Annotated in this window: 51 protein-coding genes, 2 tRNA genes and 1 pseudogene (2 of these 54 cut by a window edge); 19 read left to right on the top strand and 35 right to left on the bottom strand. The window is 33.3% G+C overall.

Annotated elements, in window-relative coordinates; translation table 11 throughout:
- Window positions 1-1197 carry the 5' portion of an alpha-amylase family glycosyl hydrolase gene (locus AD60_RS08505; protein WP_103877318.1) on the bottom strand. Its footprint begins 84 nt before the window's first position, so 1197 of the gene's 1281 nt are visible here — the first part of the coding sequence; the start codon lies at window positions 1195-1197; its stop codon lies off the left edge, out of view.
- A gap of 252 nt (window positions 1198-1449) precedes the next feature.
- Between AD60_RS08505 and AD60_RS08500 the strand changes: the two genes are divergently transcribed.
- From AD60_RS08500 to AD60_RS08490, 3 genes are read left to right on the top strand one after another with little or no spacing between them, the layout of a single operon-like run.
- Window positions 1450-1824, top strand: coding sequence for a DUF2089 domain-containing protein (locus AD60_RS08500; RefSeq protein WP_103877317.1), 375 nt, complete (start codon window positions 1450-1452; stop codon window positions 1822-1824).
- Window positions 1825-1840: 16 nt separating this feature from the next.
- The gene (locus tag AD60_RS08495) at window positions 1841-2950 is read left to right on the top strand and encodes a DUF4097 family beta strand repeat-containing protein (protein ID WP_103877316.1); all 1110 of its coding nucleotides are present in this window, start codon (window positions 1841-1843) and stop codon (window positions 2948-2950) included.
- Window positions 2951-2952: 2 nt separating this feature from the next.
- Window positions 2953-3894, top strand: coding sequence for a hypothetical protein (locus tag AD60_RS08490; RefSeq protein ID WP_103877315.1), 942 nt, complete (start codon window positions 2953-2955; stop codon window positions 3892-3894).
- On the opposite strand, the gene AD60_RS08485 is transcribed toward AD60_RS08490, so the two are convergent.
- On the bottom strand, window positions 3895-4620 hold the full coding sequence (locus AD60_RS08485; RefSeq protein ID WP_233186872.1) for a WecB/TagA/CpsF family glycosyltransferase: 726 nt from the start codon (window positions 4618-4620) through the stop codon (window positions 3895-3897).
- A gap of 205 nt (window positions 4621-4825) precedes the next feature.
- Between AD60_RS08485 and AD60_RS08480 the strand changes: the two genes are divergently transcribed.
- The 3 genes from AD60_RS08480 (at window position 4826) to AD60_RS08470 (ending at window position 6361) form a co-directional block, all read left to right on the top strand.
- On the top strand, window positions 4826-6157 hold the full coding sequence (locus AD60_RS08480; RefSeq protein WP_103877313.1) for a trigger factor: 1332 nt from the start codon (window positions 4826-4828) through the stop codon (window positions 6155-6157).
- Between the two features lie 46 nt (window positions 6158-6203).
- Window positions 6204-6280, top strand: a tRNA-Asp gene (locus AD60_RS08475).
- A gap of 4 nt (window positions 6281-6284) precedes the next feature.
- Window positions 6285-6361 (top strand) — tRNA-Cys (locus AD60_RS08470).
- Window positions 6362-6377: 16 nt separating this feature from the next.
- On the opposite strand, the pseudogene proB reads toward AD60_RS08470, so the two are convergent.
- The 25 genes and pseudogenes from proB to flgB all read right to left on the bottom strand — a co-directional run.
- Window positions 6378-7478: pseudogene (proB, locus tag AD60_RS10740) on the bottom strand (glutamate 5-kinase); the annotation flags it as partial.
- Window positions 7479-7485: 7 nt separating this feature from the next.
- Window positions 7486-8481 carry an isocitrate/isopropylmalate dehydrogenase family protein gene (locus AD60_RS08460; RefSeq protein WP_103877312.1) on the bottom strand — a complete coding sequence of 332 codons (996 nt, stop codon included), beginning with the start codon at window positions 8479-8481 and terminating at the stop codon, window positions 7486-7488.
- A gap of 11 nt (window positions 8482-8492) precedes the next feature.
- Window positions 8493-8996, bottom strand: a complete 504-nt coding sequence (locus tag AD60_RS08455; protein ID WP_103877311.1) for a 3-isopropylmalate dehydratase small subunit — start codon at window positions 8994-8996, stop codon at window positions 8493-8495.
- A 30-nt stretch (window positions 8997-9026) separates the two neighbouring features.
- Window positions 9027-10286, bottom strand: a complete 1260-nt coding sequence (locus AD60_RS08450; protein ID WP_103877310.1) for a 3-isopropylmalate dehydratase large subunit — start codon at window positions 10284-10286, stop codon at window positions 9027-9029.
- The gene (gene nifV / locus AD60_RS08445) at window positions 10261-11415 is read right to left on the bottom strand and encodes a homocitrate synthase (protein WP_103877309.1); all 1155 of its coding nucleotides are present in this window, start codon (window positions 11413-11415) and stop codon (window positions 10261-10263) included. Before nifV ends, AD60_RS08450 begins: the two co-directional genes overlap by 26 nt.
- Window positions 11416-11558: 143 nt before the next feature.
- Window positions 11559-12596, bottom strand: coding sequence for an N-acetyl-gamma-glutamyl-phosphate reductase (argC, locus tag AD60_RS08440; protein WP_103877308.1), 1038 nt, complete (start codon window positions 12594-12596; stop codon window positions 11559-11561).
- Complete coding sequence (gene argH / locus AD60_RS08435) at window positions 12593-13918, bottom strand: argininosuccinate lyase (protein ID WP_103877307.1); 1326 nt, start codon at window positions 13916-13918, stop codon at window positions 12593-12595. Before argH ends, argC begins: the two co-directional genes overlap by 4 nt.
- Window positions 13915-15165 (bottom strand): argininosuccinate synthase, encoded by a 1251-nt coding sequence (locus AD60_RS08430; protein WP_103877306.1) that lies wholly within the window; start codon window positions 15163-15165, stop codon window positions 13915-13917. Before AD60_RS08430 ends, argH begins: the two co-directional genes overlap by 4 nt.
- Window positions 15166-15172: 7 nt before the next feature.
- Window positions 15173-18394: a carbamoyl-phosphate synthase (glutamine-hydrolyzing) large subunit gene (gene carB, locus AD60_RS08425; protein ID WP_103877305.1), complete on the bottom strand. Its 3222-nt coding sequence runs from the start codon at window positions 18392-18394 to the stop codon at window positions 15173-15175.
- Window positions 18395-18419: 25 nt separating this feature from the next.
- Window positions 18420-19463 (bottom strand): glutamine-hydrolyzing carbamoyl-phosphate synthase small subunit, encoded by a 1044-nt coding sequence (gene carA / locus AD60_RS08420; protein WP_103927577.1) that lies wholly within the window; start codon window positions 19461-19463, stop codon window positions 18420-18422.
- 1 nt (window position 19464) lies between these two features.
- A complete protein-coding gene (locus AD60_RS08415; RefSeq protein ID WP_103877303.1) occupies window positions 19465-20649 on the bottom strand; it encodes an acetylornithine transaminase in 1185 nt (394 codons plus the stop codon).
- Window positions 20636-21535, bottom strand: coding sequence for an acetylglutamate kinase (gene argB, locus AD60_RS08410; protein ID WP_103877302.1), 900 nt, complete (start codon window positions 21533-21535; stop codon window positions 20636-20638). Before argB ends, AD60_RS08415 begins: the two co-directional genes overlap by 14 nt.
- Window positions 21532-22728 (bottom strand): bifunctional glutamate N-acetyltransferase/amino-acid acetyltransferase ArgJ, encoded by a 1197-nt coding sequence (argJ, locus tag AD60_RS08405; RefSeq protein ID WP_370445637.1) that lies wholly within the window; start codon window positions 22726-22728, stop codon window positions 21532-21534. The genes argB and argJ overlap by 4 nt, the downstream gene beginning before the upstream one ends.
- 330 nt (window positions 22729-23058) lie before the next feature.
- Window positions 23059-25719 (bottom strand): CBS domain-containing protein, encoded by a 2661-nt coding sequence (locus AD60_RS08400; RefSeq protein WP_103927576.1) that lies wholly within the window; start codon window positions 25717-25719, stop codon window positions 23059-23061.
- A 49-nt stretch (window positions 25720-25768) separates the two neighbouring features.
- Window positions 25769-27532 (bottom strand): M3 family oligoendopeptidase, encoded by a 1764-nt coding sequence (locus AD60_RS08395; protein WP_103877299.1) that lies wholly within the window; start codon window positions 27530-27532, stop codon window positions 25769-25771.
- An 18-nt stretch (window positions 27533-27550) separates the two neighbouring features.
- On the bottom strand, window positions 27551-28447 hold the full coding sequence (ribF, locus tag AD60_RS08390; protein ID WP_233186871.1) for a riboflavin biosynthesis protein RibF: 897 nt from the start codon (window positions 28445-28447) through the stop codon (window positions 27551-27553).
- Window positions 28444-29361, bottom strand: a complete 918-nt coding sequence (truB, locus tag AD60_RS08385) for a tRNA pseudouridine(55) synthase TruB (RefSeq protein WP_103927575.1) — start codon at window positions 29359-29361, stop codon at window positions 28444-28446. The genes ribF and truB overlap by 4 nt, the downstream gene beginning before the upstream one ends.
- Window positions 29358-29711, bottom strand: coding sequence for a 30S ribosome-binding factor RbfA (rbfA, locus tag AD60_RS08380; protein WP_103877298.1), 354 nt, complete (start codon window positions 29709-29711; stop codon window positions 29358-29360). The genes truB and rbfA overlap by 4 nt, the downstream gene beginning before the upstream one ends.
- Window positions 29698-30597, bottom strand: coding sequence for an HDOD domain-containing protein (locus tag AD60_RS08375; protein ID WP_103927574.1), 900 nt, complete (start codon window positions 30595-30597; stop codon window positions 29698-29700). Before AD60_RS08375 ends, rbfA begins: the two co-directional genes overlap by 14 nt.
- Before the next feature lie 48 nt (window positions 30598-30645).
- On the bottom strand, window positions 30646-31995 hold the full coding sequence (gene mgtE, locus AD60_RS08370) for a magnesium transporter (RefSeq protein ID WP_103927573.1): 1350 nt from the start codon (window positions 31993-31995) through the stop codon (window positions 30646-30648).
- Window positions 31996-32092: 97 nt separating this feature from the next.
- Window positions 32093-33328 (bottom strand): MFS transporter, encoded by a 1236-nt coding sequence (locus AD60_RS08365; protein WP_103927572.1) that lies wholly within the window; start codon window positions 33326-33328, stop codon window positions 32093-32095.
- Window positions 33329-33342: 14 nt separating this feature from the next.
- Window positions 33343-33567 (bottom strand): hypothetical protein, encoded by a 225-nt coding sequence (locus AD60_RS08360; RefSeq protein ID WP_103927571.1) that lies wholly within the window; start codon window positions 33565-33567, stop codon window positions 33343-33345.
- Window positions 33568-34026: 459 nt separating this feature from the next.
- Window positions 34027-34326 (bottom strand): flagellar hook-basal body complex protein FliE, encoded by a 300-nt coding sequence (gene fliE / locus AD60_RS08355; RefSeq protein WP_103927570.1) that lies wholly within the window; start codon window positions 34324-34326, stop codon window positions 34027-34029.
- 18 nt (window positions 34327-34344) lie between these two features.
- On the bottom strand, window positions 34345-34767 hold the full coding sequence (gene flgC / locus AD60_RS08350; protein ID WP_103927569.1) for a flagellar basal body rod protein FlgC: 423 nt from the start codon (window positions 34765-34767) through the stop codon (window positions 34345-34347).
- Window positions 34764-35165, bottom strand: coding sequence for a flagellar basal body rod protein FlgB (gene flgB, locus AD60_RS08345; RefSeq protein ID WP_103927568.1), 402 nt, complete (start codon window positions 35163-35165; stop codon window positions 34764-34766). The genes flgC and flgB overlap by 4 nt, the downstream gene beginning before the upstream one ends.
- Window positions 35166-35265: 100 nt before the next feature.
- Here flgB and AD60_RS08340 point away from each other — a divergent pair, with 100 nt between their 5' ends.
- The gene (locus AD60_RS08340) at window positions 35266-36291 is read left to right on the top strand and encodes a polysaccharide pyruvyl transferase family protein (RefSeq protein WP_103927567.1); all 1026 of its coding nucleotides are present in this window, start codon (window positions 35266-35268) and stop codon (window positions 36289-36291) included.
- On the opposite strand, the gene AD60_RS08335 is transcribed toward AD60_RS08340, so the two are convergent.
- Window positions 36272-37285 carry a YncE family protein gene (locus tag AD60_RS08335; protein WP_103927566.1) on the bottom strand — a complete coding sequence of 338 codons (1014 nt, stop codon included), beginning with the start codon at window positions 37283-37285 and terminating at the stop codon, window positions 36272-36274. The genes AD60_RS08340 and AD60_RS08335 overlap by 20 nt on opposite strands.
- A gap of 271 nt (window positions 37286-37556) precedes the next feature.
- Between AD60_RS08335 and AD60_RS08330 the strand changes: the two genes are divergently transcribed.
- The 9 genes from AD60_RS08330 to AD60_RS08290 all read left to right on the top strand — a co-directional run bounded on the left by AD60_RS08330 (window position 37557) and on the right by AD60_RS08290 (window position 47189).
- Window positions 37557-39485, top strand: a complete 1929-nt coding sequence (locus AD60_RS08330) for a hypothetical protein (protein WP_103927565.1) — start codon at window positions 37557-37559, stop codon at window positions 39483-39485.
- Window positions 39486-39510: 25 nt separating this feature from the next.
- Window positions 39511-40611, top strand: coding sequence for a BMP family protein (locus AD60_RS08325; protein WP_103927564.1), 1101 nt, complete (start codon window positions 39511-39513; stop codon window positions 40609-40611).
- 121 nt (window positions 40612-40732) lie between these two features.
- Window positions 40733-42319 (top strand): ABC transporter ATP-binding protein, encoded by a 1587-nt coding sequence (locus AD60_RS08320; protein WP_103927563.1) that lies wholly within the window; start codon window positions 40733-40735, stop codon window positions 42317-42319.
- A 39-nt stretch (window positions 42320-42358) separates the two neighbouring features.
- On the top strand, window positions 42359-43435 hold the full coding sequence (locus AD60_RS08315) for an ABC transporter permease (RefSeq protein WP_103877396.1): 1077 nt from the start codon (window positions 42359-42361) through the stop codon (window positions 43433-43435).
- Entirely contained in the window at window positions 43432-44382 is a 951-nt protein-coding gene (locus tag AD60_RS08310; RefSeq protein WP_103877295.1) for an ABC transporter permease, read from the top strand. Before AD60_RS08315 ends, AD60_RS08310 begins: the two co-directional genes overlap by 4 nt.
- 24 nt (window positions 44383-44406) lie before the next feature.
- A complete protein-coding gene (locus tag AD60_RS08305; RefSeq protein ID WP_103877294.1) occupies window positions 44407-45033 on the top strand; it encodes a ribonuclease HII in 627 nt (208 codons plus the stop codon).
- Between the two features lie 16 nt (window positions 45034-45049).
- A complete protein-coding gene (locus AD60_RS08300) occupies window positions 45050-46054 on the top strand; it encodes a peptidylprolyl isomerase (protein ID WP_134079995.1) in 1005 nt (334 codons plus the stop codon).
- 13 nt (window positions 46055-46067) lie between these two features.
- A complete protein-coding gene (locus AD60_RS08295) occupies window positions 46068-46373 on the top strand; it encodes a metal-sulfur cluster assembly factor (RefSeq protein ID WP_103877292.1) in 306 nt (101 codons plus the stop codon).
- Between the two features lie 9 nt (window positions 46374-46382).
- Window positions 46383-47189, top strand: coding sequence for a HemK/PrmC family methyltransferase (locus AD60_RS08290; RefSeq protein ID WP_103877291.1), 807 nt, complete (start codon window positions 46383-46385; stop codon window positions 47187-47189).
- Here AD60_RS08290 and AD60_RS08285 read toward each other — a convergent pair.
- Together AD60_RS08285 and AD60_RS08280 are read right to left on the bottom strand one after the other, a co-directional pair.
- Window positions 47170-47934 (bottom strand): DUF6115 domain-containing protein, encoded by a 765-nt coding sequence (locus tag AD60_RS08285; RefSeq protein WP_103877290.1) that lies wholly within the window; start codon window positions 47932-47934, stop codon window positions 47170-47172. The genes AD60_RS08290 and AD60_RS08285 overlap by 20 nt on opposite strands.
- A gap of 26 nt (window positions 47935-47960) precedes the next feature.
- The gene (locus AD60_RS08280) at window positions 47961-48575 is read right to left on the bottom strand and encodes a DUF4897 domain-containing protein (RefSeq protein WP_103877289.1); all 615 of its coding nucleotides are present in this window, start codon (window positions 48573-48575) and stop codon (window positions 47961-47963) included.
- 341 nt (window positions 48576-48916) lie between these two features.
- Here AD60_RS08280 and AD60_RS08275 point away from each other — a divergent pair, with 341 nt between their 5' ends.
- Window positions 48917-49684 (top strand): ZIP family metal transporter, encoded by a 768-nt coding sequence (locus AD60_RS08275; protein ID WP_103877288.1) that lies wholly within the window; start codon window positions 48917-48919, stop codon window positions 49682-49684.
- 75 nt (window positions 49685-49759) lie between these two features.
- Here the strand turns inward: AD60_RS08275 and AD60_RS08270 are convergent, their stop codons facing one another.
- The 4 genes from AD60_RS08270 to AD60_RS08255 are packed head-to-tail and all read right to left on the bottom strand — an operon-like array spanning window position 49760 to window position 53808.
- Window positions 49760-51229 (bottom strand): diguanylate cyclase, encoded by a 1470-nt coding sequence (locus tag AD60_RS08270; protein WP_103877287.1) that lies wholly within the window; start codon window positions 51227-51229, stop codon window positions 49760-49762.
- 5 nt (window positions 51230-51234) lie between these two features.
- Window positions 51235-52392: a 2-oxoacid:acceptor oxidoreductase subunit alpha gene (locus AD60_RS08265; protein WP_103877286.1), complete on the bottom strand. Its 1158-nt coding sequence runs from the start codon at window positions 52390-52392 to the stop codon at window positions 51235-51237.
- A 32-nt stretch (window positions 52393-52424) separates the two neighbouring features.
- Window positions 52425-52637, bottom strand: coding sequence for an ATP-binding protein (locus AD60_RS08260; RefSeq protein ID WP_103877285.1), 213 nt, complete (start codon window positions 52635-52637; stop codon window positions 52425-52427).
- Window positions 52638-52671: 34 nt separating this feature from the next.
- Entirely contained in the window at window positions 52672-53808 is a 1137-nt protein-coding gene (locus AD60_RS08255; protein WP_103877284.1) for a sodium ion-translocating decarboxylase subunit beta, read from the bottom strand.
- Between the two features lie 212 nt (window positions 53809-54020).
- Between AD60_RS08255 and AD60_RS08250 the strand changes: the two genes are divergently transcribed.
- The gene (locus tag AD60_RS08250) at window positions 54021-55154 is read left to right on the top strand and encodes an aldo/keto reductase (RefSeq protein ID WP_103877283.1); all 1134 of its coding nucleotides are present in this window, start codon (window positions 54021-54023) and stop codon (window positions 55152-55154) included.
- A 9-nt stretch (window positions 55155-55163) separates the two neighbouring features.
- Entirely contained in the window at window positions 55164-56291 is a 1128-nt protein-coding gene (locus tag AD60_RS08245) for an aldo/keto reductase (RefSeq protein WP_103877282.1), read from the top strand.
- Window positions 56292-56392: 101 nt separating this feature from the next.
- Here the strand turns inward: AD60_RS08245 and AD60_RS08240 are convergent, their stop codons facing one another.
- A protein-coding gene (locus AD60_RS08240; RefSeq protein WP_103877281.1) for a hypothetical protein crosses the window boundary here: on the bottom strand, window positions 56393-57671 show its 3' portion. Its footprint extends 26 nt past the window's final position; the window shows 1279 of its 1305 coding nt (coding positions 27-1305); the start codon falls outside the window, past its right edge — the gene reads right to left on this strand; it ends in the stop codon at window positions 56393-56395.

The raw sequence follows: 57671 nt of genomic DNA, 5'->3' as shown, positions 1-57671 counted from the left end.
TCCATACAAAGTAAAATCTACTGGTACTTTTCCATATCTATCTTCCAAATTCAATATGGTAATGTATTCATCCTGATCCCCACTCCATTTTATCATTATTATACCCTTAGATAACTCCCGAATAGAAAATCGTTCGCAGGTTGATTTGATCTCTTTGGCCAAGTTAACAATCTTTTTGAAAAAGCTTAAAAATTCATAGTCCCCTTTGTTCCATTTGATCGAATCCTTTTCGAAAAGGTTAGGTAGATTCTCCATCATTAATTCTTGACCAGCATATACTAAAGAAGCTCCTGGCAAAAAATTATATAAAACAGTCCAATTTTTGATCTTATCTTTTCCCTTTAAAACAGAAGCAATTCTAGGATTATCATGATTTTCTAAAAAACGCATTTTAATAGAATTTTTTGGAAATATTGTTTCCTGCAAAAAAACATGATCGAAATAACAATTTAAATCTTTCTCCCCAGAAAAATAACTTCTTAAATAGTAAAAGCCATCGTAATCATATGTAAGGTCAAAGGCTTGGTATACCTCTGAATCTGAATGAACATTGTATTGTTTGCTTCTAAGATCGCGAATAAATTTTGGGTCAAGTGTTTCAGCCACCCAAATAAGTTCCTTTCTTTGATTCAATTGTTCTCTAGCTTTTTTCCAAAACTCTAAAGGTACAAGCGGGGCAACATCACATCTAAAAGCATCTACACCAAGATCAACCCAGCTATCCAAAACTTTTATTAGATAATCCCATAAATCCTTATTTTGATAATCCAAATCGTAAACATCAATCCAGTCCTCAACTTTTCTTGTTAATTTTCCGTTTTCATCTTTCATGAACCATTCAGGATGTGTTTCAACTAACTTCGAATCCATAGAGGTATGATTGAATACGATATCGATCATTATTTTTATTCCATTGTCATGTGCCTTGTCTATCAATCTTTTAAAGTCCTGCCTATTCCCATATTCTTTGGATATTTCTTCGTAATCTTTTATAGAATATGGACTTCCATGGGTACCTTTTCTACCAACCTTTCCAATAGGATAAAAAGGCATAAACCACAGTATGTCCGCTCCCAAAGCCTTAATACGTTCAATATCGTTGTATATATCATTAAAAGTTCCAGCATTCCCATAATTTCTAACAAAAACTTCATAAATTACAGAACTTTTTAACCAACTAGGTGAGTCTATTGCCAAGGTTGGACCTCCTCAAAGTGTAATTTTTCCTCAATTCCAATGAATATTATATCATCGATTATACCAAATACCTAGCCCTTTTTTAAAATTTATATTTGAAAACTATAAATTTAATTTTTTTATTTGGAAAATAAAGATTTTTGTATTTATAGTTGACAATTTTAAAGTTTTATGTTATAATTTTTTCAAAATAACCAGACAGTCTTTAAAAATATCATAACAACATAAAAAATACTAATAGGAGGTCCTAATATGCCTAAATACCGCTTATCCAAGTGCCCTGTTTGCGGGGGTAAGTTAAATATCGTAAAATATCGCTGTGAAGAGTGTGGAACTGAAATATCTGGTAACTTCGAATTAGAAGAATTTGCTCAATTAACAAACCAACAATTAAATTTTTTGAAGATTTTTATCAAGGTTAGAGGAAATTTATCGGAATTACAAAAAGAGCTTGGTATCTCTTATCCTACTGCAAAAGCAAGATTAGAAGAAGTTGCCACAGCAATGGGGTACGAGTCTGAAAACATTGAAAGTAGAGAAAAAACCCTTGAAATTCTTGAAAAAATTGAAAAAGGAGAAATTACCCCTGAAGAAGCTAAAGAATTATTAAAAAAGTACAAAAAATAAAAAGGAGTGATTTTGAATGCAAAGGATTGATTTGAATGATGTAAAAGTGATTAAAATAAAGGCGCGAAACTTTCACGGAAGAATAAAAATTTGCCACGGTGAAACAACATATCTCGAATACCGAGATCAAGAAATCAACGTAGAAACTAGCTGGGGATTAGATAGTACAAGCATATCAATCGACATAGATTATGAAAAAGGTGACTTCTTATCAAAATTCTTTTCTTTCTCTAAAATGTTCCATGAAGTACCGATTAATTTGTCCATAGGAGATCAAGTTAACGATATAACGTTAGACTTATCCTCAGCTGATATAGAAACAGACTTGGATTCTACCAACTTATACAATTTTACGATCAAAACTCGATCAGGAGATGCATATATTAGAGGATCTAATCAAACTAAAACTTTGAAATCTTTACGGGTGGATACCGGGTCTGGGGATGTGAGTATCGACTTAAATAACAGTGAGTTGGAAGAATTGATTTTAAAAGGAGCTTCGGGAGATTTTGAAATTCACAATGTGAATATACTGAATGGTGATTTTAGTATGGCTAGTGGCGATGTTTTAGTTGAAAACTCTAAAATAGAAAATCTTAAGTTAATTATGGCTTCCGGTGATGTCTCAATAAAAAATTGTATCGTGAAAGCAGCAAACTTTAAATCAGCGAGCGGTGATATCTCTGTAGATTCTCTAGATAAGAATTTTTATTGTACGGTAAACACCGCTTCTGGAGATATAGATCTAATAGTTCAAGGAAAAGAAAAAATTTATTTAGAAGCTCCAATACACAGGTTTTCATCATCGATTAAATCAAACGTTGATTTAGTTCAACGTAGTGATTCTTCTACTCTTCCCAAAAAAAGAGTTTTAAAAATTAATGTAATGAGTGGAGATATTCGTATTAGAGGAGTAGCACCTCATGGGGAAGTCATAGAAGAAATGGGAAAAGAAAAAAGTGAGGATTTTTCAAAAGGTGATGAATTCCTAACCATTGAAGAAAAAAAGATTTTGTCTTTATTAAAAGAGAAAAAAATTTCTCGATCTTTTGCCATAGAACTTTTAAAAGAGTTGGGATACTCTGAAGAACTAGCAGATAAATTTTTGAAAGATAGGGGGGAATAATAATGGAAGGAAGAATAATATTAATCGCGTTAGGTATTTTAATCTTTTTATCAGTTATTTTCAACGAATTCTTAGTAAGTTTCAACTTGATAGAATTCTTTTTTACAGTTATTTTTCTAGGATCCGGACTAACTTTTTTCAGAAAAAGAAATGTAGGAACTTTAGGAAGTCTAATATTTGGAATAATACTGTTGCTTGACACATTTCAGTTGTTCCCCACCTCACTAAATTTTTGGGAACTGGTTCTATTGATGATCGCATCGTATATTATTGCTGTTGGATTTAAAGGACTATTCCATATAAGAAAGCCTCACTTAAAGATTAACAAATCAATAATATCAGAAAATCTTCCACCTAAATTTACAGGAAATATACTTGACTTGTCAACAGACGTAGACTGGAGCTCTCTAAATATTGACTCTTCTAAGATAGATACACCTGTAAAAGTCAAAGCTGTGATTGATAACGATATATATTCTTTTAGGCAAGAACATGACACTTCTAAAGTTGATATTTTCAACAAGCTGAAAATATCCAATGTAAAAGTACCCGAACGAGCAAAAATAACTGTATATTTAAACGAGAATATTTATTACAATTATCGTGCAGAATTGAATGTTAGTACCGCTTTTTTTGATTTAAGACAGATTAAAACACGAGAAGTAAGAATCAAATCAACTGCATCTAAAATTACTTTGATCCCTTCTCAAAAAGATAATACCTCAGTTGACGTGGACTCTGAAGTTTCATCGATAAATATAAAATTGCCTCAAGATGTAGCTTTAGTATTGAACCATATCGGAGATTTGAACTTCAAAAATTTCGGACGAATGTACCAAAGAGAAGATGGAACTTATGTTTCTGATAATTTCTCAGAAGCATCTTACACCTGTTATCTGAATATTTCTTCAGAGATTTCACATCTAAATGTGGAATTTATATAATTAATCTTTATTTCTATATAAATTCACATAAAATTTAAATAGATCAGGTAATTTTTTGAATCGATGGGGCTCTTCAAACATTCTGTACAACCATTCTAATCCAAGTTTTTGAAAGAAAAGAGGAGCCCTTTTTGTTACTCCAGCGAAAACATCAAAGCTGCCACCAACTCCCATCATAAGCTTTGCTTGTAACGCTTCATAGTTTCTGAAAATAAAAGATTCCTGTTTTGGAATTCCCATTCCTACAAAAAGGAGATCTGCTTTGCTATCATTAATTTTTTGAACTACTTCTCTTTCAGCATTTATATCAAAATACCCATCATGAAATCCAACAATATTTACACGGAACATTTTCTCAATTGCTTGCGCTGCTAGTTTAACCACGTCTTCTTCTGATCCAAGTAGAAATATTTTATAATTACTCATTTGAGAAACTTCTAACAAATACTTCATTGTATCTATACCAGGGCATCTTTCCGTCTCAATACCTTTCTTTTTGAGTAATTTAACAATCCCCACTCCATCAGGAATGGAAAAAGACGCTTTGCTAATGACTTTAGAATAATCGTTACCCTTCAAATATTCCATATACATCAACGCATTTAAAGTAACTATCCAAAGTTTCTCTTTTTCGATTTGGTCTTCAATATAGGAATAAATATCCTCTTGGCTTCCATAAATCATTGGGATATCTTTTAAAAGGAACTGTCCAACCAATACTTTCACCTCTAACTACTATTTCGAGTCGAAATATTGTATCACAAATAAATTAGAATTTCCATAAAAATATTATACAAATAAAAGGCTGAGATAAGAAAAATGTTTACACTATAAAAACAAAAATTGACGTTTAATTAACCAAATTCCTTATCTTTCATTGTATAATACTTTGAACTTCGATGAAAACTTCTCAAAATTAGGAGGAAGGATCATGGAAAAAACTTTACTTAGCCAAGACAAAAATGTTAAGAAATACCTTTTCAAATTTTCCAAAGAAGAAATTGAAAAAATAGAAGATCAACTCGTTCGAGAAATTAATCAGCATTACACCTTTGAAGGATTTAGAAAGGGTAAAGTTCCTAAACAGGTTATTAAGTTGCGCTTAGGTCCCGATTTCAATAATATGTTGTTAGAAGAAGCCGAACATGAGCTGGATCACAAAATCAGAGAAGAAGAAAAGTTGCTCTTCCCAATTATTATTGAATCAAGAGCTCAAGATGTGGAACACACAGAATTTGAAGTCTTGCTTCACACCTATCCTGAAATTATAAAAACAGAATTTGAAAATATGACGGTTAAAGTCCCTGAATCTAAAGAAGTGGTTGAGGACTTTGTACAAAGAAGATTGAATGATTTACTTGAGAGCAATGCAATATTAGATCCAAAAGAAGAACCAATACAATATGGAGATTATGTAAGAATAAATTATGATTTAGTAGATGAAAACGATGAAATTATCAAATCTGATGAAGAAGAGGAAATAATAGTAAGAGAAGACGATGAAAGAGAACTCGTTAAAAAAATCATCGGGAAAAAAACCGGTGACGAATTTGAATTAGAAAAAGAAGATCAAGGTAAAAAAGTTATTCAAAAAGTCCGAATCACGCAAGCTTATACTAGAAGATTGCCCGAATTAAACGATAATTTTGCAAAAGAGCTGAATATTGAAGTAGAAACATTGAATGAGCTGAAAGAGATGTTGAAAAAAGAAGGAGAACAAGCTATTAAAAATTGGCAGGATGAATTTGTTATTAACTATATCTTATCGGAGTTACCAAATTATGTTGATATTGATATTTCTGAAGAGAGTTTAAATTATTATATTGATTCGACTATAAACGATCTTAAAAACAAGGATAAATACGAAGAAAACTTGAAAAAATTCGATAATGATGAAACCAAATTGAGAGAGGAAATCAAAAAGAGTGCTTTGAATTGGATAAAAGAGATGGTCGTCATCGAAAAACTATCATTAGAAAACGATATAAAAGTGGGGAACGAAGAATTGTCACAAGAGATCAAGAACTTCTCAACTATGTACGGTTTACCTTTCTCGCGCGCTCAGGAGATAATAAGTTCAAATGCTGAACTATCAAATGAAATCCTGTGGAACAAATTAAGAGAAAAAGTGGCCCAATTCATCAAAGAGAAAGTACAAATAGTTGAAATATCAAAAGAAGAGTTCGAAGGCAAAAATGTTACCCTAACCGAAGAACAAAAAGAAGCAAAAGTTAATACTGATAATGAAGAAAGTGAAGAATAAACTAGACAAAATTGGAATTATATGATAAAATACATTTGAAGTTGAAGGGGACGTGGTGAAGTTGGTTATCATGCCGGTCTGTCACACCGGTGGCCGCGGGTTCGAGTCCCGTCGTCCCCGCCAATTTGGCAACGTAGCCAAGGGGTCAAAGGCGGCGGTCTGCAAAACCGCTATTCGAGGGTTCAAATCCCTCCGTTGCCTCCATTGTAACTAAGTTATCCCTGTGTATCACCTCTTCAGGACCAACGTTTTCTTTGAATGAGAGTATCTCATGAGACTTTTTGCCGATTATTTCTTTCAATTCCTCAGAAGAATAGTTTACCAAGCCCTTTCCAATATTTTCTCCTTTTTTATTGGATACTACCACTAGATCTCCGATGGAAAAATTGCCTGATAAACTTATTATTCCTACAGCTAACAAACTTTTACCTTTTAAAAGTGCCTCGTGTGCACCATTATCAACAATCAACTCACCTTTTGGCTTCAAGCTGAACTGAATCCATCTTTTCCTTTTGCTCATCTTTTTACCTTTAGGTAAAAAAGTTGTACCAATGTTGAACTGCCTATGTTCAATATTATCAACAGCTTTTGTGATAATACCATCTTCATAAGAAGGGAGAATTGTTAAAGGTATTCCTGAGGCAATGGAAATCTGAGCTGCTTTTAATTTTGAACTCATTCCTCCAGTACCAAGTTTACCACTCTTTCCGTTGGCAAGAATTTCAAGCTCTGGGGTAACCTCTTCAACAATATTTATCAATGATTTCGGGTTAGTCAAATCTTTCAACAATCCGGGAATATCTGAGAGAATGATCGATAAGTCTGCTTCCAACAAACTTGCAACTTGAGCAGATAAAACATCATTATCACCGAATTTAATTTCATCTGTCGTTACTGTATCGTTTTCATTTACAATAGGTATTACATCATTTTCTAAAAGTGCAGTCATAGTATTGTATGCATTTAAATAACGATGACGATTAGAAAAATCTTCAGCAGTTAAAAGTATTTGAGCTACTTTAATTTTTTTAACTGCAAAAAGTTCACGATATTTGGAGATCAACACACCTTGACCAACAGCTGCGCAAGCCTGCTTTTCAGAAAGAGAATAAGGTTTGTAACGGTAACCTAATTCACTTTTACCTGCGGCTATAGCTCCCGATGAAACGATGATAATATCTTTTCTCCTTTTGATCTTTAATACAGCTACTTGCTCGACGATTTTATTCATCCTACCAACATTTATTCCGTTCTCATCAGCTATAGAGCTACTACCAACCTTTATGACTATCTTATTGAATGTATTTTTCAAAAAAATCACCAACTATTCAATCCAAAAATGAAATAATTTTATTTTTTATCGACTCTATGTTACCTTTTCCCCCTAAATCCGGTGTTAAACTATCTATATCTTTAATCGTTGCAGAAATAGCATTTTGGAGTTTTTCTGCTAATTCATTCAATTTCAAATAATTTAGCAACATAATGGAGGAGTTTAATATAGCGATGGGATTTGCTATACCCTTATTGGCTATATCTGGGGCACTTCCATGGACCGCTTCAAAGATCGCAGCATCCTCGCCAATATTAGCAGCTGGAGCAAGGCCCAATCCTCCTATCAAACCTGCTGCTAAATCGGAAAGGATGTCTCCATACAAATTGGGAGCAACAATTACATCATATTTTTCGGGATTCAAAACCAACTGCATAGACATATTGTCAATGATCTTTTCTTCGTACTCTATTTCAGAATATTCTTTTGCTACTTTTCTAGTAGCTTCCAAAAATAAGCCATCTGTAATCTTTAGAATGTTTGCCTTATGAACAGCTGTAACTTTCTTTCTTTTGTTTTCTTTTGCATATTTAAATGCAAAATATGCGATTTTTTCACTTGCATTTTTTGTTATGACTCTAACAGTACAAGCTGTATCGTCAATCTTGTACTCGATCCCTTTATACAGACCTTCGGTATTTTCTCTCACCACAACCAAATCGACGTTATCGTATTTAGTAATCAGGCCTTCTAAACTTTTAATTGGTCTTAAATTTGCATATAGATTTAACTTTTCTCTGAGGGTAACGTTCACACTTCTAAATCCTTTACCTATAGGAGTAGTTATAGGACCTTTCAAGGCTATTTTATTCTTCTTGATCGAATCTATCACATAATCAGGTAGAGGAGTTCCATATTTCTCAATTACCTTCTCTCCTGCCTCTACTAAATCCCAGCTAATTGGAGCGTTCATATGTTCAAAAATCTCGACAACTACAGAGATTATTTCTGGACCTATTCCATCTCCGGGAATCAAAGTAACTGTATACATATAATCACCTACTAGTCTATTAATTCTAAAGTACCGTATTTTTTGTAATAATTAACCAAACCCCCACTTTGTAAAATCTTTAACATCACTTTGGGAAGGGATTTAATCTTCAAAACCTCATCTTTTGTATGATTCTTGACTATACCTTTTTCCAGATCAACTGTCAATAAATCACCCTCATCTATATTATCAGTTGGGACCTCAACCAAAGGTAAACCAATATTTATAGAATTTCTGTAAAATATACGGGCAAAAGAAGTCGCTATCACCGCACTGATACCAGCATGTTTTATAACTAAAGGAGCTTGTTCTCTAGAAGAACCACAACCAAAATTTTCACCTGCAACTATGAAATCACCCTTTTTGATTTCATTATAAAAATTTGGCCTCAGATCCTCCATCAAATGAACGGACAATTCGTCCATATCGATGGTACTAAATTTGTATTTTCCAGAGATAATGTAGTCGGTGTTTACATCGTCTCCAAATTTATGAGAATAACCTTTTATTTCCATTATTTATCCTCCCGTTCAAAAAATTAATTATCACAAATATTTACGCGGATCTGCTATTTTACCCTCAATACAAGAAGCTGCCACTGTAGCAGGTGATCCCAAATAAATGAAAGCTTTGTTGTTTCCCATTCTTCCTTTGAAATTTCTATTTGCTGTAGAAATTACATTCTCTCCATCAGAAGGTACTCCGTTGTGTGTGCCAACACAAGGTCCACAGCCTGGGGCAACCACTGTCGCTCCTGCTTGAACTAAAGTTTGAATTATTCCCTCATTCATAGCTTTTAATAAGGTGTCTTTAGACGAGGGAGCCACAATGAGTCTAACACCATTATGGATTTTTTTGCCTTTTAATATGCTCGCAGCAATCCTTAGATCTTCAATTCTTCCGTTAGTACACGTACCTAACAAACCTTGATGTATAGGAACACCTTCAACTTCACTAATTGGACTAACATTATCAACGGCATGAGGTTCAGCAATTTGAGGTTCTAAATCACTGACATCAAATTTATATATTTTTTCATACTTTGCACCTTCATCTGGTTCGTAACTTTTAAATGGTTTATCAGTTCTTTCTTTTACCCAATTTTCAGCTTTTTCGTCAAGTTTCATCAAACCAACTTTGGCTCCCATTTCCACAGACATATTAGAAATAGTAAATCTTGCCTCAACTGATAAATTATCGATAACTGGACCCTCGAATTCCACAGCCTTGTAGGTCGCTCCGTTAGCGGTTAGATTCTTTACGATATACAACGCGACATCTTTAGAATAAACACCTGTTGACAGTGAACCTTCTAAAACAATTTTTACACTTTGTGGTACCTTAAACCATAACTTACCACTTGCCATAGCTATAGCCAAATCTGTGGAACCAACACCAGTAGAGAAACAATTTATAGCTCCATAAGTACAGGTATGAGAATCAGCGCCTATTACAATTTGTCCAGGTAAAGCATGACCTTTTTCGGGAATTAATTGATGGCATATACCCTCGCCGATATCGTAAAACTTCGTACCATAGTTGTTACTAAAATCTCTCATCAATTTATGTAAAGCAGAGACTTTTTCACTTGGGCTAGGTGCGTTGTGGTCTATTATGAAGGCTACTTTTTCAGGATTCGCAACTTTTTTTGCTCCAACATTTTCAAAAGTTTTAATAGCCAATGGAGTGGTACCGTCTTGCCCCATCATAAAGTCAACATCAACTATCACTATTTCCCCAGCTTCAACATCTCTTCCCAAATGATCACTGAATATCTTTTCAGATATTGTTTTGTAAGTTGACATCCTTTATCTTTTCCTCCCTCATCTCGTTGTATAGATAGATTAACTCTTTATCGAATAGGCTTCTTTTGAGTTGAACAGATAGGGATCTTACCCTTTTTAAAATCTCTTCTGCTTCTTCTGGAGTTAGATCTATTTCGTATTCTCTGAACTTTGCAACAATAGCGTTCCTCCCCGAATGTTTTCCAATAAGTATCTGTCTTTGTAATCCTACCTCCTCTGGAGTGAAAGATTCGTAAGTTTTTGAGTCTTTAAGGACACCGTCTGTATGAATGCCAGACTCGTGAGCAAAAACATTATGGCCTACAATTGTTTTTGATAAGGGAAGAACCCTTCCTGAAGCCTTAGAAACATATTCACATACTTCTTTTAGTAAGTGAGTTTTTATTCCCAAATCATTTTTGTAAATGTATTTAAGAGCCATCACCACTTCTTCTAAAGCAGCATTCCCTGCCCTTTCTCCTAACCCATTTACCGTAACACCAGCATACTTAGCACCCGCTCTTATACCTGCCAATGTATTTGCAGTAGCTAAGCCAAAATCGTTGTGAGTATGCATCTCAATATTTATACCAACTTCGTCTATTATTCTTCTGATATGTTCGTAGATCGAAAATGGTTCCATCATACCAACGGTGTCGCAGTATCTTAACCTGTCTGCTCCTGCCTCTTTAGCCTCTTTGGCAAACTTTATAAGAAAATCCATATTACTTCTTGAAGCGTCTTCAGCGTTTACAGAGACGTATAAATTGTGTTTTTTGGCAAATTTTGTAGCATCAACCATGCTTTTTAATACCCAATCCCTATCTTTTTTTAATTTGTGTTTGATATGAATATCTGAAGTGGAAATAGAAATAGCAACCGCATCAACTCCACAAGCTATAGATTCTTCAATATCCTTAATAACTGCTCTATTCCAGCCCATAATTGAAACCCCTAAGTCTAATTTGCAGATCTTCTTTATGGCTTCCTTTTCATCTCCACCCATCGTGGGAATCCCTGCTTCGATCTGATAGACACCTAAATCTGCTAACATCTTTGCTATTTGGACCTTTTCTTCATTGGCAAATACTACCCCGGCAGTTTGTTCACCATCTCTTAAAGTTGTATCAACTATATATACGTTACTCACGTTTTTTGTACGTTCTTCTTTCCATTAGATTTAGAAGAACCGTACCCTCCCTCCTTTCAGTTTTCAATGTCTCGTAACTCGAAACTTTCTATAGCGTCTTTAAATTTTTTAAATTATACATTAAATTTAAAGATATATCAAGTTCATGGAAAAATTCTTATTACATCAAGCCCCTTATTTTCAGGCAGCCCAAACATTAAATTCATATTTTGTACCGCCTGACCGCTGGCTCCTTTCATTAAGTTATCTATGGCAGAGATAATTATTAAAGTGTTTGTACGCTCATCAATTTCAAAACCTATTTGACAAAAATTCGATCCAGCTACACTTTTAGTAGAGGGATACTTTCCGGGTTTAAGAATTTTTATAAAATAATCATTTTTATAAAATTCTTGATAAAGATCATACACATCCTCCAATGTTATATCTGATTCCAAATTACAATAAATAGTACTTAAAATTCCTCTTGTCATCGGAACAAGATGTGGGGTAAAAACAACTTTCACATCTTGCTCCATTATTTTTGATAGTTCTTGCTCTATTTCTGGAATATGCCTATGTTTGGCAACTTTGTACGGTTTTGTATTTTCGTTACATTCTGAATATAAGTTACTAAATTTAGGTTCATGTCCAGCTCCTGATACCCCTGACTTACTATCAATAATAATGTTTTTATCAACCACAACTCTATTTTTTAAAACTGGGGCCAATGCTAAAATCACACTAGTTGGATAACAACCAGGATTTCCAACAATTTGTGAGTTTTTTACCTTTTCTCTATATAACTCAGTTAATCCGTAGACTTTATGGTATTTATCGTATTCTATTTCAACGTTTGAACCATACCATTTTTTGAAGAAATTAAAGTCATCAAAACGAAAGGCAGGCCCCAGATCTATCAATTTCTTGCCCGCATCAATCACCATTTTGCCTACTTCAAAGGTTAATTCGTGAGGTAAAGTTGAAAATATTACATCACAAATAGCAACAGCTTTTTTAAAATCATCCCCCTCTAATATCTTGTCACAAAATCCTGATAATCCTGGATAAACTTCTGAAATTAATTGGGATTCAAAGTGTTTTGAAGACAAATAAGTTATCTTTGCGTTAGCGTGTTTCGATAATATTCTAATTAATTCTATGCCGGTGTATCCCGTTGCTCCAAGTATACCTACCTTCATATTTCTGCCTCCCATCGTGCTGCCCCAATTGTTTTACGGCTTTTTAGAATATTCTTTACATCTAAAACTTCATAGACATCTTCATCTATAAACTGACAAAAGTTTCTAAATTCTGCTATATTCAGCTCTTCTAAAGGGACATTTTTTGTTATAGCATATACAACTAATTTTCCAACTATATCATGAGCTGTTCTAAAAGGGATTCCTTTTTTGACCAGATAATCTGCTAGATCCGTTGCATTTAAATAGCCAAATTTTACCGCCTCTTCCATCTTTTTCTCATTCACACGCATGGTTTCCAACATACCTATAAATACCTTTAAACAGCTTTTCAATGTATCAACAGTATCAAACATAGGTTCTTTATCTTCTTGCATATCTTTGTTATATGCTAGGGGCAAACCTTTCATAGTTGTTAAAAGGCTAAACAAATTTCCATATACTCTACCCGTTTTACCCCTTATTAATTCAGAAGAATCCGGATTTTTCTTTTGTGGCATTATACTACTTCCCGTAGAATATTTATCACTCAATTCCACAAAATTAAACTCTTGTGTAGACCAAATTACGATTTCCTCCGAAAATCTACTTAAATGCATCATTATTAGAGAAGCTATGGACAAAAATTCAATGATGAAATCCCTGTCGCTTACTCCATCCATACTATTTAGCGAAACTTCTTTAAATCCTAACAGCGATGCCACATACATTCTATCTATATCGTATGATGTTCCTGCTAAAGCGCCTGAACCTAAAATTAATACATTCACTCTTTTCAGAGAATCTTCCAAGCGATTTATATCTCTTCTAAACATCTCTACGTATGATAATAAATGATGGGAAAATGTGATAGGTTGAGCTCTTTGCAAATGTGTGTAACCGGGCATAACTTTGTTTTTGTATTTTTTGGAAAGTTCTAATAAAACAGAATTCAATTGTTCTAGTAAATCTATAATTTTTAATATTTCATCTCGTAAGTACAATCTTTCATCTGTTGCTATTTGGTCGTTCCTACTTCTTGCTGTGTGAATTTTTTTACCAACGTCTCCTATCTTTTCAACTAACATTTGCTCTACCAATGTGTGCACATCTTCTACCATTGGAATCTCTTCAAACTTTTCTTCTTTTATTTCTCTTAACGCCCTTTCGATTTGTTCAAACTCTTCGTCAGTAATTATTTTTGCCTTTTTCAACCCTTTCGCATGGGCTAAAGAAGCTTCTATATCGTAGGGCAATAATCTGATATCGACATTTATCGATGAATTAAAAATTTCCATATCTTCTGCAATTTTTTCTTTAAACCGACCACCCCACAATTTCATTGTTCTCCTCCTACAGTCGTTTTGTTATATTTTTGATTTTCAACAAAATGCTTCATCTGATAAGCTCTCATCTTCAAAGGTAGACCAAACAAATTTATAAAACCTTCTGCATCCTTTTGGTCATAAATCTTATCTTCTCCAAATGTAGCTAACTCTTCGTTGTATAAGGAATATGGTGAACTTAATCCTGCAATTATAATGTTCCCTTTGTAAAGTTTCAATTTCACAACACCGGTAACAACCTTCTGCGTTTCATCAACAAAAGCATCTAAACTTTCTTTCAACTGAGAGAACCACAATCCATTATAAACAAGATCCGCGTACTTTTGAGCTACTATATCTTTGAATCTTAACGTTTCCTTGTCAAGTACCAAGCTTTCTAGTTCCTTGTGTGCCGTATAGAGTAATGTCCCTCCTGGAGTTTCATATACCCCTCTTGATTTCATTCCAACTAATCGATTTTCTACAATATCTGCAATCCCTACACCATATATCGATGCGATTTCATTGGCTTTCTTGATTAATTCTACTGGAGAAAGTTCCTCTCCATTTATCTTTACCGGAATTCCTTTTTCAAATTCTATGCTTACATATTCAGCAACATCGGGTGCTTTTTCAGGTGGAGTAACCATATCGAATAACTCAGGTTTTGGTTCGTTCCAAGGATTCTCTAAATTTCCTCCTTCATGGCTTATATGCCATATATTTTTATCTACACTGTATATTTTTTCTTTGGTTATAGATATTGGAATTCCCTTTTTTAGGGCGTAGGTGATTTCTTCCTCCCTAGACTTAATTTCCCATATTCTCCAAGGAGCAATAATTTTAATAGAAGGATCTAATGCTTTGATAGATACCTCAAATCTTACTTGATCGTTACCTTTACCCGTGCAACCATGGGCAATAACATTTGCACCTTCTTGGTGAGCAATCTCAACCAATTTTTTTGCCATTAGAGGTCTTGCAAAGGATGTTCCTAACAAGTATTTACCTTCATATATTGCTCCAGCTTTTAAGGTTGGATAAATATAATCGGTTACAAATTCTTCCACAACATCTTCTACATAAACCTTACTTGCACCACTCGAAATAGCTTTTTTCTTGATAGCATGAGTTTCTTCTCCTTGACCAACATCAATACATACTGCAATAATTTCACAATCATACTTTTCTTTTAACCATGGTATGATTACAGATGTATCTAACCCTCCTGAATATGCTAACACTACCTTTTCCCCGGTTTTCATAAATGACTCACCTCTTTTTTGATATTTGCAGATTATGATAACAATCTACATATTCGTTCAAGGACTGTACATTATTTTTCGTCATTCTGCTATTCTTTGTTGCTTCAATTGATTTGTGAGCTGTTTCCAATGCTGTAAATAACGGAATGCTATTTTCTAAGCACGTTCTTCTCAGCTTGAATCCAAAGTTGGATACGTTCTTCCCTTTTGAAGGTAAATTAATAACCATTGAAAAATATCGTTTTTTTACTAACTCTAATGATTTTTCATGATCTATCTCTTTTATTTTAATATCCATTAATTTGAAAGCTTCAGCTGTCCCACTAGTTCCCCACAATTCGTATCCACAGCTTTGAAGATATTTGACAAAACTTTTACTCCAACTCACAACTTTTTCGGGAAATGATAACAGTACCTTACCTGTAGAAGGAACATCCAAATGAGCGCTTTTAAAAGCCTTATACAACGCATTATGATAGTCGAAATCGATGCCAAGCGTTTCCCCTGTGGATTTCATTTCAGCACCTAATGCTACTTCAACACCTGGTAATTTCTCTAAGGAAAATATTGGTGCTTTAACCACCGTATATGGAACTTTTGGATAAAAAGGTTCATAATAGCCAAGTTCTTTCAAGTTATTACCTAATGCAATTTCAACCGCGAGTTTTATCATAGGGATTCCTGTTACTTTACTGATTATTGGGACAGTCCTAGAGGCCCTTGGATTAACTTCAATAACGTAAACTTTTCCCTCTTTAACAATAAATTGAATGTTTATTAAACCTTTAACGTTCACCGCTTTTGATATTTTTTCAACGCATCTCACAATTTCTTTCTCTTCTAATTCAGACAAGCTTTTGGCAGGAAATAAAGCAAAACTATCACCTGAATGAATTCCAGCTTTTTCAATATGTTCTATTATTCCAGGAATTAATACGTCTTCTGCATCAGAGACAGCATCAACTTCAACTTCTATCCCTTCTATGTATTCATCTATTAGCACTGGTCTAAGTGGTGATAAATCTAAAGCATGTGATAAATACTCAAATAATTCATCTACGGAATTAACCTTTTCTATAGATTGTCCCCCTATTACATATGAAGGTCTAACTAAAAGAGGAAACCCTATACGTTTAGCAATTTCTCGAGCTTCATCAAATGAAGTAGCGTACCCTCCACGAGGTTGGTTGATCCCTAACTTTTTCAACAGTATCGAAAATCTTTTTCTATCTTCACACAGATCAATACCCTCATATGATGTCCCCAAGATTCTGATCCCTTGTCTTTCGAGTTCTTCGCTTAGGTTCAAAGCAGTTTGCCCTCCAAACATGATCATTGTTCCCATTGGTTCTTCTTTTTCTATGATATTCAAAACATCTTCTTGAGTAAGAGGTTCGAAGTACAATCTATCACCTGTATCAAAATCTGTACTGACGGTTTCAGGATTATTGTTTATGATGATTGATTTGATACCTTTTTCTTTTAATGCCAATAGAGCTTTAACTGTACAATAATCAAACTCCACCCCTTGTCCAATTCTTATCGGTCCTCCACCTATAACTATGACTTTTTTTATGATGTTGTGTACCTCTATTTCGTCCTCTTCACCATAAGTTGAGTAGAGATATTGTGTTACTGAATCAAACTCCGCTGCACACGTATCAACCATCTTGTATGATGGGATAATGCCGTAGGATTTTCTCAATTCTCTCACTTCATTTTCTTGTATACCTTTTAATTCAGATATTTCTTGATCTGAAAAGCCAAGAACCTTTGCTTTAAGTAAAAGGTCATAATTTAATTGGGAGGTACTAATAATATTTTCGAAATCGACGATGTTCTTTATTTTTTCTAAAAACCAGTTATCTATATTAGTTAATTTATGAATATCTAAAACCTCATAACCTCTTCTAAGTGCTTCAGCAATATGAAATAATCTTTTTTCGTTTGGGATGCGTAAATGTTCTACTAATTCTTCATTACTCTCTTTTTGCACCTCTTTAATTCTCAAGCCTTTAATTTTCATATCAAGGGAGCGAACTGCCTTTAATAAAGAACTTTCAAAGGTACGTCCAAGTGCCATCGTTTCCCCGGTGGATTTCATTTGCGTACCTATTTTTTTATCAACTTGATAAAACTTATCAAAAGGCCATCGTGGAATCTTTGTTACAACATAATCTAAAGATGGTTCAAAAAAGGCAGTTGTTTTTCCGGTAACTGGATTTTTTATCTCATCCAAAGAAAATCCTAACGCAATTTTTGTAGCAATTTTAGCGATAGGATACCCCGTTGCTTTGGATGCCAAAGCACTGGATCTACTCAAACGAGGATTCACTTCAATAACTCGATATTCTTTGTTAGAAGGATTAAGAGCAAACTGAATATTGCAGGCACCTTCAATCTTTAAAGCTTTTACTATCTTAAGGGATGAATCCCTTAACATTTGATGTTCTTGATCTGTCAACGTTTGAGAAGGGGCAACAACTATACTATCCCCAGTGTGAATTCCAACAGGGTCAAAATTTTCCATATTACATACGGTGATGCAATTATCAAAAGAATCTCTAACCAACTCATATTCGATCTCTTTCCAACCCAATAACGATCTTTCTATTAAAACCTCTCTCATCATGCTCTTTTTCAGTCCATTCTCCACAAATTCTATTAACTCTTGTTCGGTGTAAGCAAAGCCACCGCCTGTTCCTCCTAAAGTGTATGCTGGCCTGATTATCAAGGGATACCCAACTTTGTTAGCAAAATTTAGGGCTTCGGATACTGTTGACACAGTGAGGCTTTCAGCGATAGGTTCTTCAATTTCTTGCATTTTTCTTTTAAATAATTCTCTACTTTCTGCTATTTTTATGGATTCAACTGACGTTCCCAATTCTTGAATATCGTACTTATCGATAATTCCACTATCTTTAAGTCTGATAATTAGATTTAAGCCTGTTTGGCCTCCCAGTGTTCCTAAAATCCCATCGGGTTTTTCTTTCTCTATAATGGAAATTAAAGTATCCATTTCGAGGTTTTCCATATAAACTACATCTGCTATTTCTGTATCAGTCATAATAGTTGCAGGATTGTTGTTTACCAATATTACTTTACATCCTTCTTCTTTTAAAGATTTACAAGCTTGGGTTCCTGAATAATCGAATTCTGCAGCTTGACCTATTATTATTGGTCCAGAACCTATAACTAAAACACTTCTTATTTCGCGTTTTTTTGGCATTGTTGACCTCCCCGGAAGTATGTTTTTAGTTTCCATAGATTGAATCTTTGATTTTTTTAAAAATAAATGTTGTATCGTGAACCCCAGGCCCACTTTCTGGATGAAATTGAACGGTAAAAATGGGATACTTCTTGTGCATAATTCCCTCGATACTATGATCGTTTAAATTGATGTAGGTGATTATTAGATCTTTGTTTTTCACTGACTCTTTTTCAACCATATAACCGTGGTTTTGAGAAGTGATATAACATTTATTATTCAATAAATTCTTCACAGGATGGTTGGTACCTCTATGACCAAATTTCATTTTTACAGTATTAAAACCCAACGCCAAAGATATTATTTGATGACCCAAACAAATCCCAAAAAGTGGTTTCTCACCTATAAACCCCTTAGCTAAAAGTATTGCTTCTTTTGCCATTTTTGGATCACCGGGACCATTGGAGAATAATACTAAATCTGGTTGAATCTTATCTACATCACTTTTAGTACTGTTATATGGAAAAACGTAAAGATCGTATCCTTTAGATTTGAGCTGGTTTACTATATTTTTCTTAACTCCCAAGTCTATTAAGGCTATCTTTGGACCGTTCCCTTGAATTCTATAAATTTCCTTTGTTGAAACGCAATCAAGTAAATTCTCATAGGAAGTTGGAACTTCAAAATTCTCCTCGGTGGTTATCACACCATTCATACTACCTTCTATCCTTAACTTTTTCGTAAGGGCCCTTGTATCTACTTTATTTAAAACAGGCACTTCATGTTGGTTTAAATAATCTAAAAGTGAATACTGAGATGTGCGATGAGAGGGAAATTGACAGTAATCTTTAACTATCAAACCTTTGATGGTGGGTCTTTTTGACTGTAAATGCTCCAAATTTACACCATAATTTCCGATCAATGGATAGGTCACTACCAGTATTTCTCCTGCATACGAAGGATCCGTTATTGATTCCTCGTATCCAGTCATAGACGTGTTAAAGACAACTTCGCCTTGTCCAAAATCTTTTTTACTTATAATTTCTCCTTCAAAAATGGTAGAATCGTTTAACTTTATAAATCCTTTCATCTTAATACCCCATTTCTAAAAAAACTTCTTCGAGAATATTCATACCCTTGGCTATCTCATCTTTTGTGATTATAAGAGGAGGAACGAATCTTAAGACATTGTGGTTTAAAAGATTTATCAAAAGTCCTTTTTCCATAGCTTTTTTTACTATATCACTGCCATCTTCTATGTCTAACTTGACTCCAATCATCAAACCTTTTCCCTTAACCTTATCAATTATCGAATGTCTTTCCTTCATTGCTAATAATTGACTTTTGAAAAATTCACCATTTTTCTTCACAGTATTCAGAAAAGATTCTTGTGCAACGTTTTTCATAACAGCTATGCCAACTGCACAGGCTAACGGGTTGCCACCAAATGTCGATCCATGATCCCCTGGTGTAAATACGTCAGCTTTTTCATTCACAACAAGCACACCGATGGGGAAACCACCACCTAAGGCTTTGGCAAGAGTCATAACATCGGGTACCACTCCAGAATGTTCATAACTAAAAAGTTTTCCAGTTCTTCCTATCCCTGTTTGAACTTCGTCAAAAATCAAAAGAAGCTCGTTCTCATCACAAAGTTTTCTAACTTGTTGAAGATATTTATCTTCTGCTTCGTTTATTCCCCCTTCACCTTGAATAACTTCTAACATTACAGCACATGTATTTTCATCAATGGCCGACTTTAATGAATTTATGTCGTTGTACTCTACGCTTTCAAATCCTTCCAAAAGAGGCTCGAAGTTCTTGTGATATTTTGGCTGGGCTGTTGCCGCCAATGCACCGTAGGTTCTTCCATGAAATGAGTTCTTTGCAGTTATGATTTTGTATCTTCGCCCATTGTATTTAGTATTTCCATATTTTCTTGCCAACTTAATTGCAGCTTCGTTCGCTTCAGTTCCGCTGTTACAAAAGAAAACACTTTTCCCAAACGATTTTTCGCAAATCATCTTGGCTAACTGTATTTGATTGATATTCCAATATAGGTTAGAAACATGAACTAATTTGTCAACTTGAGATTTTACAGCTTCTACAACTACAGGGTGAGAATGGCCCAAAGCATTAACAGCGATCCCAGCTACAAAATCTAGGTACTCTTTACCGTTTTCATCCCAAACCTTTATACCTTTCCCTCGAACTAAAGTTATAGGAAATCTTGAATAAGTATTCATTAAATACTTTGTATCTTCAGAGATTGTCATTATCGTAAACCTCCTTCGCTATCATAGTTCCCACACCTTTGTCTGTGAATATTTCTAAAAGTAAAGCATGGGAAATTCTTCCATCTATTATATGCGCCCTTTTAACTCCATCTTCTAACGCTTGGATGCAACATTTTAACTTGGGAATCATTCCACCAGTTATGAATTCAGAATTCAATAAATCCTTTGCTTCGCTGTATGACAATCTTGAAATCACACTTTCTTCATCTTCTTTGTTTTTCAAAATACCTTCTACATCTGTCAATAAAACAAATTTATCCGCCTTCAAAGAGGAAGCGATCTTACCTGCCGCTATATCGGCATTAACGTTATAAGTTTTCCAATCTTTCCCAATGGCACAAGGAGCGATTACTGGGATATAATCTTTTTCAGTTAAATTCAAGATTACTTCCTTATTTACATTTATTAACTTACCAACATAACCCAAATCCCCTTGGGACAAATCTTTTTCTGCCAACAATAAATTTGCATCTTTCCCACTCAATCCAACAGCATTTCCCCCTATTTTATTTATCAACGATGTAATCTCTTTATTTACCTTACCAACCAACACCATCTCTACTATTTCCATAACTTTTTCATCAGTTACCCTTAATCCGTTTACAAATTTTGTTTCTATATTCAAACTCGCAAGCATTTTATTGATATCTGGCCCTCCACCATGAACGACAACAGGATTTAGCCCAACATATTTCATAAGTACGATATCTTTTGCGATCATCGATTTAATTTGTGGATCTTTCATGGCATTACCACCAAACTTGATAACAGCTATACTTCCAGCAAATTTTTTTATGTAAGGTAACGCTTCGACCAAAACTTCCGCTTTAGATATCTCATCGGAAAACTTTTCAGCTTTTATCATGTTCTGTACCCTCCATTTATTTCTACATATTTGGAAGTAAGATCACAGCCCCAAGATGTAGCACACTCTTCACCATCTTTTAAATCTAAAATAATTTTCAATTCTTTCTCACCTAAAATTTCTTTTGCTTTAATTTCGTTAAACTCAATAAAATGGCCATCTTGACAAAGTTGAATCTTTCCCACGCAACTTTGAAACCAGACATCTACCTTATCGGGATCAAAGTTTCCCCCTGAATAACCAGCGGCCGCTAACACCCTTCCCCAATTAGCATCCTCTCCATGAATTGCTGTTTTGACTAGATTAGACTTGGCTATGGACCTAGAGATCAATTTAGCATCTTCTTTCGTCTTTGAGTTTTTTACTTGTACCTCTAAAAATTTAGTAGCCCCTTCTCCATCTATCACAATTTTTTTTGCCAAATTTTCAACTACTTCATAAAGTGCTTTCTGAAATAATTTGTAATCGTGAGAAAATTCAGTAATTTCCTCGTTCTTTGCTTGCTTATTAGCCAAAATAAGAACCGTATCGTTGGTACTCGTGTCACCATCAACCGTTATCATATTGAAAGAATCATCTACAGAGTGCTTTAGGGCTTTATTTAAAGCTGATTTAGTAATGTTTGCGTCTGTCAATATGAAAGATAGCATTGTAGCCATGTTGGGATGAATCATGCCTGAACCTTTGGCAATCCCAGTTATTGTAATCTTTTTACCTCCAATCACTACTTGAGTAGAATTAATTTTTGGAAAGGTATCTGTAGTCATTATTGATTCGGCAAAACTTAAAAGATCTTCAGCTGATAAATCAGTATTTTTTGAAAATGATTCTATGCCGTTTAAAATTTTTTCAATTGGTAATGGAACCCCTATAACTCCCGTTGAACTGACAAATACATCTTCTGATTGTAAATTTAATATCTGAGCGGTCTTTTCTGCCATACTTATTGCATCTGAATATCCTTTTTCACCAGTGCAAGCGTTGGCGTTACCACTATTCACAATGACAGCCTGTATTTCGTTATCCTTAATGTTCTTCATACTCAAAATAACTGGAGCCGCTTTAACTTTATTCGTGGTAAAAACGGCTGAGGCATTAGCCTTTTTTTCTGAGTATATCAGTCCTAAATCTTTTTTGAGCTTCTTGATTCCACAGTGAATCCCCCAGACTTTGAAACCCAAAGGTAAAACAATATCTTCTTGAATTATTTCAGTACTTTCCATACATTAACCTCCCTCTAATTTTTTACTTAATGTATTTATAAACTTTTAAAAAAAAACGGCTACATCTTAAAAGATGTAGCCGCATGGATTAAAACTCAATTAGGAGAATAACCATCTCCCAACCTCATAAGCACCCATTACCGATGCTTATGATCCACCGGCTACATGGGCGCCTCCTATCGTTATTTAAATTTATTTGATTATAAGAAATGAAATTTTTTTCACAATTAGTCATAAATTTAAAAAACTCCTTACGCAAAATTTTAGGGATTATACCATAAAAAAAATGACTTGTCAAATTTAAATCAAATTTTTTTCTTCGCCAGGTTGTATTTCGCCATTCAAAAGTTTTTTCTTAATTTCTTCTAACTTTGTTTTAATTTGAACTCCTTCGTATCCTTTCTTTAATAAATCTTTACCTGTGATGGATAGTTTTAATTCCTCTATTTTTCTTAAATATTCATAGTATTTTCCTAATAATTCTTCTGGAAGTTTTACGGCTAAAAAAATTAATTGTTCATTTTGAAAACCGTTGGTTTTTTCATAATAATAAGACAATTTTGATATTTTTCCTTTGTTATTTAAATCTTTAGAAATTTCACTATATACTTTTTTTACTTGCATTAAATTCTTAATAAAATCTTTCGGTAATCCATATCTTGCACTAATTTTTTTGAGAGTTTCTTCTGGAGTGTATTGCAGAAGAACGTATAAAACTAAGTGGAATAGTCGGACTTTATTAAGATAAATTGGTAAGTTAGCCTTAAAGTATTGCCTAACATCAAAAAGTTTTTCTAAATCTTTTTCTAGTGTTGGAGAATAGTAAGTTTTTTCGAACAAGTGAAGAATTATTTTCAGTTTACCCATTCTTTTTATTGCTTTCAAAGGTTCTGGTTCTTCTAAAATTTTTTCTAATTCCTCTCTTATCCTCATTCCAGTTACTTTTTCCAAATATCCATTTTCTACAGCTTCTTCCAGTTTTGTTAAGGTGTTAAGCTCAATTTCAAAACCAAATCTTTGTTCAAACCTTATAGCTCTCAATATTCTAGTAGGATCTTCGATAAAAGAGAGGGGATAAAGTATCCTGATTCTGCCTTCTTCAAGATCACTTCTACAATTAAAAAAATCCATCAGTATTCCAAAGGAACCCGAATTAAGCTTTATGGCCATAGCGTTTATGGAAAAATCCCTTCTATACAAATCTTTTTTAATAGTTGATAACTCCACCTTTGGTAGTTCTCCTGCTTCTTCGTAATATTCTGTTCTTGCAGTTGCAATATCAATTCTTATTATCTTATTTTCCCCATTTCTATAAAAAATTGAGCAGGTGTGAAATTTAGGATGTTCAATATATTTTGCCCTCAATTGTTTAGCAACATATTTACCAAATAACAAGCCATCCCCTTCCACTACCACATCTATATCGTAAGGTATAGACTTTTTTGTACCGTTTGATTTAGAGCTAATTGCTAGCAAAAGATCCCTAACAAATCCTCCTACTACAAATACATTTATCCCTAACTCATTCCCATATAGGCCAATAAGTTTTAGAAGATTAAGAATAGATGTGGGTAAGATTTTTTCCATATCTTCTTTTAAATTTTGAGATTTATATTTTTCCTCCAAAATTGGGCTAATTGAAAAATTAAAAACTCCGTTAGTTGCCCTCAAAAGGTCTGTCCTAGTTATTATGCCAACAAGTATACCGTCTTTTAAAACGGGAATCCTTCCGATGTCTGCTTCTGCCATGATCCTTCTTACTTGAGTCAACGAAGTTTCTACATCAACAACTTTTAAGTTAGTACTCATTATCGCTTTAACAGGTGCATTTCTTAAACCATGTTTCATTGCCTTTTCTATATCTTTTTTAGTTACAATACCCACTAATTTATTGTCAGAAATTACAGGGAGGCCAGAATGTCCTGTTTGAAACATCAATTCATGAGCCCTTTCAACTGTTTCAAATGATAATATGGTTCTAACGGGAGATGACATAATATGCTTTGCTTTTAAAATTGTTATGAAAGAAGTCTTTAGCTCTTTTTTAATCTTATCAATAACCTCTTGTACTCTAAGACCTTTTGTTTTGGCTGAGCCGGCTTTTTTATGGCCTCCGCCGCCAAATAAAGATAGAATTTTATTTAAATCTATATCTTCAATTCTTGATCTTGCAACTATATAAATGGTTTTGCACATTTTTGCAACAACAAACAAGACATCAGGAGTCAGAGTTTCAAACAATTTGTGGGTTATAACGTTTAACCCACCTATAAATTTGTCTGTTTGAGAAAAGGCGATATGTATTGTTACTTCCTCCAAGGTAAGTTCTTGTACATTGTTATAGAGTTTGTTAAAAAGTTCTTTTTGCTCTTTGGTCATTTCTAACGAAACAAACTCTTCTACCTCTTCTATCCTAGCACCGCCTTTTAATAGCTCTGCAGAGATTTGATGATCCATTGGAGTTGTTGTAGAATAAACAAAATTTCCCGTATCTTCATGGATTGCTATTAAAAAAAGAGTTTCATAGGTATCAGGAAGAACTACATGGTTTTCTAATAATTTTTGAACAACTAGTGTTGTTGCACTTCCTACTTCTTTAGAATAATTGTTTCCTTTGATATTTTGCTCCTTTAACTCAGGATGATGGTCGTATATGTCAACTTCAGTTCCCTGTTCAATGAGCGATTTTATAGATTCTGGAATTCTATTGATATCCGCAGTATCCACAATCACAATTTTTTCGAACTTGTGGTTTTTAATCTCTTCTTGATATTCTTTTATAAAATCATTTTCTTTTTCATATTGAATATCGTATATATTCAAAAATTCCTTAAGATTTTGCTGAGGTTCTCCTTCAAGCACAATAATAGAACTTTCATATATTAATGATGCCGCAACACATGCAGCAAAACCGTCAAAATCCGCATTTTTATGGGTAGTTATTATAATTTTAGGAACCAAAATAAATTCTCCCTTGATTAAATCTATTATTAAAAAAGCTTGAACGTGGCTAGTTTTTTCTATCTAATTTGCTGATAAATTCCCTTTCTATGAATTCGAAACCTTTTTCCCAAAAATCTTTATTTGAAATATCAATCCCAATTTTTTTTAATAATTCTTTCGGTGAATCTTTTGCTCCACTTCTAAGCAACTCTTTGTATTTCGGTACGAAAGATTTTCCTTCAACCTTGTATTGTTGGTACAACCCTATAACTAATAAATTAGCAAAATTGTATGCATATACGTAAAAAGGTGTTCTAAAGATATGGGGTATGCTTGCCCATTCATAGTAATATTCCTCTGGTATTATTACTGAATCACCAAACATGATTTTTAATTCTTTCTTATACAGTTCTGCAAGTTCTTTCCAACTCGCGCTTCCATTTTGTTCTATCAAATTGTGAGATGATATTTCGAATCTAGCAATCATATTTTGCCTGAACATTGTCGAAAACATTTCTTCAACATTCGATGCAAGGTAAGCCGTTCTTTCCTCTTCAGAAAGGGTAGGTAGTATTTTGTCTATCACCAACATCTCACCAAACACAGATGCAACTTCGGCCATCGTTAAAGGGGGGTGATAATTCCAAATGTTTTGTTCAGAGGCTAAAGTCCCATGTATCCCATGTCCAAGTTCATGAGCTAAAGTACTCACATCTGCAAGAGTTCCAGTAAAATTTAACAAAATGAAAGGTTTTCTATTAGGAAGTGCGTAAGAAGTGTAAGCTCCGCCTCTTTTACCTTTTCTTATCTCTGAATCTATTCTCCTTTCTTTAAAGAAAGATTCAACAATTTCTCCAATTTCTTCATCGAACTCGTAATATGAATCTAAAACAATCTTCTGTGCCTCTTCAAAAGTATATTCTTTTTGTACTTTTGCTAAGGGTGCATAGATATCAGCAAGGGTTTGCTCTATTCCCAACTTTTTACCCTTCCATTCGTAATATCGCTGAACCATAGGGGTTCTTTCAGTCGTGACTTTTATAACGGTTTCCACAATTTCATCTTCAACTTCATTGTTCAAGTTCCTCATAGAAATCGGTTTTCGATAGTTTCTCAAATTAGCCTCTGTGTCGTAATTTTTTACGATAAAATTGTATGTTTTTTCGAAGATGAGACTATCTTCGTCATACTTTTTAAAGAATTCTTTCATCGCTTGACGTCTCAAATTTACATCAGGTTTTCGTCTTAAAGCTCTTACTTGTGGATCGGTTAATTCTTTAACTTCACCATCGATCTCTAATTTGAAAGTATAAGAACTTGTTAACCGACCATATAACTCTTCAAAGCCTCCTCGTGATGAGTTGTACATAGCGGCTAATACCTTTTCCCCATCTTCACTCAATATATGCCTTTTTGATTTATTAAGCCGTTGAAGCAAATGAGTGTAATCTTTCAGTTCCTGGGCACTCATTAATTCGCTTAACTTTTCCTCACTTTGCTTCAATAACCTCGGCTTCCAAAAGGATGATTCCATTTCTATTTTTGAATCGTAATCTTTAGCTGTGGCATAGAGTTTTTGAACAGTTTCATCACGGGTGTTGGAATCATAAAGCAAGTGACAGTACTGATAAGCAAAATTATGCATTTTTAAAATTTTTTCAAACTCTTCGAAGAAATTTTTTAGTTCGGTCGGAGTCAAAGAAGGGTCAGATAGTTTGTCATAGTACTGCTGCTGCAACTTTTTGGTTCCCTTCAAACTATCTTCGAAATCTTCTTTAATTTTTTTATCTTCTGGTGAAGAATAAAAAAATGTTAAATCCCAAGTAGACAAAACCGTTCATCTCCTTATCTATATATAATGGTTCTGTATAATCTTTCTAGCTTGATCCTCGTCTTTTTCCATAGCAGCTATTAATTCTCTTTCGTTTTCAAATTTTACTTCATCCCGTAAAAAATCCATTACTTCTAAAACGATATAATCGCCATATAGATCACCAAAAAAATCTAAAAAATAAACCTCAACCTTTGGTGTTTTTTTATATTCTTTAAAAGTCGGTCTTAGACCGATATTCATTAGGCCCCACAAAAAACCTGATCGTCCCTTTACATATCCTTTCACAAGGTAAACACCAAATTTTGGCAACAGGATTTTCTCTTTTTCCCAAACGTTGATATTTGCGGTTGGAAATCCAAGCTTAAACCCAACATGCCTATCTTCATAAACTGTACCTTCCAGAGTCCAAGGCCTTCCAAGCATTTCATTTGCTCTCTTAATATCACCTAATTTTAACTCTCTTTTTATCGCTGAAGAACTAACCCTGTTTCCACTAGTTTTCAAATCTTTCAATACTTTGACCACTAACCCTTTGCTTTGACTAACTGCTTGTAAATATTCCACATTCCCTAAAGCATTTTTCCCAAACGTGAAATCTTCACCACAAACAATTGCTTTCACATCATTTTTTATCAGTTCCTCAAGATATTGTTCATGAGGTAATCCCCATACTTCTTCAAGATCTTTTACCTCGACCTTAAATCCCATATCTTCACAAATTTGTTTTCTTCTCCAAGTAGGTAGAATAAGCCCTTCAAAACCACCTATATACTTTTCAGGGGGATATCTAAACATCAAAACTAACGGGTCAAACCTTAACTTATTTGCAAGTTGAAGAGTATTTTTTAGTATAAACTGATGGCCTTTATGTACACCATCAAATATTCCGATTGTGAGCGCGTACAATTTCATGTCACCTCATAAAGAATTTTATATATTTTTACTATTCTATCGTTTCTTTCTTCTTCTTCAAGAAGAGTTTTTAAAAACGTCGATTTTTTCTCAGCTTTGCCTATACCCAAAAAAAATTCTTTTTCGTCGTATATTTTAATGTAATCATTTTTGTTGAAATCAGAAAATTCAATAACATTATCCTTATAAATTTGCTGGCCTTTAATGACTTGTTGACCGTTATTAATCCTAACGAAAGGTAGGTTTAAAGCCTCATCCATTTTTAAAATTTTTCCCAGCGAAACTTCTTCTAATTGAATACTATCTTTTAATTCAAACTTACCGCTTTTAATTCTACAAAGTTCCTTGGTAACTGCTCCACATCCTAAAGCGTATCCTATATCCATAATCAAGGATCTTATATAAGTTCCAGAACTTACTTCTACATAAAAACTAAATTCTCGACCTTCTTGTGAGAAATTTGCAATCTGATATATATTTACTTTTTTTGGAGGAAGATTGATTATTTTACCTTCTCGCGCATATTCATAAAGTTTTTTACCTTTATATTTTTTAGCCGAATACGCCGGCGGGACCTGTAAATATTCCCCCACAAAAGAAAAACATGTGTCTTTCAAATTCAAGATTTGTTGCTGAGTAACTTCGTTCCTTTCTTGTATTTTTCCTTCTATATCAAAAGTATCTGTGATGATCCCCAATTCTGCTTTTACATAATATGTCTTTTTTTCGTTTTGAAAAAATTCTAATAATCTTGTAGCTTTATTTATTCCTACAACTAGTACCCCAGTAGCAAAAGGATCGAGAGTACCAGCATGGCCACCCTTCTTAATCCCAAACTTTTTTCTGATTATTGAGACTACGTCATGAGAAGTAATCCCCTTTGGTTTGTTGATTACTAAAAATCCACTTTTCATTTACCTCCCTCATTTTTCTCTATGTTCTCTAGTAATTTATTTATTCTTATACTTGCTTCAATACCTTTGTCTTTATGGAATCTTATCTCAGGAGCTTTGAACATTTTAATATTTTTAGCTATAAGAGTTCTGAACATTCCCCTTGCATTGTTTAGAATATTGATAATAGTATCAACATCTTCATCAAGTGATGAAACATATACATCTAAATAGGATTTATCTTTTGATAGACGTACCATATTTATATCAATAAATTTGTCTTTTAATCTAGGATCCTTCAATTGAGAAAAACTTTGGAGAATTAATTTTTTCATTTCAGACTCAAGCATTTCTCTTCTATACTGAGCCATCAGATGTCACCTCCAAATCATCGAATATTTCTCTCATATTCGTAAATTCAGGAGACCTTTTAATTATATCCTTAAATTCTTCAAAATAACTGGAATATTTATTATAATTTAATCCCAAAAAATTCCAAACCTTCAAATCAACTTCAGGAATATCAAAGGATCCTGAATAACCATAAAAGTACAAATTTGTTGTTATATTCCCAACATTTACAATATATAATATTTTTTTGGCTTCTTCATCTTGGGATTCTAAGGGATTATCATGGTATGTAGCAGTTTCTATTACTAACTCTGACATATTCCAGTTTTCAAAAAGCTTCCTCCCAATTTGTTGATGTGAATAAGTTGATAACAAATTTTCCGCCTGAAAAAAAGAAATTTTTTCGTGTTGGGCAACTTTTATGATCATCTCAAACACATCAGGCATGATATGCGCCATCACTACCTTGCTAAGATCATGTAAAACGCCACACATAAAAACTTCTTCCTTATCTGGGAAATTAAGATATCTTGCCAAAAGTTCTGAAGCTAAGCCGGTTGAGATCAAGTGAACCCAAAAATGCTGTGTATTGAAAAAAGGTATATCTTCGGAAAAATAATTTTCAACGGTAAAAATACTTAAAGCTAAATTTCTAACCGTTTTGAATCCAAGTAAATTTATTGCTTGTGAAAGTTTTGTTACTCTCTTTGGTAGTGCATAATAGGCAGAATTAACTAGTCTTAAAATCTTTGCAGTTAAAGCAGGTGATTGAACAATCATATTATGCAAATCATTTATATTCGCCTCGGGATCATTGGCTAGGTCTATAATTCTTTGTACAATAAAATCAGGCGTAGGTAATTCGTTAATTTTTTTGGTAAGCGCTTTTATATCCTTATCATTCATTGTTACCGTTTCCTTTCAACAAGTCTTAAATCATTTTTTACTTGTTATTCACAATATATCTTTAAGAAGTAAAGCAGAAATAGAAAAATAAAAAAACATACTTAATATATCCATCAAAGTTGAAATAAAAGGTCCAGAGATCATTGCAGGATCTAAATGTATTTTTTTTGCAAAAAAAGGTAAGATAGCTCCTAAAAGGTTTGAAATAATTACCACTATAATTATAGATAAAGATAAACTCAACATAATTAAAGGTTCTCGAGTATTAACAATTGATCTTAAAAACATGATTATTGCTAAAATTATACCTAAAATCACACTAGAAAACAACTCTCTAGCTAAAACTTTTTTAAAATCATTCTCTTCAATATCCCCAACTGCCATTGATCTAATTACTATAGCGGACATTTGACTTCCAGTATTTCCTCCTATCGCGTTAATAGTCGGCATAAATGCTGCTAATACGGTAATTTTCTGTAACACATCTGAAAAGCCTTCAATTACAAAAACGGCAATGCTCTCAAAAAGTAGTAATGCACCAAGCCAGATTACCCTGCTTTTTATGAGCTCCCAGATAGAAGTATGAAAATAAGAAGTTTCTGTTACTCCTACAGCGGCCATTTTTTGGATGTCTTCTGTGGCTGATTCTTCTAAAACATCCACGATATCGTCAATGGTTATTATTCCTACCAGTCTTTTTTCACTATCTGTAACCGGAATAGCTAAAAGATCATAATCTTGCATGATCCTTGCAACTTCTTCTTCATCGTCGTAAACTGTTGAAAAAATTGGATTTTTATTCATAATATCTTTTATAAGTGCATCTTCTTCAGAAAAAATTAAATCTTTTAATTCTACTGTTCCCATCAATTTTCTAGTGTTATCTATCACAAACAAAGTGTAGATAGTCTCTTTTTTATTTCCTTCATCCCTAATATTTTGAAGCGCCTCTTTTACAGTCATATTTTCTTTAAGATCCAAAAAATTTGGGTTCATTATTCTTCCTGCTGAATATTCAGGATAATTCAGAAGAATAAGTGTATTTTGCCTCTCTTCATTAGAAAGATGAGCAAGCAAACGTTTTACTACGTTCGCAGGAAGCTCTTCTAAAAGATCAGCTCTATCGTCAGGTTCCATATTTTCAATTATTTCTTTTAACTTATCTTCTTTAAAAAGAGAGAGTAATTCCATTTGATCATCTTTTTCTAAATGAGAAAACACTTCTGCAGCGGTATCTTTAGGTAAAAATCTGAAAACAACAATTTTTTCGTCGTGGGGTAATTCTTCGATCATCTCTACTATTCTTGCAGGTTCTTGTTCTTTTAACAACTCTTTTAGAAGTTTAAACTCCTTTTCGTTTATCAATTTTTTTATATCGACTTTTACTTCAACCTTCACTTTTACTCCTCCTTTCAATCATTATGGCGGCAGATCAGAAAATTCAATGAAACTACCGGTACTATCCATATTTACCACTCCTTTCTTGCTGAAAATTTTAGGCCTTTTCTGGTTCTTTTACAAAAAAGAAAAGTACTCCTCCAATAATAAACAAAAAGAGCAAACTCGCAACTCCCCATCTTGAACTCTTTCCAATTTGTGTAAAGACCCCAACTAAAAAAGGTCCCAATATAGCTGAAAACTTCCCAAATATATTGTAGAAGCCAAAATATTCTGCAGATCGATCTTTTGGTATCATCATACCATAAAGTGACCTGCTAAGGGCTTGAATTCCACCTTGAGAAGATGCTACTAACATAGCTAATATCCAAAATTGGACAATGGTTTCTAACAAAAAAGCAAAAACAGTGATAAAAATATAGACAAAAATTGCAAAATATATCAAACTTTTTGTAGAAAATCTCTTGGATAACCTTCCATATAACAAGGCAAATGGAAAAGCTACTATTTGTACCACCAAAAAAACCACTAGCAAATCGTTAGCATTAAGTCCGACATCAAGTCCATAGGAAGAAGACATCCTTATTATTGTATCAACACCATCTATATAGAAAAAATATGCCAATAAAAAGAGAAAAACATTTTTGTTCCCTTTCATATTCTTTAAAAATTGCGTGATTCTTTTAAAAGAATCTTTAATTGGAGTTTTCGTTTTTTCTACATAGTATGTTTGCTTCACGTTTTTCATAATCGGTATCGAAAAAACCAACCACCACACAGCAGTGATAACAAATGCCAGTTTTGTGGCAGAAATAGTTGAATTAAGATTGATTAATGAAGGATTCAAGATAAAAATAAGTCCAATTAAAAATGGAATAGTACTACCAATATAACCCCATCCAAAGCCACTCGAAGATACCCAATTCATACGTTCCTTTGTAGTTACATCTGTTAAAAACGAATCATAGAATACATTCGCTCCAGAGAATCCTATGCTGGATAAAACATATAACAATAAGGCAAAAAACCATTGTCCTTCTTGAATAAATGACAACGAAGCTGTAAACACAACACCCATCAAAAGGAAGAAAAGTAAGAACCTTTTTTTATAATCCTTATAATCAGCTATTGTTCCTAAAATGGGGGCCAAAATTGCCACTATCAAAGTAGCAATAGTAGATGAATAACCCCAATAAGCGGTTGATAAATACTCCGGCATCTGAGCGGCAGCATAATCTTTGAAGAATATTGGTAATAGTGCAGTGGTTATAGCAACTGAATACGCCGAATTCGCCCAATCGTACAAAATCCAACTTCTTTCTTCTTTTGTCAACTTTGCCCTCCCCCTTATTTATTATCTTTTTTATTATTATTATTATTATTATTAATGAATAGATCTAAAGGATCTTCATAATAATTTTGCATCGCTGATAAAATTTCACCGATCTGAGCAAAGTACTCATCAACGTCTTTTTCATCGTAGATTCCTCTTAAGAATTCTTCCAACTTTTCTAAATCCACTTCAGGATTTTCCTCAATGTACTTTTCTGCACTTTTGATTATTTCTTCCATCCAATACACCTCCTCGCCTAAAATGTTTTACTGTCTTCAGAAATTCTAAAACAAGCATTGTAACTAAGTTTTAATACCATCAATATCAATCATTTACCTCCTCACTGTATAATGTATTTGATACTACATTTTTATTATTTCGTAAAGAAACGCCCCGAACGGGGTCACGGAGAAAAAACATTATGAATTTAAATATCTCCTTTTTAGAAGTGGTGGATTGCACCTATCTGTTGGCGAATATCTACAATTGGCCCTATAACTCATTTAAAATCAAAATCTCATTTCGATAATCTTCTCATGATACAGATTATATAATAATCACCACTCACTATATGTCTAAATTATAACAAACTTTTATCAACTTTTTTTAAATTTTAATAAAATAATACAAAAAAATTGGGTAATAATACCCAATACTTAAAAAATCAAGTTGTTGATATCTATTAAGAAAAAACAAAATTATATCTGCATTCTCATTATTTCTTTATAGGCTTCAACAATTCTATTAGTAACTTCAGTGGTTAATTGTAACGATAGAGAAGCCTTTTCTGCAGCAATCATAACTTGATGTATATCCGTTATATTGCCTGCGGCATAATCTGCTGCAACTTTATCTGCATCCTTTTGGATAGAATTTACTTCCTCAATCGCATCTTTTAAAAGTTTAGAAAAGTCTAAATTCTTTTCGTTTGGTTTTGTCTTTTCTGGTAATAATTTATTGGAATCAATCCCACCTATTCTATTTATACCTTCCGTCATCAACATTCACCTCCTTAATTATCTGCCTATTCCAAGGGCTGAATTGTACATACTTTTTGCTGAATTTACAACCGCTGTGTTCATCTCATAAGCTCTTTGAGCAGACATCAAATCAACCATTTCTCGTAATACATTAACGTTAGGATAACTAACGTACCCTTCATCATCCGCATCGGGATGATTGGGGTCATATACTAATCTAAAAGGGGATGGATCCTCTATTATAGAAGAAACTTTTACTCCACCAAAATTTCTATTTCCATTTGTGCTTTGATCGAGTGCCTCTTGAAAGATTACCACTTTTCTTCTGTAAGGGCCACCTTCTTCTGTCCTGGTTGTATCAGAATTAGCTAAATTCTGCGAAATAACGTCTAACCTCAACCTTTCTGCTGTCATACCGCTTGCAGCAATATCCAAAACCTTAAATAATCCGTCCATCATTTACCACCTCTAATAGCTGTTTCATACCTCTGTATTGAATAGGTCATTAACCTAGATAAAGTATTGTATTTTAAGGTATTTTGAATCATCCTGATCAATTCCATATCAGGATCGACATTATTTCCATCATCTCTAAGCGATTTGGAATCATCTATTTTAATATTTGGTTGAATTTTTTCTAAAGATAAGGTATTATTTATGTGTTGGTCTCTATTCACTTTGAGAGTCAGCGATGAATCTTCATTCAACGCCTTTTGTAACTCGATTTCAAAATCAACGTACTTTCTTTTGTATCCAGGGGTTTCATAATTTGCTATATTCTCAGCAATTACGTTTTGTCTTAAGGACAATGCATCCATAGTATTTGGAATTACCTCGAAATTAATACTATCAAACAATAATTTTCACCTACCTTTACTTTATCTATTTTATTTTTCTTTTCTAGAGCAATGTTTTCCTAAATAATGACTTTTAAATAATCAATTTGGAGGAGAAGAGATGAAAAAAATTTTTTTAATCGGATTTTATGGATACGGGAACTATGGAGATGATTTGTTATTAAAAAGTTTCTTACAAATATTAAATGAAATAAAATTTGATGGAATCTTATTCTTACCCATTGAAAACGAATTGGAATTCAATGAAAAATATAAATTTAAAATAATCAAGGTTTCAAGATTCAATTTCTACGAAGTACGGAAAACTATCAAAGACTCTGATGTTATAATTTTTGGGGGAGGAAACCTTTTTCAATCGGAAACATCTTATAGAAGTTTCATGTATTATTACTATATAGCGCGCCTAGGTGAAAAGTTCAATAAAACCATATTGCTTCTTTCCCAAGGTTTTGGCTCTTTCAAAGAAAAACGTAGCCTCCAAAAATTAAAGAAAATCCTTTCTTATCCAAAACTTTACGGTAATTTGAGGGATGAAACATCATATATCTTTGCAACAAAGTACAATAAAAATATCTCTCTAGGTGTCGATGTTGGACCATATCCTTTTTTAAATTATACTTACAAAAAAACAAATAAAATATCAATTTGTTTAAAAGAAGAGCATGATTTGCGTTACTTAACAGAATTTTTATCAACCTTTGAAAACTATGCACTTTCTACATTAGTAATAAATGCAACCCAAGATACCTTAAAAAATTATGAATTAGTTGAAAACATTAGAAGAGAAACTAAAGTTACGGCTGAATTCCCCTTTAAAGATCCAAATAAGATAACCAAAGAAATTTCTGAGTCTAAAATAATTATATCTGATCGTTTACACAGTGCTCTGGCTGGGATCTTTTTTGGTGGGCAAACAATAACTTTTAACAACCTAAAGAATCAAAGAGTACTAAAAAACATAAAGAGAGATTACAACTTTTTTTATAAAAACACAGCTGAAATACCCTTTATCTATTATGATGCTGTTTCTTCTAATTATGATTTCAAAGAAATTTCTGACATATACAAAGATAAATTACAAAAAACGGTCTTTGATATAAAAACACTTATTCAAAGTATCTTATAACCTGCAACCTCGAGGAATCCGTACAAAGTACCAAAACTATATTGTCTGTTGGAGATTCAACATCGATAGGATAATTGTAGGTATCAATTGTTTGATAAACCTTCTTATCCTCTATTACAAAAAGCTTATTTTCTATATGAGAGATAGCGAACAAATATTGACCATTGGGGGAAACTGAAATATCACTAATTGGTACATTCTCTAAAATAACATCGCTTTTTCCAGAGGCAAGATTGTAGTAATAAACGCCACCCATCAAGGAATTACCTACAATATTGTCTTTGTACAGTTCAATATTAGTAGTATACCTACCAAATTGAGCAACTTTAGGTTGCGTTCTGAAATCATTCCTATACAAACTGCCATTGTAGTATGAAACTATATAAATAACGCCTTTGTATCCTACAATATCGATAGGATGTTCGATATTATTATAATTTACGATATAAGTATCATTATTAGGGATCAAAAAAAGAAGCTCTGTTAAAAATACGTTGTTTTGAAAATTATCAAACAAAGGAATAAAAACTTGCTCACCTATATTTCTTATCAAGGGGCTATGGACAGCGATATTCATCGATTTTTTTACAAAAAGATTGCTATCAACTATGTATAATTTGTTAGGATTTGTACCTAATATGTATAATTCTCCATTTATCAATTTTATATTAACAGGTTTAGAATCTAAAACCAATTTTTGTTGGGCTTTGTTATTTTTAATTTTAAGTAATTCCCTATTGTAATTGTCAATAACATAAAAAAATTCGCCATCGTATGCTCCGCCCATCGGTAAGACGGCCTGTGCAAATTCAGTTTTCTCTAAAGTGAATATATCTATAAAATGGATAGTGCCTTGATAATCCGCAATCATTGCATAATTTTTTCCTAAATCTATATGAAATGCCCTTTCTCCGATGTTAAAATTATCGACTTCTAAAAAAATGGATTCAGAAAATAATAGAGATATAAAAAGAATGGAAAAAACAATTAACAAATAGGATTTTTTTAAAATATTAATCTCTCCTCGTATAAGTTATTTATAGAATTATTTTACCACATCTAATTTTCTCAATCAACAATTAATCATTTTAACTTTTCACTGAAAAAGCCCTTAACTACCGGTAATCGCTTTTAATAGCATTTAATTATTGATAATTACATATAATCGGAAAATTTCTTCCTTGAACAGCTAATAAAAAAATGATATAATAAAATTAATCTTTGTTTGGTTTTATACAATACATTATAGCAATAGGAGGATTTAAATGAAGAAATTAACCATTCTATTAATTACTGTCATTATTTCATTAACAGCTTTAGGAATTGATGTTGAAACAGTGAAAGACGTTTACAAAACTCTCATTCAAACCTACAACGAAGGGGAAAATCTTTCAAATGAAGAATTTACCTCTTTTTTTCAAGAACTTAACAATTTAGGATTTTATAGATTTTATAGAACCCAGATGATAGGAAGCGCTGAATACATTGATAGACCTACAAATGTACAGACTTATCTATCTCAGATATACGACAATGTTCAGTCTCAATTCACAACAATCGAAGAAAAATTAGCTCTTGCCGGATTCTTAGTGTACGTTCAATCTGATCTTTCGGGTAAACAAATTACACAAGAAATGATAAGATCGATGCCCGCCTACTTTGCAACCATTCAAGATTATACAAGATCTTTAGAAAATGATGCGTTAACTTACTTTGGAAATGTTATTATATATTCTTTAGGAATTGTTGAAAACGCTCCATTCATAAATATTGAAAGGTTCGAGTCTGATGCGGAAATTTTAGATACTAGATTTTACATATATGAAGGAGAAACTAATCCTGAATACAATGAGATAATATTAGAAAATAAGGAAAGTTTGGAACAAGGTATTCAACAACTTGTTCAATCAGGCATAACAGGAAGACCACTCCAAATCGCAATAGATCAACTCTCTTACAATTATGTCAATTCATTAATAAATGAAACCAAAGATCAACTACAACAAGTTACACAGATGTTTATTGAGGAAGGAAAAGACGGTGTTAACATTGCTTTTATAAGAATTATCATCTATGCTGTGTTGGTCCTAATTACATTCTTATTTTTTAGAAAGTATCTTTGGGTGACATTTTTGAGTGTATTCGGAGTCGAATTTGTATACCTTTTAGCATTCTACAATCCAATAACAGATACAATATCTTCTTTTCTTTATGGAAGTTATATAGTGACCTTCGTGTTTTTGTTTTTAGCTGTTTTACTATTTAAAAGTTTTGGGAAAAAAATTAAGCTGACGGAAAGAGTCATAAACTTTTCCATCCTTTTTTTGGTGTTGACTACACTGTTCGTTCCATCATATTATTCTTATGATCTTTTGATGGAAAAAAATAATCAATTCAATAACTCAGCCTTCGAAACCCAATTGTTGAACGACGTTGTGGTTTATCCTCATGCACCTATACACAAAACTATATCCAATTTGAACTCCTACTTAGGAAGCGAATATTCAAAAGTTAATACTTTTTATAGATCGACTTTTTCATCTTTTTTAGGCGATCTTTTGAACTCACAAGTTTTATCACAAATACAAGGCTCAATGGTTCAAACGAATAGAGATGGTTTGAAAATTGACAAAGTCAAAAATTATCGAGGTATCCCCCTTGATTTTTCAAAGGAAATTACTGATTTTGTCAATTCATCGAAAATATCAGAAAGAAATATCTATAACGAGTTAGATACCTTAAAAGCTCAAGCCTATGATGTTTTAAAATTTTCTGATACAGAATTTGAATCAAAATTCATAGATGCTTCGAATCAACTCCTGCGATCCACAGATCTAATTGATCCATTATTACCCAATCTAAATTCTTTTTTCAACGTTGAAAAGGTTGACAAAATTAATTTAAGAGCTTATAACACGATATATGGTACAAAAATCTTTCTCTTGTTCTTCTTAAGTTTAACGATTTTTGTGATTTTTGAAGAGAAATTTACAAAATACATTTCTTTGATCTCCATGTATTTGGTAAGCATTCTTAGCTTCATAAAAGTAACTCCACTCAAAGTTTTTAGTCAAACCGGCTATCCTACTATTTACACAGTTGATTACAATATCAACTATATTTTCGGAATAATTTTGTTAACTTTACCTTTACTACTGTTTTTGAGATACTTACAATATCAAAGGAACAAATAAATATATCTAAAGGAGGTAGGAAAACATGAAAAAGTTGTTAGTTCTTAGTTTAATCAGTTTAATGTTTGTAAGTTCTTTTGCTCTAAAAGTAGTCATGGTCACGGATGTCGGTGGTTTGGGAGATAAGTCTTTTAACGATGGTACGTGGGCTGGCGTTCAAATAGCTATGGACCAACTCCCCAATGTTGAAGGAGAATTGATTATATCTAAGGAACAAACTGATTACCTTCCAAATTTAACCCACGCAGCTCAAAGAGGAGATGTTGTAATCGGGGTTGGATTTATGATGGCAGACGCTTTATTCAATATCGCTGCGCAATATCCCGATACACTTTTCATTGGGATAGACATAGCACCATCTCCAGGACAGACGGTTCCAAACAATTTAGCCCTTTACACCTTCAAAGAACATGAGGCAGCATTCTTAGGCGGATACGTAGCTGCGGCTATGACCAAAACAGGTAAGGTAGGTTTCGTAGGTGGAATAGAAATACCACCAGTCAAAAGATTCGAAATAGGTTACAGAGCGGGAGTTAAAGCTTACAATCAAATTCATGGTACAAATGTTCAAGTTTTAATTGGTTACGCTGCTAGTTTCGAGGATCCAGCAAAGGGAAAACAGTTAACCCTTTCTCAATACGGTAACGGTGCAGATATTGTCTTCGCAGCTGCTGGTGCAACAGGAAATGGCGTCATCGATGCCGCAAAAGAAACTGGAATGTCTTTCTACGGTTTGCCAGCAAATGCCCCTCTTCAACAAGTTATAGATAAATATTATGAAAAAGGTAAAGGTTACTTTGCAATAGGAGTCGATGTTGATCAAGATTATATGGCACCAGGTTACGTATTACTTAGTATTACAAAAAAGATCGATGTAGCAACTTTTGAAGGTATAAATTCAGCATTGTCTGCTAGATATTTTCAATCTGGACACAACAATTTAGGTATAGTTGATGACGGCGTTGGGATATCTCCAATGAAATATACCAAGGGTCTGATACCAAATGAAGTTATAGCAGAATTAGCTTATTTACAAAAGGCAGCTAAGGAAGGAAAAATCAAAATTCCTCAAAGCGAAACTGAGCTAGGTGCTTTTAATGCAGATAATATAGTTTTCCCATTCTAATATAACATATCTTATTTATTCCAATATCAGGCGGGATAAAATCCCGCCTGTTTTGTAGACTATTTATTCTCTTATAAAGTTTATTAAATCTTTAAGTCTTTCAACAGAAAGGAGGTTACAGATGCCGCAAACAGATAACATACAAGAAAAATTAAATGATTACGCTGTTTACATGAAAGAAATAACCAAAGTATTTCCCAGGGTAGTTGCAAATGATAAAGTCACATTTAAAGTAAAAAAAGGAGAAATACATGCACTAATAGGTGAAAATGGCGCAGGAAAAACCACTTTGATGAATCAACTTTATGGTTTATATCAACCTACAAGTGGTGAAATTTTCATAAAAGGGAAACAAGTTGATATCAAAGGTCCTTCCGATGCAATAGCCAATGGTATAGGGATGGTTCATCAACATTTTATGCTCGTTGAAAATTTAACCGTTGCGGAAAATGTTGTATTAGGGAAGGAGCCTAAAAGGGGCATCACTTTCAATTTTAAAAAAGCCAAAATGGACGTAAAAGAATTATCTGAAAAGTACGGACTCAAAGTTGATGTAGAAGCAAAGATAGAAGACATTCCTGTAGGCATGCAGCAGAGAGTGGAGATAATTAAAACATTATATAGAGGTGCGGACATATTAATACTCGACGAACCCACAGCCGTTTTAACCCCTCAAGAAACTCAAGAACTTTTCGAAATACTAAGAAGCCTACAGCAAGATGGTAAAACTATTATTTTCATAAGTCATAAATTGAAAGAAGTTTTGGAGATAAGCGACAACATTACCGTTATGAGGCTTGGAAAGGTTACTGGAAGTGTAAAGACTTCAAATACAAACGAAAAAGAATTAGCAAATATGATGGTGGGAAGAGAAGTAGTTCTAAGTATAGATCGTCCTAAAATAGAACACGGCGAAGCACTTGTAAAAGTTGAAAATCTGTGGGTAAAAGACAATAGAAAATTAGATGCTGTGAGAGGTGTTACCTTTGAAGTTAGAAAAAATGAGATTCTAGGAATAGCTGGAGTAGCAGGTAATGGGCAATCAGAACTTGCGGAAGCTTTAACTGGTCTTAGAAAAATCGAAAGTGGAAAGTACTATTTTCAAGGGAAAGACGTCACAAATTTATCTGTAAAAGAATTAAGAGAGCTAGGTATAGCTCATATCCCTGAGGACAGACAAAAAAGAGGTATGGTTCATGAATTTCCAAATTATTTTAATTTAATTTTAGGATCTCACGAGAAACCAAATTTTTCAAAAAGAGGGTTCCTAAAGTTTGATGATATAAGAGATTTCTCTGAAGAACTCATAAAAGCATTCGATGTTAGGCCACCTGAGATAGACCTATTTACCGGAAACTTATCTGGTGGTAACCAACAAAAAGTGATCATAGCCCGAGAAATAGGAACTTCACCTACATTTATAGTCGTTTCTCAACCTACAAGAGGTTTAGATGTCGGAGCAATTGAATACGTTCACAAAGAATTGATGCATTTGAGAAATGAAGGTGTGGCGATTTTGCTAATATCTATGGAACTGGAAGAAATCTTGTCTTTATCTGATAGAATAATGGTTATGTATGAAGGAGAATCCATGGGTGAATTTGAAAATGGTCAATTCTCGATAGAAGAAATCGGTCTAATGATGGCAGGAAAGAGTTTGGATGAAGTAAAATTAATGGAAGAGGCTGGAGAAATAAAAAGTCTATAAATAGGAGGCGCTAATAAAGTGACTTCTTCGTCAAAACTTCTGAAATCAAGATGGATATCTTTTCTAGTACCTTTTTTAGCTGTTATGGTTTCACTTTTAATCGCAGCCGTTATAATATTAGCCATAGGTGAAAACCCTCTAAAAGCCTATGGAGCTATGATTAGAGGCGCAGTCGGTAGCAGACTTTCCTGGGCTGACAACATAACAAAAATGACCAGTTTGTTACTCACTGGTTTAGCTGTAGGATTCGGATTTAGAGCGGGAGTTTTCAATATAGGTGCGGAAGGTCAAATGGCCATGGGAGGGATAATGGCCGTAACGGTAGGACTGAGCTTAGGCAACGTACCTTCCGCTATTGCCATACCTTTGACTATTGTTGCTGGTATGGCTGGGGGAGCCTTTTGGGCATCTATAGCCGGTTGGCTTAAAGCCAAAACAGGTGCACACGAAGTTATAAGTACGATAATGTTGAACTGGATAGCCTATCATATTACGAACTATCTGGTAGCCGGTCCTTTTGCTGTGGGTGCAGGCGTTCCAAAATCTCCTGAAATCTCACAAAGCGCTCAACTACCTTCCTTATTAACAGTTCAAGCATCTAGCATTCCTTCTAGTATTTTATTAGCAATCGTTGCGGCTATTGTTATTTATATTATACTAGAGAAAACAACAACAGGGTACGAAGTTAAAGCCGTTGGTTTCAATCCATATGCCGCAGAATATGGAGGAATATCGATAAGCAAAAATATAGTACTTACAATGGCTATTTCAGGAGCTTTGGCTGGCTTGGCTGGGGCTCTAGAAGTTATGTCTGTTCATCATAGAATTTTTGGAGCCTTCACAAGCGATAGAGGTTTTGATGGAATAACTATAGCTCTGATTGGTCAAAACAATCCTATAGGAATTATTTTTGCAGCTTTTCTAATCTCTTCGCTGAGATCTGGTTCGAATGCAATGCAAACTATAGGAGTACCAGATGACATTATTGTAGTAATTCAAGGTATAATAATATATTTTGTTGCTGCAGACAGGATCATAAGAACTTGGATCATAAAAGCTTCTCAACTTGGAAAGAAAAAATCACCCAAACTACTTCAAGGTGGTGAAGAAGAATGAATTGGTTTGAAGCTATTTTTACTGCTTTTGCTTCACCTTTATTTTATAAATTGACGATTCTTTCTGCATTACCTTTAATTTTTGCAGGAATTGGAGGAGTTTACAGTGAAATAACCGGGGTAACAAATATCGCCTTGGAAGGTATTATGAAATTAGGTGCTTTTATCGGGGTTGCTTTTACTTTTATTACTGGGAACCCTTGGCTTGGGCTGCTTTTAGGTATGCTTGGAGGTCTGATTTTGTCATTTTTGCATGCCTATGTTTCAATAGAATGGTCAGCAAACCAAATCGTTTCTGCTACAGCTTTGATTCTGATTGCCCAAGGATTCACTGGTTTTTTAATGAGACCAATTTTTGGCCAAGAAGGGCAAACAGATTTTGTATCTAAAATCCCTACGGTAAAAATAGAAGCAGTCCAAAACATTCCTTTCATCGGGGAAATTTTCGGAGAAATTAGTTCCTTCTTTTACATTGCCATAGTAGTCATCATAGGTTCTTGGTTTTTACTTTACAAAACTCCTTTAGGTTTAAGAATGCGTTCCGTAGGTGAAAATCCGAGAGCTGCAGATACGTTAGGTGTGAATGTTAAAGCGATAAGATACTTTGGAGTTTTAATGAGTGGGATACTTGCTGCATTAGGAGGAATGTATCTAGCCTTAGGTGATATAGGGCAGTTTCAAGAGCAGATGCCTGCTGGAAAAGGATTCATAGCCTTGGCAGCTATGATATTAGGAAACTGGAATCCAATTGGTACCATGTGGGCGGCGTTGCTTTTCGGTGCTGCAGAAGCTATGAACATCCAACTTCAAACTTTGATGGTTCTCCCCTCAGAAATCAAAGCTTTACTAAATTTGTTGCCTTTCGTTTTGACGTTAATAGTTGTTGGCGGATTTGTTGGAAGGACAAGAGCACCCGCTGCAGATGGAGTTCCCTACGAAAAAGAATGAACGGTATTTTGCAAAGGTGGTTAGATGTTGGAAAATATTGAAATGACTTTATTAAAAAAGTACAAAAAGATAATTGGTATTGACGAAGCTGGAAGGGGCCCAATAGCTGGGCCTGTTTTTGTTGGTGCTGTTGTCATAGAATCAAAAAAAGAATGTGAGTTATTAGCAAAAATTGGAAGAGATTCGAAATTATTATCTCCAAAAGAAAGAGAGAAGAGATACTTTCAAATAACGAAAAATTTCCAATATTATAGTAATTTTTCAACTTCCGATTTAATAGATCAAATAAATATATTCAAGGCGACCGAGGTATCAATTATAAAATTGTTGGAAAAAGTGGTGGGGAGAAATGTGAACGATTATTATGTTATTGTTGATGGAAAGTTCTTTAAACTTGATTATAACTACGAATGCATAGTCACAGGCGATCAAATATCTCCTTTGATAGGTGCCGCATCTATCGTAGCAAAATATGAAAGAGACTTATATATGAAGCATTTACATGAAATATATCCTAATTATGATTTTATAAGCCATAAAGGGTATCCGACCAGAAAACACATTGAAAGCATAAAAAAGTATGGTATAATATCAGAGCATAGAAAAACGTTCAATCCTATTAAGAGATTCATCGAAGAAGGAATTTTATGAGGAGGAAAACACATTGATGAAAAAGACTAACTTCTTGTTACTTTTTGTATTTCTAATTTCTACTGTTCTTTACCCAAAAATAATTTATCAACCATTGGAACAAGCAATTTTTGCAAAAGTTAACGATGAAACACTCAGTGAAGAACTCCTAGTATCTAGATCTATGATAGTATATCTTTTATCGGATATTTATAATTCTTATCCCGAGTTTTATTCTGCCTTAACTAAAACAGCTACAGGTGTTGATCTCATGAACACCTACTTGCAGGATCAAGCTTTAAAGATCGTCAATCAAGTTCTTTTTATACAATTCGTCGAACAAAAAAACATAGATTTACAACGCGAGCATATATGGAGTAACATTGAAGAAAACTTTTCTAAAACCTTTAAAGATGTTGGAATACCCGACGAAGAAATTGATAATTATTTGCTTGCATTAGGTTACACCTCAAAAACAAATTATTTAGAGGATGCGTATTATTCAACATTATATAACAATTCTATCTCCGCACTTTATACGAAAATTATTCAAGAAACAGAAGTAAGCGACGTAGAAATGACTGAAGAATACCAAAATAACAAAGCTAGCTATAAATCTGAGCCCTCAGCAGATATAAAGCTGATTATATTCAATAGCACAGAAGATGCATCTTATACATACAATCGCATTATTGAAGGTTATTACACATATGATGAAGTATACGAACAAACCGGTTCGGCTACCTCTATGAGAATAATCCTTAAAGACGATTCAAATTCGATTGTGCGAACTGTAAAAAGCAATCCTCCAGGATTTATTACTACCCCGCTCTTATACGATGCACAAAACAATACTTATGCCCTTTTAAAAATAGAGAGAAAGTACCCAGAAAAACAGTTAACTTTTGAAGAAGCAAAGGATCAAATAATTTTTACCTTAAAAGACAAAAAAGCTCAAGAATACTTTGATAAAGTTTTACCAACTGAATTCCAAAAATTTCAAGAAGAATCTTCAATAATTCTCAATTCTGATATGTTTTAAAGGAGGATTACACATGCCTGATATAGAAAAAGATAAAATCATGAATGCTTTGAAAGAAGTTTATGATATGGAAATTGGCTTCGATATCGTTTCCTTAGGTTTGATATACAAAATAGATATCGATGAAAATAATAACGTTCACATTTTGATGACTTTAACCACCCCAATGTGTCCTTTGGCAGGTTTGATAATAGAAAATGCTAAAGAGAAGGTAAAAGAAATAGAACACATAAACGATGTAAATATCGAACTTACCTTTGATCCCCCTTGGGATCCACAAATGGCCAGTGACGAAGTTAAAAATCTTTTAGGAATTTGAGGTAAGATAATGAAGATAACAGAGTTAGTGAGTAAAATTCAGGGGGAGTTTAAAATCTCCCCTTTTCGTATATTAAAAATATTATCAAAAATTGAAGACAAAGATATATCGTTTTATTTGAAAGAATCGCAAGTCGAAATTTCTCAGCGAACTTTCGATTTTTTAGTTAAACACCTTAAAGAGGGGTATCCTATCGAATATATTACCAAAAAGGTATCTTTTCTAGGAAATGATTTTTTTGTAGATGAAAACGTCCTAATACCAAGGATAGAGACTGAAGATTTAGTTATATTAGCAATCAATCTTATAAATGATAAAGGTATAAAACATGTAATTGATATGGGAACAGGATCTGGTGTAATAGCAATATCAATAAAAAAGCAACTACCAAAAACAAAAGTTCAAGCTTCAGATATTTCAGAATCTGCAATAAAAATAGCCCAATACAACGCTAAGAAATTAGGCGTCAATGTTGAGTTTAAAATTGGTGATTGCTTAGATCCTTTTTTGAAAGAGATTCATGAAGTAGAGTTAATAATCTCCAATCCTCCATATGTTGAAACTTCTTTTATAGAAAAAAGTCATTTACTAAGTTACGAGCCAAGAATTTCCCTAGATGGGGGAGCCGATGGTCAAAACTTTTTTAAAAAGATATCTAAATATTCTCATCTTTTAAAAACTAAATATCTTTTGTTCGAGACCAGTGAATTTACAGTAAAAAAAACCGCTGAAATCCTATCAGAGATAGGAAAAATTCAAATTTTGCCTGACTCTTTTAAAAAGGAAAGGTTCATCTTTATTTCTCCTTATCGTTAAATAAACTTAATACGAGCATTATTTCTCCTACACCTATTTTCAATTCCTTAGCTATCTCTTGGGGAGTGTAACCATTTTTGAAAAACTCCAGAATTTTGTTAGTTTTGTCGTATTTGTAGTTACTATAATCTGTGCTCATACCTTTATCTACATTCACATTTGAAACATTGGTTTCTTTCTTAGACGATACAGGCGGGTCTTCTTTGATTTTTTCAAATATTATTTTTTCTTCTTCTGATGTCAACTTTACTAAATGGTTAGAAACATCCAAATCGGTATTTGTGTTAATAAAATCGATCAACTCTTTACTTGACATATTTAGTTTTCTTGAAAGCTCGTACACCCTAACCCTATCGTCTTTTTCAATTGTTTCTTTTTGATTGTTATTGCCCTTTTCATCTTCTTCCCTTTTTGTGTGTTGGACTTTAGATTCAAATTCTTGCCATTTATGAGAATCTAACTTCCTTTCTAAATCTGTCAACAATGAAAAAGTTTTAGCATAAGCATCGTCTAAATCTTTCATAAGTTGGTCAACCAATTCTATTTTATTATCTAAGGCCCTTAATCTTGTGGAAGTTATCTTTTGAAATCTTGCTAAGAAAAGGTTCTTATCTTCTTCTAAATTTTCATAGTTTTTCTGTGTAGCGTCGTTTTCTTGTAAAAAGTGACCTAAACGGATCATAAGAAAAATATTTACAATTGATATTGTAAGAGACAGAAAAACTAATAAATATAAAATAACCATTACCATTCCCCCATCATTACAATAGTTTATTCAGATTTAAATTCTAGGGTGGGATAACCAAACACTCCAGTATGTGAATATCCTATAACGTTCTGCTCTATATAAGAAGGAGTGGGAGTCACACTTAAAACTTTCCAATCATGTGGATAATGGATGGTCACAGTAACTTGCTCATTTTGAGCACTTAGAGGTTGCCCAGGAAGAGAAAATTCAATGTTTCCTTTATCGTTTACGTAAACAAACCCTTCCAACTTTACGTTTTCATAAACATAAATCATGGGGAAATTTGAATTTACGGTTGACTCATAGGATAAAACCGCGAAATCCCTTGGGATTTGTTCTTTTAATTTATCCAAAGATTGTTGAAAAAGAGAAAGTTTTTCCACATTGGGGGTGTTAAATCCTTGTATCAAGGTTTCGTAATCATTCTCCTTTTCTGTTCGTATTTCCACTTCTGTTGCAAAATCCACGGAAAAATCTTCATAAACAGTAAATTCGATATCTCTTGATATAACTTGAAACTGTGGCTGAAGATTTCTGTACATGAAAAACTGAAAGATAGCTAACCCAGCGAAGAAAATTAATGTTATTATTATGAAGTTAAAACTATTACCTCTTTTTTGTTTTTTATCGTTGGCCATTTGATTCCTCCTATTGAATGTTCTTTAATTTTCCTATTATTTCTAATTATAGCATAAATCGACTGGTTTTTTATTTTAAATATTAGATAATTTCGTTCAATACCCTTTACAGATTGCTACCCCCCTGAAAGATCATTAAATTATACCAGATATAACAAGAAGTGGCAACCAAGAATCTCAGTGAATGTTATATTGGTTGTAACATCTTCACAAAACAAAGATATTACAATTATTCATTGCTGTTACAAAAAAGTGTGTCTCTAAAAAATATTAACAAGTTTTTGAATTTAAAATTCTTCACTAATTTAGATAAAATAAAAAAACCTACAAGGAGGTCTAAGATGGACGGATTAACAGGCACTCAAATATGGGTATTTGGAACTTTGGCAAGTCTATTAGCAGGTCTGGCAACTACATTGGGCGCAATTCCAGTTTTGTTTCTCAAAAAAGAGTTAAGCGAAAAAAATTTAGATATGTTTTTAGGCTTTGCTGCCGGAGTTATGCTTGCAGCAACTGTTTTTTCTCTCATAATTCCATCATTAGACACGGGTGGAATATTTATAACTATTTTAGGGATCTTTCTCGGCGCACTTGCTATTGAATTGATGGATACTTATTCCCCTCATGAACATTTCTTAAAAGGACATGAAGGACCTGAATTAGCGCGTTTAAAAAAAATTTGGTTGTTGGTTATCGCCATTGCACTCCATAATTTTCCGGAAGGAATGGCTGTGGGGGTGAGTTTTGGTGGTGGGATGATCGCTAACGGCATCACTGTAGCAGTAGCTATAGGATTGCAAAATATCCCAGAAGGAGCAGCTACAGCTTTCTCTTTGCTTAAAGCTAATTATTCAAAAAAGCAAAGTTTCTTTTGGAGTTTTTTGACAGGATTAGTTGAACCTATAGGTGGTTTACTTGGTGCATCTCTAGTGCTTTTAATGGAACCAGCCCTACCTTTTTTCCTTTCGTTTGCGGGAGGAGCTATGCTGTACGTTATTAGCGATGAGATAATCCCAGAAACTCATTCTCATGGATACGAGAGAGCGGCTACTTTCTCACTGATCTTTGGTTTTTTGTTGATGCTTGTTCTCGATGTGGCCTTGGGCTGAATAAATGAATACTATAGAAAAAAGTTTTCAAACATAAGATTTTGATTTTAAAATACGGGGCGTCGGTCTGATATCTTAACTGACAAAAATCTTATTTTTCCCTTCTGCTTTTACCTTGTACAAATTTTGGTCGGCTATTTTGAAAAGTGAATTTATTTCATGGCTGTTACCGTAGGATACACCAGCAGAAAAAGTAACGTTCATCTCTTGTTTTAGTTTACGGTTTATTCTTTCCAAAATAGAATAAACCTCATCTTTCTTAGCACCTTCAAAAATTATTACGAATTCATCGCCCCCATATCTGAATATACTATCTTCTTTTCTTAAATTATTAACACATATTTGGGCAAATCCTTTTAGAAGTTTGTCTCCTTCTTCATGGCCATAGGTATCGTTTACATCTTTGAAATTGTCTAAATCTAGCATTACTAAAGCTATTTCCTGATTTTTTAGATATTTTATATTAGAAATATAATTTTCGTAACTTCTTCTGTTTCCAATTTCTGTGAGGGTATCAACTTGAGCATCTTTTTTTAAGATATTTTGAAATATTTTATTTTGCCACATCATTCCACTTTCTTTGGCATAGTAATCCAAAATCTCAAGTTGATCATCTGTTATTGGTTTCCCGTTGTATCTATTATCGCAAAGATAAAAAGCAAGTTTATGGTTTTCTATTTCTATTGGTGAAATTGCTACTTCTCCCTTTAAATCGAGTAAATTTATGATCTTTTCATCAACTTGACTTACTGGTATTTTGATACTTCTATTCAACTCAATTGCGTACTTAAAAAGATCTTGACTTAATAACGATTCCTTTTTAATAGAAATATTTTTTATTTTTTCTTCTAAATTTGAAAAATAACTCATCCCAACTTTATATTGAGACAAATAGTCTTCTATGTTTTTTTCAATTGTCTCAAACCTTTCATAAGTTTTTTGGGTTTCTATTTCATTTACAGGTCCTATAGCTCTTTGAACCTTGAAATCATTACTGTCCTCCACAAATAAGATGGCCCTATTAAAACCTCCTGCAAAGTCACCTGTTATTCCTGTCATAGTAATATATATCATTTCATCTATAGACGTTTCGGGCTCATACCCTTTTTCTAATATGATTTTTGAAACCATGAACACATTTGCTATTTTTGAGGAATTTAGAAGAATATCAGTGAGTATTGATCCCAGTAATGGCGATGCATTTTTAATTAACTCATACAACACTATGCTTTCTTCTTTTTGAAGTGTTTCGTAAGTAATTTCAACACCGTTCTCCCCTTGAGAACTACTTATTTTTACTTTTTGTTCTTCTATGTAATTAGTCTCTTCTATGTTTTTAATTGTGAAAATTGAAAATGAATTAAAAATCTTTATTAATTTATACAAGTTGTCTGGAACTTTAAGTGGATCAAAATGAATTTTAATCGTAACCTCAAACTCAAAAAGAACTTCTTTTGTAAAGTTTTTGAGTAAAAGAACAATACCTGGATTTACATAAGCAGAATTAATTTTTTTTTGATACTTTTTTGGGAACTTTACTTCCATTCTATTCACATCTCCGTAATTTGAACCCACATTTTCATAATCACTTCTAATATTTCATCAGGTGTTATCAACTCACCATTAGTTTTAGTCAAAGATTCTACATGTTTGTTCAATTTATTCAACCGTGACATCTCTTTAGCGTACTGGCCTGCATTCATCTCTGGAACAATTATACTTTGAGCATTTTTAAATATTAATTTAAGTCTCGAGGTAGGCATAGGCCAAATAGTGATAGGTTTAAAGAAGCCTACAGGAATTTTATCTGATCTAGCTTGTTTAACGGCCTTCAAAGCACTTCGGGCTACACTACCATATGCAACTACTACTATATCGGCATCTTGTAGCATATATTCGTTATAGATAGAAATTTCTTCCGCAGATAATCTAATTTTTGAATCAAGGTGTTCAATTACTTTTGATATCATGCTTGGATCCCTTATAGGAAAACCACTTTCATCATGAACTAGGCCAGAAACGTGAAATCTTGTTTTTCCCATTTCAACTAATGGATTTACAGCAAATTGTTCATCTATGTCAAAAGGTAAAAATAATTCTTCCTCTCCTAAATCGACCTCCTTTAGTCTTTCTACAACTTGAGGATTCTCCTTCTCGTAATCAAAATATACGTTTTCTCTCATGTGAGCTAAAGTTTCATCCAAAACTAAAATAACCGGCGTTCTGTATTTTTCTGCATAATTGAACGCTGTGACAGTATATGTGTAAACTTCTTCCACTGTAGAAGGATATATTGCAATAATTTGGTGATCTCCATGAGTTCCCCACCTTATTTGCATAATATCTCCTTGAGAGGGTTTTGTAGGAAGCCCTGTGCTCGGACCTCCTCTCATAACATCAACAAATACACAGGGTACTTCTGTCATAATAGCATATCCTAAGGCCTCTTGCATGAGCGAAAACCCGGGGCCACTTGTAGCGGTCATAGATTTTACACCGGCAAGAGAAGCACCTATTATTGCAGCTGCACTTCCAAGCTCGTCCTCCATCTGTATAAAAGTGCCTCCAACCTTTGGCAATTCTCTAGACATGTATTCAGCGATTTCGGTTGATGGGGTTATAGGATAACCAGCGAAAAAACGGCATCCTGCTTTTATAGCTGCCATTCCAACCGCCTCATTCCCCTGTAAAAAAAGCATTTCTCCCATTAAATTCACCTCTTTTAAAAAGAGTGTCCATTTTATTGATCTAATTGTTTTATGCTAATAGCGAAATCAGGACACATTCGTTCACATTGCAAACATCCCGTACATTTTTCTTGGAATGGAACAACGGGTTTACCGAATTCTTCTTCTATTATAGCATTTACTGGGCAAATCCAAGAACAGATACCACATTTTTTACAATAATTATAATTTATATTCACTTTAAACTGTTTTTTTATTGTTTGCATTTGATTATGCCTCCTCATTTATTATAGTATTTTATTATAGTATACTTAAAAATAAGCCAGCAGCAATTGCCGAGCCTATTACTCCTGCTACGTTAGGCCCCATTGCATGCATTAAAATAAAATTGCCTGGATCAACTTCCTGAGCAATATGTTGAGCAACGCGAGAAGAATTTGGAACTGCTGAAACACCGGCAGCTCCAATTAATGGATTAATTTTTTCTTTCAAGAATAAATTCATCAATTTTGAGAATACTATCCCACTAGCCATTGCAATTATAAAAGCAACTGCCCCTAACAACATGATTTTTAAGGTTACAAAAGATAAAAATATGTCAGCCGTGGCAGAAACACCTACAGATAGCATTAAAAGTATTGTTACTGTGTCTAGGATATAACGAGAGGCTGCTTCAGCCAATCTACCAGTAAGCCCGGATTCTTTTAATAAGTTACCCAACATGAGCATACCTATTAAAGGTAGTGTCTGAGGAACAATTAAAGCAACCACGACAGTTGTCAAAATAGGGAAAATTATTTTTTCTGTTTTGGAAACTTCTCTTAACCTTCTCATCCTTATTTTTCTTTCCCGTTTTGAGGTTAATAACTTTGAAACCAAAGGTTGTAGTACGGGGATAAGAGAAATATAAGAATATGCCGCAACCGCAATAACAGGGACTAAATCAGGAGAAAATTTAGAAGCTATGTATATGGAAGTTGGACCATCTGCACCTCCAATAATACCTATTGCGGCAGCAGAATGAAGATCAAAACCTAAAAAACTTGCCAGTAAAAAACTAATAAATATCCCTACCTGAGCAGCTCCACCTAGAAGTATCAATTTTGGGTTTGCAATCAAATAAGAAAAATCAGTTAATGCTCCAATACCTAGAAAAATCAATGGAGGATAGATTTCTGTATCCAACCCCAATTTTATATACCATAACAATCCACCTGCGTGCCCATTCTGAGGAGGCATAAGAATACCTGTTAATTCCGGAGGAATGTTAGCTATAACCATACCAAAACCCAAAGGAATTAAAAGAAGAGGTTCTGCGTGTTTTGATATTGCAAAATATATAATAACCAATCCAAGAATTATCATAAAAACCTGAGGCCATGAAATATTCATAAAACCGGTATTTGAAAAAAAGTCGAGTATATCTTGCGACAACATTTAAAAAACCTCCTCGGATACAAGTATGAAATTTTTTTCAATTATTCCTACTGTATTTTATTATAACATAATCAAATTTATTGTTTCTACCTTTTATGAAAAAAGAATTTATTAATTTTTTTTTGATATAATTAAGTTAGAATAAGTTTATCTATCAAATTAATTTCAAAGTTGATAAATAATAATAATAATAATATACTGGAGGTGTTTCTTTGAAATATAGAAAATTTGGTAAGTACGATATAAAACTTTCTGCATTGGGTTTTGGATGTATGAGACTGCCTATTTTGAATGACGATCCTTCTAAAATTGATGAAGAAAATGCCACAAAAATGCTAAGATACGCTATTGATAATGGCCTAAATTATGTTGATACTGCGTATCCTTACCACCAAGGAAATAGTGAATACTTTGTTGGTAGAGCTTTAAAAGATGGTTACAGGGAAAAAGTTTACTTAGCCACTAAAAACCCAGTCTGGTTAGCAAATAAGTACGAAGATTTTGAAAAATATTTAGATGAACAATTAAAAAAGCTTGATACTGAATATATAGATATGTATCTCTTACACTCTTTGAACAAAGAAAGATGGGATAAGATTTCTAATCTAAAGGTTCTGAATTTTCTGGATGAAGCCAAAGAAAAAGGAAAGATAAAGTTCGCAGGATTTTCCTTTCACGATGATTTCAAAACTTTTAAAAAGATCGTTGATTCTTATAACTGGGATTTTTGTCAAATACAATACAATTATCTTGATACACATTTTCAAGCCGGAATTGCAGGATTAAAGTATGCAAAAAGAAAAGGACTGGCAGTAGTTATTATGGAACCAATTAGAGGGGGAAAATTGGCCAACAAACTACCTCAAGAAGCTGTCGATATCTTGAGTGATTTAGATAAAACCAAGTCACCGGCGTATTGGGCGTTAAGATGGGTATGGAACCATCCCGAGGTTACTACTGTTCTAAGTGGAATGTCCACAATGGATCAGGTAATAGAAAATCTCAAAGCAGCAGATGATTCAGATCCAAATTCCTTAAGTGAAAGAGAATTAAAAACAATTGAACAGGTAAGAAATATTTATAAGAGTAAATCCAAGATCGATTGTACTGGATGTAATTATTGTGTACCTTGCAAAAATGGTATACCTATTCCTACAATTTTTAGCATTTACAATGAAGGTTATATATTTGATAACTTACTAGAGGCAAAAGAAAGATATCAATCTTTGATAAAGCAAGGTATAGATGCCTCTATTTGTGAAGAATGTGGGGATTGTGAAGAAGAATGTCCACAGCATTTACCTATAAGAATGTTATTAAAACAGGTCAAAAATGAATTAACGTGATCTAAAATTATGGAGGTGATTTTTACGAAGAAAAAAATCTTAGGCAAAACTGGGTTTGAGGTTTCTCTTTTAGGATTAGGTGGATTTCATATGTTGGAAATTTCAAAGGATGATGTTTCCAAATTAATGGATATTTATATAATGTCAGGGGGTAATTACGTTGAAACTGCAGCTGAATACGGAGATGGTGAATCTGAAAATAAAATTGCATACGCCCTGAAACACAGAAGAAACCAAGTAATTCTTGCTAGCAAGTGCCATGCTCGAGATAAGAAAAATGCTCAATACTTTGTAGAAAGAACCTTAAAGAACCTGAATACCGATCATTTAGATATTTTGTTTCTTCACCATGTTACCACTGAGGAAGATGTTGAAGCCTTATTGGGAAATGATTCGGCCTTAGATTATCTATTTCAAGCAAAAAAAGAAGGAATTATAAGAGCTTTAGGTGTGTCTTTCCACGGTTTGGGAAATTATGCACTAAAACTCATAAAAGCAGTAGACTTAGATGTTTTGATGACAGGTTTTAACTACTTAGATATATTTAATTTCCCCAGTACTTATAAAGAAGTCATTCCATTTGCAAGATCAAAAAACATGGGAATTGTTGGCATGAAGGCTTTTGCAGATGGTTATCTTTATAGATCTACTTATGATGCCTTAAACTATGCTTTAAATCAAAATTTAGATGTGATGGTTGTAGGAGCAAACTCCGAAGAAATGTTAAGAAAAGATATTCAGATTGCTGAAAACTTTAAACCTTTACTTAAAAAATCCATAGAAAATTTGTATTATCGTGCTCCCGAACTTGGAAATTATGTTTGTAGACAATGTGGTAAATGTTTGCCTTGCCCAGAAGATATAGAAATAATGAAAGTGTTTGAATACGAAGGATGGTATGATAGACAAATGAGGGATTATCAACCTCACGAGGCTCCAGATTATGCACTGAGAGAAAGATTGGCATTCTGGTTTGGAAACCAAAACGAGGCTAAAATGTCTTATTCCAAACTCAATAAAACCTTTAAAGATTGTACAGAATGCGGAATATGTGAAGAAAGATGTCCTTACGATATACCCATAATAAGAAAATTGAAATTGGTAGACTACAAGCTCGGAAAAGGAGAAATCTATTAAATATCATTATAGAAATGGATACTTTAACGCCTTATTGGATTTTGAAGTTCTTAAGATAATTCCCCTTTGTTGAATTAACCAAAGGGGAATTATCTTTGAGATTAGTTGTTAGTGACTTCCTTCATACTTTTACCTTTTTTAAATATTAGATCTTTATACCAATTTTTATAATCGTTCAAAATCTTATCCTCCGAAATTTCATATATTTCGTTTAGGTCCTTACTCATATCTACCTCTTCAAAAATTTCAGAAATTAAATCTTTTTTATTGGTAATATGTTCAATTCCATAAGCGTTTACCATATCTAACAAAAGTTCTCTTTCAAACTCTTTTTTTTCTTTTAAATCTTGAAATATTAAGGAAACTTCATTGATCATTCTTTTAATTTTTTCTAAATAATATTCTTTATCCTGCTTTTTCAAATTTCCGTCGAAAATTATATGATCCATTAAATTCATAAACTCTTCTTCCATTTCAATGAACAAATCGTACGTTTCATTATAATAATAAGAACTACCCAAGAATTGATCATTGTTTTGCAAATCTACAATATCCTGTAGCTCGTCTTCTATATCTTCCATATTCTTTATAGTAAAATCTATGTCGACATCGTCTATATCATTATCGAAAGAATAATCCTCTTCATCATTTTTCCCATTAAAAAGATAATTTGTATACCTCTCTAATTCTTTTCGAGCTTCAGAATTGTTAAGAAATTCTTTTGGGTTGAGATTGTACAAAGTGAAAAAATCGTCTGTAATATTGTTAACATTTTCATAATTAACAATAGCTATTTTTTCTATTATTTTTTCATAAAATGGAGTGATTTTTTGAGCTATATTTGGAAGTATCGCTACCCGAAAATTGTTAGTTTCGTTCAACAGATTTTTATAAAAACTCTTTATACTCTTGCGATCACTTTCTATGTGCATATCAAAATTATCTCCATAGTTGTTGGTAAAAATTAAGTGATGTTCAATTAAACTTTTATCTATTTTTCTTAAAAACAAAAATGATAAATTATTACTTTCATTCAAAGAATATATAAAAGAATCCTCTGCAATTATCTCAGAAGTTTGGTTTTCATGATCAGAAGAAAGAACTGAAATCATACTCTTCTTTTTTGACTTAAAAAAAGCGTTAATCCTCAAGATTGTCAATATCAGAGGGATATATTCTATATCAATAGTAAGCGTAGCCAATTTCCCATTACCTTTTTCTTCCAAATTGAACTCGTTATTAAACCATTTGTAATTTCCAAACCTTCCTTCCAATTCATAGATATATTTCTCGTAAATATCAGGATCTTTGTTGTTTCTCAACTTCGACTCGTCTAAGAAAATCTTTTTAACTGATACAGGCCGAAGTTTCATATAATCA

The organism is Petrotoga sp. SL27 (assembly GCF_002924605.1).
Taxonomy (GTDB): domain Bacteria; phylum Thermotogota; class Thermotogae; order Petrotogales; family Petrotogaceae; genus Petrotoga; species Petrotoga sibirica.
This window is presented reverse-complemented; position numbering and strand designations above follow the sequence as displayed.

Excerpts from the sequence above, each read along its gene's own strand:
- AD60_RS08500 (WP_103877317.1), top strand. The coding sequence starts at position 1,450 with ATGCCTAAATACCGCTTATCCAAGTGCCCTGTTTGCGGGGGTAAGTTA.
- AD60_RS08495 (WP_103877316.1), top strand. The coding sequence starts at position 1,841 with ATGCAAAGGATTGATTTGAATGATGTAAAAGTGATTAAAATAAAGGCG.
- AD60_RS08490 (WP_103877315.1), top strand. The coding sequence starts at position 2,953 with ATGGAAGGAAGAATAATATTAATCGCGTTAGGTATTTTAATCTTTTTA.
- AD60_RS08480 (WP_103877313.1), top strand. The coding sequence starts at position 4,826 with ATGGAAAAAACTTTACTTAGCCAAGACAAAAATGTTAAGAAATACCTT.
- AD60_RS08460 (WP_103877312.1), bottom strand. The coding sequence starts at position 8,481 with ATGTATACAGTTACTTTGATTCCCGGAGATGGAATAGGTCCAGAAATA.
- AD60_RS08455 (WP_103877311.1), bottom strand. The coding sequence starts at position 8,996 with ATGGAAATAAAAGGTTATTCTCATAAATTTGGAGACGATGTAAACACC.
- AD60_RS08450 (WP_103877310.1), bottom strand. The coding sequence starts at position 10,286 with ATGTCAACTTACAAAACAATATCTGAAAAGATATTCAGTGATCATTTG.
- argC (WP_103877308.1), bottom strand. The coding sequence starts at position 12,596 with ATGAAGGTAGGTATACTTGGAGCAACGGGATACACCGGCATAGAATTA.
- argH (WP_103877307.1), bottom strand. The coding sequence starts at position 13,918 with ATGAAATTGTGGGGTGGTCGGTTTAAAGAAAAAATTGCAGAAGATATG.
- AD60_RS08430 (WP_103877306.1), bottom strand. The coding sequence starts at position 15,165 with ATGAAAACCGGGGAAAAGGTAGTGTTAGCATATTCAGGAGGGTTAGAT.
- carB (WP_103877305.1), bottom strand. The coding sequence starts at position 18,394 with ATGCCAAAAAAACGCGAAATAAGAAGTGTTTTAGTTATAGGTTCTGGA.
- carA (WP_103927577.1), bottom strand. The coding sequence starts at position 19,463 with ATGAAAGGATTTATAAAGTTAAACGATTCTACCATTTTTGAAGGAGAA.
- AD60_RS08415 (WP_103877303.1), bottom strand. The coding sequence starts at position 20,649 with ATGACAATCTCTGAAGATACAAAGTATTTAATGAATACTTATTCAAGA.
- argB (WP_103877302.1), bottom strand. The coding sequence starts at position 21,535 with ATGATAAAAGCTGAAAAGTTTTCCGATGAGATATCTAAAGCGGAAGTT.
- ribF (WP_233186871.1), bottom strand. The coding sequence starts at position 28,447 with ATGAAATTGTACGCGCTCACAATCGGAATATTTGATGGTGTACATAAA.
- truB (WP_103927575.1), bottom strand. The coding sequence starts at position 29,361 with ATGAAAAGTGGATTTTTAGTAATCAACAAACCAAAGGGGATTACTTCT.
- rbfA (WP_103877298.1), bottom strand. The coding sequence starts at position 29,711 with ATGGCTCAGTATAGAAGAGAAATGCTTGAGTCTGAAATGAAAAAATTA.
- AD60_RS08375 (WP_103927574.1), bottom strand. The coding sequence starts at position 30,597 with ATGAATGATAAGGATATAAAAGCGCTTACCAAAAAAATTAACGAATTA.
- AD60_RS08360 (WP_103927571.1), bottom strand. The coding sequence starts at position 33,567 with ATGGAAGAAATAATCAAAAGTGCAGAAAAGTACATTGAGGAAAATCCT.
- fliE (WP_103927570.1), bottom strand. The coding sequence starts at position 34,326 with ATGACGGAAGGTATAAATAGAATAGGTGGGATTGATTCCAATAAATTA.
- flgC (WP_103927569.1), bottom strand. The coding sequence starts at position 34,767 with ATGATGGACGGATTATTTAAGGTTTTGGATATTGCTGCAAGCGGTATG.
- AD60_RS08340 (WP_103927567.1), top strand. The coding sequence starts at position 35,266 with ATGAAAAAAATTTTTTTAATCGGATTTTATGGATACGGGAACTATGGA.
- AD60_RS08330 (WP_103927565.1), top strand. The coding sequence starts at position 37,557 with ATGAAGAAATTAACCATTCTATTAATTACTGTCATTATTTCATTAACA.
- AD60_RS08325 (WP_103927564.1), top strand. The coding sequence starts at position 39,511 with ATGAAAAAGTTGTTAGTTCTTAGTTTAATCAGTTTAATGTTTGTAAGT.
- AD60_RS08320 (WP_103927563.1), top strand. The coding sequence starts at position 40,733 with ATGCCGCAAACAGATAACATACAAGAAAAATTAAATGATTACGCTGTT.
- AD60_RS08310 (WP_103877295.1), top strand. The coding sequence starts at position 43,432 with ATGAATTGGTTTGAAGCTATTTTTACTGCTTTTGCTTCACCTTTATTT.
- AD60_RS08305 (WP_103877294.1), top strand. The coding sequence starts at position 44,407 with ATGTTGGAAAATATTGAAATGACTTTATTAAAAAAGTACAAAAAGATA.
- AD60_RS08300 (WP_134079995.1), top strand. The coding sequence starts at position 45,050 with ATGAAAAAGACTAACTTCTTGTTACTTTTTGTATTTCTAATTTCTACT.
- AD60_RS08295 (WP_103877292.1), top strand. The coding sequence starts at position 46,068 with ATGCCTGATATAGAAAAAGATAAAATCATGAATGCTTTGAAAGAAGTT.
- AD60_RS08290 (WP_103877291.1), top strand. The coding sequence starts at position 46,383 with ATGAAGATAACAGAGTTAGTGAGTAAAATTCAGGGGGAGTTTAAAATC.
- AD60_RS08285 (WP_103877290.1), bottom strand. The coding sequence starts at position 47,934 with ATGGTTATTTTATATTTATTAGTTTTTCTGTCTCTTACAATATCAATT.
- AD60_RS08280 (WP_103877289.1), bottom strand. The coding sequence starts at position 48,575 with ATGGCCAACGATAAAAAACAAAAAAGAGGTAATAGTTTTAACTTCATA.
- AD60_RS08275 (WP_103877288.1), top strand. The coding sequence starts at position 48,917 with ATGGACGGATTAACAGGCACTCAAATATGGGTATTTGGAACTTTGGCA.
- AD60_RS08270 (WP_103877287.1), bottom strand. The coding sequence starts at position 51,229 with ATGGAAGTAAAGTTCCCAAAAAAGTATCAAAAAAAAATTAATTCTGCT.
- AD60_RS08265 (WP_103877286.1), bottom strand. The coding sequence starts at position 52,392 with ATGGGAGAAATGCTTTTTTTACAGGGGAATGAGGCGGTTGGAATGGCA.
- AD60_RS08260 (WP_103877285.1), bottom strand. The coding sequence starts at position 52,637 with ATGCAAACAATAAAAAAACAGTTTAAAGTGAATATAAATTATAATTAT.
- AD60_RS08255 (WP_103877284.1), bottom strand. The coding sequence starts at position 53,808 with ATGTTGTCGCAAGATATACTCGACTTTTTTTCAAATACCGGTTTTATG.
- AD60_RS08245 (WP_103877282.1), top strand. The coding sequence starts at position 55,164 with ATGGAGGTGATTTTTACGAAGAAAAAAATCTTAGGCAAAACTGGGTTT.